The organism is Nostoc sp. 'Peltigera membranacea cyanobiont' 210A, from assembly GCF_002246015.1.
Taxonomy (GTDB): domain Bacteria; phylum Cyanobacteriota; class Cyanobacteriia; order Cyanobacteriales; family Nostocaceae; genus Nostoc.
Genome location: NZ_NOLJ01000013.1, coordinates 1 through 57,671, shown reverse-complemented (window position 1 = coordinate 57,671; position 57,671 = coordinate 1). Strand labels below are relative to the sequence as shown.

Below are 57,671 nucleotides of genomic sequence, written 5' to 3'. Positions count from 1 at the left end.
GGTTTCAACACAGATGAGGTTTAATTACCCGGACATGATATTACATAAGCGATCGCATCAAATATATTTACTCAAGTAAAGAAAGTTTATTCTCTTAATATTTAATTCTATTCTCTAGCAATGACAATATCGTTAGATTTAATAACTGCATAAGCTTCTTTTCCCTCAGATAATTCCAACTCTTCTGCGGAAGCTCTGGTGATAATCGAAGTTAATTCTACTTTGTGAATAATCTCCAAAGTAACCTCACTATTAACTGCTCCATAAACAACTCGTTTAACCACACCTTTAAGAATATTGCGAGAGCTAACTTTTAGTGATTTCTTTTGAATATTACTTTCTATGTCAGGCTTTTGAGTGTAATAGATATCTTCCTGTTTTTCCTGCTGAGTTGCTGGTGATATTGGTATTGAGGACTGCTGAGTGAGACTACGCACGAGTTCCCGCAGAATCTCAGTCTTAGTGCGTTGAGACTGTTCGCAGAACTCCTCTAGAATCTTCCGCTCGTCCTCTGAGGTTTGAAATGTAACCCATCCTTGTTCTTTTCTTGGCATAATAATATTATCAATTTTGGTTATCTTGGTAAAATTCTACCAAGTGTCAATTCGATACGTCGTTTTAGTAATAACATTTTTTTGTCGGTATTTTCGGCATTTTTATCGCAAACTAATCAACTATTCTCATATAGTTAACTACATATATATTTATTTTTTTGTAGATGCGAAATATTTTGTTACTTGAAATTGTCTAAATCGTCACTAAAATGATACCAACTAAGATGGTATAACATTGGTCTATGGTATTTGTTGGGATAGCTAGGCTTACGCAAGGATAATCTAACAGAAAATTCCACTCGCGTAGGCGTAGCCCGTCGCAGACATCGCGTGAGTGCCGTAGGATTATTTAACGTAAGTTCACAGCCGGGGGATGAAACACCTAAAATCACGTTCTCAAGACCTGCGGAGTTTATTTGAGAACAATATCACCATTGAATACGTGGCAGAACCCCTGAAAGCTATGCCAGCTGATGCGGAGGCGAAAGAAGTGCTGCATTGGATGCAAGCACAAAATTTTGATGTTATCGGCGTTGAGACGGGAGATATTATTAGCGGTTATGTAGAACGCTCTAGTTTGATCCCAGGCAAAAAAGGTAAATGTAGCGACTATCAACGGGTGTTTCATCCCAAAGAACTAATTGCCATTTCCACTCCACTCATCAAGTTGCTACCCATTTTGCAACAAACTCCGCGATTGTTTGTCTTGGATTGCAATCAAGTAAGTGGTATTGTTACCTGTGGTGATTTGCAGAAAGCACCCGTGCGAATGCTACTGTTTGGCTTAGTAACGCTGCTAGAAATGAATTTGCTGCGGCTGGTGCGGATTTACTATCCTCAAGATTCTTGGCAAAAAGTCCTTAAACCTGAGCGCTTAGAAGTTGCTCAAAGACTATGGCGAGAGAGTCAGGAAAGAAACGAAGCCACCGATTTGTTAGATTATCTGCAATTCTGCGATAAGCGAGAGTTGATTTTAAATCAACCAGAACTTCTCCAGCAACTAGGACTAAAATCAAAACGGTTTGGCGAACGTTTCCTCAAGTCTGCTGAACAGTTGCGAAACCGATTAGCTCACGCCCAAAGTTTAGTTAGTGGTTCTTCTTGGACAGAATTGATTTCTCTAGCAGAAGCGATGGAAAAGCTGTTAATTCATTGCGAAGAAGTTGAGTAAAGTGGTTATCCCTCTTCTGTCACTTTCCGGGAGGGCGATCGCTAATGCTAAAACCTATATGGAGTCTTAGTTTTACCGAAGAAAGGCAGAGGGCAGGAGGAAGAAAATATATTTTTTACCCTCTGCCACAGGGTTTAAGAGCAACTAAATTTATTTATGCAAAACAAAAAATATGTATTTTGAGACGCGCAGCGCAAAAAATACGGTTAGGTTAGCAAGCACCGCTCTTATTTGACACAGCTTTTAAAGTTTTCAAGATGAGACTCATATCATAAACGATAGACCACTTACGTTGGTAGTCTAAGTCCATGTGAACAATATCTTCAAAGTCTTTAATACTGGAGCGACCATGAGCCTGCCATTCACCAGTCATACCCGGCTTGACATTCAACCTTTCCCAATGGTGCTTTGAGTAGTGTATCACTTCATTAGGAGTGGGAGGGCGGGTACCGACTAGACTCATTTCCCCCAGCAGCACGTTCCAAAACTGAGGAAGTTCATCTAAGCTAGTGCGGCGGAGAAACTTTCCTACACAGGTAATGCGGGGATCATTCTCATTTTTGAATATCTGATCGCTTTGAGCTTCATTCTTAACTAGATGCTTAAGTTGGTCAGATCCGACTGACATCGAACGGAATTTCCAAATTCGGAAGTGACGCCCATTCAAACCACAGCGAATTTGACTGTAAAATATAGAACCTGGGCTATCTAACTTAATAGCGATCGCAATAGGAATTGCTAAGAATACTGTAATCGATAGCCCGATAACAGCACCCAAGATGTCAATCATTCGCTTGGCTTTACTAATTACAGAGGGATGAGCTGGAAGTTTAGCTTTAGGAGCAGTATGGGTATCATCTAGAACTTGCATATAAAAACGATCAGAAGTAGAGGTACACAGTAATTACAGTTTCAGTAGGTAAGGTCATAAACTCAATCGTCTGCACATTTGTTTATTTCGGTAACTTGTAAAAGCTGGAATGAGATTTTCTAATAGGTTAAGTAAGTAAATATGTAACGAGCCAATTTGTTCTTTAAGATATTTGCAGTGACGGTAGCGGTCAATACTTCATGGTTACGACGACATCATAAGTCTCATCAATTTCAAATACTGAATTCATCTGAGTCACTTCAAAGGGAATCCGATAATACAAGACATTGCAGTTGCTGGTAAGTCAGCAATGCCTGCAACAAAACTGAAATTTTTAATTTTTCAGGCTTTTATGGTACTTAGACTCTTTTTAATATCTAAGTACCATAAAAGATTTGATAAAACTTGAAACTTTATTCACAAGTTTGAGTAAATAATTAGCGAATTGCACGTATACTTTCGTACAAAAGTAGTACTACAAAATACTATCTGATGGCTAATTAAATTATTTTTTATGCAGTATCCTAATGAAGAATAAAATTATCCAGTTAACTATCCGCTTGGCTGTAGCGTACAGATAGTCTAAATTTCATAATATAGTGAGTAAGCTACAATAAAACCCATGTATGTTTAATTTTGCAAAAACTATGAAATGACTAATTTATATATTTTTCGCTGAATTTACATCTCTATCACATAGCTTGATTTTTTAACACTGCTTACTAATTACATCAGATAAAAAACAAAAAAATCAGGTATTTTACGACTACGGAAATAAGATAATAAACAATTATTGTCATGCAAAATTAATCTTGAATGCATGATATGCTAAGTCAAAATATTTCAAGTACCGAGTGAGAGATTTTGTTTATCTCATCATCACTATAATCAGGTAATAATGGCAGTCTGTGGACTTGTCAGATTGCAGCTTAATGCTCATGTTTTTTATCTGCTAATACTTGAGCTTGTCTGGGAAAAAATAGATTTTTTTCTATCTTTACGCTCCTAACTGATGATTTAGCCCGACTTATTCCGCCCAAAGCCTTATTGTTAAGTACATTAAGCGTTTACGATCAGCTACGCTGGGCAGCTACGCTGGGCGGTTACGCCATCGCACTTTCTTTATAATCGCTAAAACCAATGTATGGTAAGCATTTCGGATTTACGGATAAGTCTAAGTATATAAATTATATGAAAAGACACCGAATTATGATTATTGGTAGCAATGTCACTACCGTGCAGCGCGTCAGCGGTCATTGCCTAAAACAAAATGCAGAAGTTTTTCCATATTACAGTATTCCCACACTTGAGGAGATCACTTTGTTTGCACCTGATGTATTGGTGCTATGTCTGCCCATACGTGGTAAACTCCATCACCAACTACTTCAACCTTGCATTTTGTGGTCAGAACAACTCATGAATGACAACTCACCACTGGCTACCACTTTTACAGAATTATCTGCCTGTTTAAATAAATTCCTCTAAGCTTAAATCAACCCTTGGCGTACAGCTAAAGCTGCTGCTTGGACACGATCGTCAACGCTAAGTTTGTTGAGAACCATACGTACATAAGACTTAACGGTTCCAAGTGAGAGGTAAAGTTGGTTTGCAATCTGCTGGTTTGAGTGCCCTTGTGCAATAAGTTTAAGAATCTCGCGTTCGCGATTGCTGAGAATAGGTTGCGCTATTACCTGAGATACAGGAACATCGGGAGCGACAGCGTTTGACCTAAGCATCCGAGCAACTTTTTGAGCGATTAGAGGATCTAAATAAGCACCACCTTGAAGTATCAATTGAATAACAGCGATGAGCTGTTCCCATTCAATGGTTTTAAGACAGTAACCATCAGCACCAGCTGCAAGCATCCCCATGACCTGGATATCGTCGTCGAAGGCACTTAAGGCTAGAACACGAGTTGTCAAGCAGCTACTTTTTATCTGCTGGGTGGCTGTAATCCCATCCATAACTGGCAGATCAATATCCATTAAGACTACATCTGGCTGGAGTTGGCTAGCTAATTCAACAGCCTGTCCACCATCCAATGCCTCTCCAACTATACTAAAACCAGGTTCTAGGCTAAATTGCCCTTTCATTCCTCGGCGGATTAAAGCGTGATCGTCAACTAATAGAACCCGCACAGTTTTCTCTTTGTCAATATTAGGTATCATTATTACTACATCTGGTTATATTCTGTTCATCGTTGCAATCAAGTTTATTTATGGCACTTGGGAGAGTAAACCAGAAAGTACTTCCCTTTCCAAGAGAACTTTCGACACCAATGTTTCCTTCGTGAGCCTCAATAATTTGACGACATAAGTACAAACCAAGCCCACTTCTTCCACGATGCCCTCGTCCTTGAATAAAACGGTGGAACAGCTTTTCCTGAGCTTGGGGTGCAATTCCTGAACCGTAATCACGCACCGAAATCTTCACTTGGCCTTCTTCATAAGGCGTTATCTCAAGAAGAATTTCCCCTTTGGGCTTACTTACCCGTACAGCGTTATCAAGTAAGTTTTGTAAAACCCGTTGAATTTCTAATTCATCACCGTAGACAGTTGGCAGCAATTGAGAAATTTTACAAACGAAGCCTAACTCACGTGTAGATGTTGCTTTTACCTGACCAATTACTTTAATTAAAATCTTTTCCCAATTCAGGCGATCGCAGGCTAAACAAGCGCTGCGTGCTTCATAACGAGAGATATCTAAGAGGAGTTCTACAAGCTTAAGCAGATCCTCATTAGCTTGATGATACTCTTCAAACACTTCCTTCCAGGTGTCATTTACTGAACCAAAAGCCCCTCTGCTCATACAGTCTAAAGTGTTACGAGTGGCAAGTAAAGGAATGCGTAGGTCGTGGGAAAGTGCAGATATCATGTCTTCAAGCTGTTGGTTACGCCCCTCAATGCTTTCTTGACGGTGACGAGTCTTATCAGCGATCGCGTTAAGAACTCCAGCTAGTTGCCCGATCTCATCTATAGAAGAATGGCAGAGTTGCACTTCCATTTGTCCCGCTTGCCAAAGTTCACAAACTTGTGTCAATTTGTTTAATGGAAGCTTGACTCGCCGATGCAACAACTGGAAATTTAAAATCGCTCCTAACAAAATAACTAAGGTGCTGAAAATGTTTATCGCAGTATTAATATCATTCAAGCGCCGTACACGATTTTTGCGAACCCTCAAAAGCATCTCTTGGCCCTGAATCAGGTTCTCAATCTCGTTGTGCAAGGAATCAAATAAAGTGCTTTTTGCCACAGCAGAGTTCCTGACAGAACCAGAAAGCGCTTTTTGCTTCAATTCCCTTTGCCACTGGTTATAGATATATCTAATTTTATCGAGTTGCTTTATTTGAGCAGGGTTGTCTTGTACGAGATTGTACAGATGATTGAAGTTAGGCTTCTTCTCACCATAATCTATAGGATTGGTTTGTCCCCGACTGGAATTTTCTAAAAAACCTTTTTCTTCATTATCTATCACAGCATTGAGTAGACGTTCTCCTTCTCGCTCTACCAATAAAGCATGGGTTACCCGGTCACATGCTTCATGATTTAGGTGTGCTATGAAAAGGTTGAAGACTTGCTGTACAAATAAAAACAAGACTAGTACCGAAATACTAGTATGGAGAGGAGTTAAAAAATTACCTTTTCTAGATGAATGAATTAGGAAAGGTATCAAGCTAATAGCTATCACTATCTAATATCTCCACCACCTTAATTACAGTTACCTAGCATACTAATAAAAATTCCAGACTCTCGAACTGCAACCGCTTTGCTGCTTGCTATCAAAGTTGTTATTTAAAAGTGTTAATTGTTCATATATTACATATAAAATCCTTCATTTTTTATAATTTTAGTATTGACAATTCAAAGTATTAAGCAAGTCGGCGTTAAAAAAGAAACATGTCGAACCAACTGTAAAGTCAGTAAAGAGTTTATAAATGAATCGTTCCAGGATTTTTACAAAACTCAACATACCTTGGTTTAATCGTGCCGACTTACTTAAATAACGGAGTAAATATAGTTGTATATTTACGAAACTTAACATAATATACACAAATTAAAAGTCTTTTAGATAAAATTTCCTACTTAACCCACTGTGAAATTTACTATTAGAGATTATTTATGAAGTTAAATCTAAAATAAACATATTTTTAGGAATTATCGTAGTATGTTTAGCTACCTTTAGTCGCAGTAAAGACTAGTTATAATTGCTGTCACCTAGCCTCCATTACATTAGGCTCATTGCCGATAGGCTGGTGTAAAAAGGCGATGTCTATCCATGTTTTTGCTCTGCTGAAAGAACGAAAAAGTCCTTCGCCCATGCCAACGATTTCTCCATACAAATACAGTGCAGGAATTTTACTTCCCGTCTGCGATCTACCAAAGTCTGATTTAGCAGTACAAACAGGCTTAAGGGATGTAAATGTGACGACAATAGCCAGGGCAAATATAGCAATACAAGTTGTTTTCCCAAACAGCATCCAGAAACAGTGCTCGCTCATACCGATTGATAAAGTTCAAGATATAAAGTGTATTTGTATCTTTGCACAAAACGTTACAAAAAATAATATTATATTTAAATCACTCAGTATTTAAGCCAAAGTCTTTTATTTAGCGATAAAAGCCAATAAAACTAATGTAGCTTTATCGCTGAAATTTTTAGAAAGTATAGATTAATACGGGAAAATGCAAAATATAACTATAATTATCAAAATAAAATCTTTACAAATGTCTTAAATTACTTAAAATAATTTATACATCTTTTCTCGCTTTGGGTATTTAGCTTTTGAATAAGGTGACAGGCAAGGTAAACCAGAATGTAGTACCCTCGGTGAGGGTACTTTCCACGTTGATAGTGCCTTTGTGAGCCTCTACAATTTGAAGGCATAAGTAAAGACCTAACTTATCTATGTTATTCCGGCCACGTCCTTGAATAAAGCTGTTAAAAAGGTTTTTATTGTCTAAAGGTGTAATCCCCAAGCCATTGTATCGCACTGATATTTTTACTTTCTCAACTCCAAATAATGCTACCTCAAGGGTAATTTCTTGGTCTAGATTATTGACTTTTACAGCATTATCAAGTAATGTCTGCACAACTTGTTGAATCTCAAAAGCATTACCGTACACAATTGGCAGTAAAGAAGCAATTTTATATCTGATTGGATACTTTTGTTTCCGAGTAGCATTGCTGCGGAGAATGGTTTCGGCAAAAATGTTTTTCCAGTTAATTATTTCGGACTTCGAGCTTTTAGAAACTTCGGTTTTGTAGCGAGATACATTTAACAGAGCTTCGACAAACTTCAAGAGGTCTTCGTTAGCTTGGCGGCAATCTTCTAGTACATCTCTCCAAGTGTCGCTCACAGAACCAAAAGCTCCACCTAGCATCGCGTACAAAGTGCCACGAGTAGCTAGCAAAGGAGTACGTAGATCGTGGGAAAGGGCAGAAATTAGGTATTCAATCTTTTTGTTTTCATCACTAGTTATACGTTCTAGTTTATGTAAATTGCGCTTTAACTCCATTTGAGTCATGACTTGACGACTCAACGCTTGCAATGCTTCCAGTTGCTCTGAGTTCATCTGTCGTGGTACATGGTCTATCACACAGAGTGTTCCTAAAGCATATCCTTCCGGTGTTATTAGCGGCGCACCAGCATAAAACCGAATATAAGGGTCGGAAGTTACTAATGGGTTGGTAGCAAAACGCTGATCGAGTAGTGTATCTGAAATAATCAAGATGTCATGGGGCTGCAAAATCGCGTGGGCACAGAATGCCAAATCGCGGGAGGTTGATTCACTGTCTAATCCGACTTTCGATTTGAACCACTGACGGGACTCATCAATGAAGCTGATTAAAGCTATGGGAGTACGACAAATTTGTGCCGCTAAACGGGTGAGATCATCGAAGGCACTTTCACAAATAGTGTCTAAAATCTGATATTGGCGCAGGGCTTGGAGCCTGAGGGTTTCATTCTCAGTTAATATAATTTCATTCATTAGAAGAGTCTGAAGCATGATCTGCTTATAGAATAAAGATAAATCCTAAGATTTACTTTTGTCATCTTTCTATCGCGTAAATCTACTATTTTTAGCATATTGGCAAGTACTTACTCTGTAGGGAGTAAATATTAAAAATCAGGTACAACTAGGTGGATAGCTGAGTGGATAATTTTATTTCACCCTAGAGGATGCTGTTTGCATTGATCTAATCTTGACCACTTTTTGTCGTAAATCCCTAGTACTCAGGTTTAATAGGGTTTTATCTTGTTCACAAGTCATAAATACCCTTAAACGAGCCGTATTTGTTTATCTTTACATGGTTTAGTTTTTTGGTGCTGACTTACTTAGTATAAAACTGGGAGTGTACTTGGGCGATCGCAAAAGCGCATCTAGACTTTGTAATTCCGCAGCCAGTTCCCGACTTTAGAAGACTTTTAACGGTCAATCATATAGAAATCTCTGGATACTTTGGCAAATCACTAGCAAAGCAACAAGCCTTGACAACTTTACTCATTTCCAGCTTTAGCTACTAATCTAGCTTTCTGGGTCTTAGCCTGTCTTTATCTAAAGGTTACGCCAACAATCTATACCAGTTCTTTAAGTTATTAATTTACAGGAGCGGCGTCAAACGCCAATGTTAAGCTTAATGCCACAAGTTATATTAGCTCCAACTGATGATACCAAGTATTTACCCTTAGCAAGCCAAGCATTATTATACAGCTAAGTCATAATACTCAAGCGGATAACTTGGTGGATAACTATATATTTGCCTAGGACAGTATCTATAGATAGTATTGTTCTTTGAGCTTTCAAGGGATGCTATAGGGGTAAAGATACTTAACTACTTAGTAAAACGCCCAGTATATTTGGACGTAAAAATACAAGCTTAATCAGCCAATATTTTTACATAGTTTAAAGTTACAAAAACCGTGGGAGATATACGGTGATTCATAGAAGTCATGCGTAAACCTGTTTTGACTATTTTTTACCAGTTTAATCCTTGGCACTCTACCATTGGAGGAATACAGACACTCATAAATACATTTATTAAATACGCTCCCAGTGAATTTGAGGTACGACTAGTAGGGACAGGAAGCGATCGCACTCAAACAATCGGTAAGTGGCAGGAAGCAGAATTAGCAGGTAGAGAAATTCGTTTTTTCCCGCTTTTTACCCTGGAAAATGATAACTTCCGAAGTCTGGTACCGACCACGGTTAAGTATGCAGCTGCGCTTGTCGGTCATCGCTTGGAATCAGACTTTATGCACTTTCATCGGCTAGAACCAAGTTTAGCAGCCTTGAAATGGCGAGGAGAGAAAACCCTTTTTATTCACAACGATATTCATACGCAGATCAAAGCGGTAGGTGATAAGAATGCGATTTTATGGCGGACATTTCCCGCGGCATATTTTGCATTAGAAAGCTTGCTAGTTCGGCAGTTTAGCCAAATTTTTTCATGTAATACTGATTCAGCACAATTGTATAAACAGCGGTATCCTCTAATCAAAGACCGTGTTGCATATATCAAAAATTCATTTGATAACGAGATTTTCTACCCCTTGAGTCAGGAACAGCGAGAAGCACAGAGACGGGATCTGGCCAAAAGCTTGAATTTGAACGCAGAAACACGCTTTATCCTGTTTGCTGGACGGCTACATCCTCAAAAAGATCCGATTTTGTTAATACGTGCAATCGCAGCTTTAAATGAACCACATACTCACTTACTGATAGCCGGGGATGGAGAATTGGCAGCAGCGTTACGTACAGAAATCGCTCAGTTAGGATTGTCTAATCGGGTAACAATGCTGGGGGCAGTTCCAATACAAGAACTAGCGGGGTTGCATCGTATTAGTAATGTCTTTGTCCTTAGCAGTGCTTACGAAGGTCTACCTTTAGTAGTTCTGGAGGCACTTGCCAGTGGAACCCCAATAGTTACCACTAGATGTGGTGAAACCCCAAAATTACTGAGTGCGGACAATGGAGTTGTCTGTGAACAGCGATCGCCAGAGTGTTTAGCAGATGCTTTGCAACAAGTAATCCTACATCCAGAAAATTATCCAAGTGCGTCCTGCGTGCGCGCTGCACAGCCTTATGCTGCTCGTACTGTTGTGAGGGATGTTTACAGCGACATGTTTACTCGCTGGGAAAAGCGAAAGTTTCTGGCTGTTAGTTAGTTGTAGGAATTAGCAGTTAAACCAAATACAAACACTGATTGAAGAAAATTAATGATATTCAACTAAACCCATAAAACAACATAAAGATGTATTCAGTATTAGGTTGTACACCTTTTTTGAGCATAAAATTTGACTATGAAAATTGCTGTAATCGGTGCAAAAGGTTTACCTCCAAAGCAGGGTGGAATTGAGCATTATTGTGCGGAACTTTATCCCAGGATAGTTGCACAAGGCCACTCTGTAGATTTATTCGCCCGTTCCTCCTACACTCAAGGTTCTTGGCTTGAAAATTATAACTATGAGGGCGTTCGAGTTATATCTCTACCCAGTGTGGATTTTAGAGGGGTAGATGCTTTTGCCACTTCAGCATTGGGAGCGATCGCTGCCACAGGCAACAAATATGATATTGTTCATTTCCACGCTCTAGGCCCATCTTTATTTACTTTTTTACCCAGAGTTTACAACTCTACAAAAGTAATAGTTACCTGTCACGGATTAGACTGGCAACGTGCAAAGTGGGGTAATTTTTCTACTCACTTAATTCAAATGGGAGAGAAGACCGCAGTACGTTTTGCCCACGGACTAGTTGTAGTATCAGAAGCGTTGCAAACATACTTTTTGCAAACTTACAGTCGGGAGACAGCGTATATTCCTAACGCTCCCGCCAGCTACGGTGAGTCAGACCCCAATTTTACCTATGGCACGCAGTTAGGTCTTCGGCAGGGGCGCTACATTATATTTTTGGGCAGACTTGTACCAGAAAAGCGCCCCGACTTGCTTATCGACGCCTTCTGTGCCCTGAAACCATCTGGATGGAAACTTGTTCTAACTGGAGGTGTTAGTGATACTAAATCCTTTACCTCAAACCTATTAGAAAAGGTTGCAAATAATCGAGATATAGTATTTACTGATGAACTCCGAGGCACTCGTCTTTGGGAAATTGTCCGAGGAGCAGGATTATTCGTCCTTCCTTCTAATTTAGAGGGACTTCCTCTATCGATGCTAGAGGCTATGCAGGAAGGTATACCGATATTAGCAAGCGATATCCCACCCCACCAGCAATTAATTAATGGGGAACGGGGAATACTTTTTGAATCTGAAAATTTAGATTCTTGTATTAATTCCTTACACTGGGCGATTCATCACCCACAACAACTAGCAGTAATGGCTAACAATGCACAAAGATATGTGCAAATGAATTACAATTGGAACCGGATTACTGCTGACAACCTGAAACTATATGGAGACATTTCTGGCATAGCTAGTAAATCTAGAATTCAAAAAGGAGAGGAGCTATCAATTATAGAAAGCTAGAAGATAGTGATTATAACGAAAATACGTAGTTTTCCCCAGGCTGATTCTTAAAATAATCATAAATTAATAAAAATACTTAATGGAAGATTCAGTATTTGGAAAAACAATTAAAATAAACTTTTCCACATCCCGTGAAAAGTTACGAATTTAGATAAAATTTTTTGTAATACATTCTTTAGGCTTTGCATGAAAACTAAGGCTCGAGCGGTATCACTAGACTCTTTGGAAATCGACTTGCAGCAATACTGGCTGATTTTAAAGCGTCGCTGGTTTCCCACTATAAGTGTTTTTTCGTTCGTGCTGATGTTGTCGATGTTATTTGCTTCTTTGCAAAAACCAGTCTATCGAGCACAGGGGAAGCTGCTGCTGAAAGTAGACCGAATTGCTTCGCTCACGGGTGTAGGCACTGGCTTGGAAGAATTTTCACCTTTGACTTTGCAAAGCAGCCCAATGAAGACCGAATCAGAAGTACTCCTATCGACTCCTTTATTGGAACAAGTAATTACTCAACTCCAGTTAAAGGAGCAAAACGGCAATCTGTTGAAACCAGAAGCCTTACAAGGTCGATTAGAGGTGAAACAAATTCCCGGGGCTGATGTCTTACAGCTTTCTTTTAATGAGAGTAATCCTCAAACTGCCGCAGCAGTAGTAAATCAACTAATGCAAGCCTATATTAACAACAATATTTTGACAAGCCGAAAACAGGCAGCAGCAGCGCGGAGAGTTATTGCTGAACAACTGCCCAGAAGCGAAAATACAGTGCAGCGAGCAAATAGAGAGTTGCGTAATTTCAAAGAACGAAATGGCATTACCAATCTAGAAGAAGAATCCAAAGCTTTGGTAGCAAGTGCCGCACAATTAGAAAATGAAATTACGAAAGCCCAAACACAACTTGCCGATGCTAATTCTCGGTTAGCGTCGTTGCAGGATAAAGTGGGTTTAAGCAGTGATGCAGCGATCGCTGTAAGTTCCCTCAGTCAATCCCTTGGCGTGCAGCAGGCACTCAAAGAATTTCAAGAAGTCCAGAGTCAGTTAGCAGTTGCGCGATCAGTTTATCAAGAGCAGTCACCCATAATTGTTAATCTTAAAGAAAAAGAAGCTGCGCTTCAAGCAATCTTGCAGGGACGTACCAGTGAAATTTTAGGCCGTTCCAATGTATCCAATAGAAAATTACAGATCGGTACAATTGAACAAGAACTGATTCAAAAATTTGTTAATACCGAAGTAGAGCGACTAGGCTTAACTAGTCAAGTCAAAGTACTTTCCAATACCAGAGAACTCTACCAACGGCGTTCCAGACTTTTGCCCAAGCTAGAACAGGGGCAGCGAGACTTACAGCAACGCTTAGACGCAGCGCAATCAAGCTACGAAACTCTGCTGAAAAAATTCCAAGAAGTGCAAGTCGTAGAACAGCAGAATATGGGTAATGCAAGCATTGTTGAAATGGCTTCAGTTCCAGAGAGTCCTGAAGCAAAGAAAAAAACGCTGACGCAGTTACTAGGTGGATTGTTAGCAACATTAGCAGCTCTCATCACTATGATGGTGCTGGAAATTAGTGACAGATCGGTAAAAAGCATTAAGGAAGCGCGGCAGCTATTTAATCATCCTTGGCTGGGATCGATTCCTCACTTTGGCAAGTATACAATACCTCACAGTAAAAATGCTTGCTGGTCAACTCCTACCTTACCAGTACGAGATTTTCCGCGATCGCCTGTTAGTTCTGCTTATCGTTTATTGCAAGCAAATTTGAAGTTCCTGGATGTAGAAAAAGAGCTAAAAACCTTGGTGGTAACAAGTTCGGTGCCAAAAGAGGGTAAGTCTACTATTTCGGCAAATCTGGCAGCTACAATAGCTCAACTCGGTCGTCGCGTTTTGCTGATTGATACTGATCTGCACCATCCCCAACAACATCACATTTGGAACTTAACGAATGCGGTTGGATTAACCAACGTAATTGTAAAACAGATTAACTTTGCCGACGCTGTCAACAAAGTAATGGAAAATTTGGATGTGCTGACTTCGGGTGTGATTCCTCCCAATCCTTTAGCAATCCTGGATTCCAAGCCGATGAAGGCATTAGTTGCCTCTGCCGCTCAACAATATGATTTCGTCATTCTAGATGGCTCTCCTCTGATTGTTGAGGCCGAAGCATTGACTTTAGGTAAGATGACTGATGGAATATTGTTAGTTGTGCGACCAGGAGTGCTTGATTTTGGTAGTGCCAATACCGCCAAGGAATTATTACAGCAATCTGCACAAACCATTCTCGGCATAGTTGTTAATTGTGCTGCCTCAGAAACCGAATATAACCGCTTTACCTATTACAAGCAGGATGAACCAGACTTACTAAATTCTGCTACTTCACCAGGATTGAACCACAAGGATTAATTGAAAAATTATGAACCTACGATCCCAAGTCCTGCGTGGAGGTGTCTACCTGGCTATTCGCCAAGGGATGGGCATGATCATTAGTTTAGCCGGCGTGCTCCTTGTTACCCGCACCATTGGTCCAGAACAGTATGGTCTTTACACCGCGGCATTTGGACTTTTTTACTATCTGCAAAACGTTAGTCAGTTGGGTATCACCGTCTACTTAGTGCGTCGAGAAGGAGAAGACAAGATAACAGTCTACCATCAAGCATTTACCCTGTTGCTGCTGGTTAGCCTGATTGGGGTTGTGCTGAGTGAACTGGGGGTGCCACTGCTGGGAAGCTGGGTGAATTTAAAGGGCTTCCAACCTATTTTTCAGGTATTGTCTTTGAGTCTACCAGTTGTATTACTCAGCCAGGTGCCGATGGCAAGGCTAGAGCGACAGCTAGATTACAAGCAGGTCGCCTGGATTGAATTCGTGGGGCAGATTGCCTACTTTCTGGTGGCATTACCAATCGCTTTTGGAGGAGGTGGTGCCTGGGGCCTAGTTGCAGGCTGGTGGGTACAGCAATTGAATCATCTGGTGCTTTTCTTCTGGGCTGCCCGATACCAACCGCGCCTGTGCTGGCAACCGGATTTAGTCAAGCAAATGCTAGCTTACAGCATCGGATACTCAGCCTCATTCTGGGTGTGGCAACTACGCTCTTTGGTGAACCCGCTACTGGTAGGACGGTTGCTGGGTGCAGAAGCGGTAGCTTACGTAGCGCTTGCTAGCCGGATGGTGGAATTGTTGGGATTCGTCAAGTCTGCTACATATCGCCTGTCGATTGCAGCGCTGGCTCGTTTGCAGGGCGATCGCCATCGTATGACCCAGGCAATTACAGAAGGCATGGTACTCCAAGTGCTGGCATTAGGTCCATTTCTGGTGATTGTCAGTTGGCTAGGCCCCTGGTTTCTGCCCTTGGTATTTGGTGCCAAATGGTCGCCTGTGATGGATGTCTATCCTTTCATTGCGCTCAGTCTGCTAGCCAATGCTCTATTTAACCTGCATTCTTCTGCTCTTTATGCCCTGCAACGTAACTGGGAAATCACCCTGTATCACATCATTCACATTGCGCTATTTTTTGTTGTCGGGTTAATTCTAATTTCGCGGTTAGGGTTGATTGGTTATGGTTGGGCGGAGGTTGTTACAATCTTGAGTTATAGCGTAATTCATACTTATCTAGTACGTGATATCAGCAGTCCTGACTACAGTTTTGCGGGGTTGTTAGCAGTTGCCTTTGGGCTGGCATTGTTCCCCTATCAATTAGGATGGTGGGTTGTAGTGGGGGTAATCATCGCTGTTTTATTACCGAATACGCAGCAAAAATTAATTGAATTCTGGAAAAACTTCAGGAGTGCTACAAATGCCAGTTAACACTTCGGACGCATTACCGCTAGTCAGTATCCTGATCAACAACTATAACTATGGGCAGTTTTTAGCAGATGCGATCAACAGTGCAGTAAGGCAAACTTATCCCCATATCGAAGTCATTGTGGTTGATGATGGCTCTACTGATTGCTCACGAGAGGTTATTGCCAGTTACAAAGACAAAATTATTCCTGTGTTCAAACAAAATGGAGGGCAAGCCTCAGCCTTCAATGCCGGATTTGCTGCCAGCCGAGGAGACATTATTTGTTTCTTAGACGCGGATGATGCCTACAAACCTGAAAAAGTATTTGAGGTCGTTAATGTCTTGAAGAACCATCAAGAAAGCTGTTGGTGTTTTCATATGCTGCAATTTATTGATGCAGAGCTTAAAACACCTATAGACAGTCACTATGATCATCAAGATTCAGGCTTGGTGCATAACTGCGATTTGAGAAATGATATGCGTCGAGGAAGAATCCGGGGAAAATTGCCGTTCTCAATTCCTGCCACCTCTGGGCTTTGCTTTACTCGGTCTCTACTACAACAAATTTTGCCTATGCCAGAGGCTGGAGGAATCGTACTTAACGACAGCTATTTACAGTTCACATCTCTAGCGCTAGCCAAGGGTTTAGCTGTAGCCAAAAAACTCGCTTTGCAGCGGGTTCATAGTCACAATACTTTTATCCGCAAGACAAATACACAATCAATAATTGTTGCAAAAATTCATTGTCTCACAGCTTACTGGATCAGAAAAAACTTTCCTTTTCTTTTTAAATTTACCGACAATTTTTTTGCCGTCGGTTTAAGCAATTATTGGCGTATCAGGGATACCAGCATAAGAGAGATTATAGACAAGTATTTTATAGTTACGCCAGTTCCAAAAAGGATACTAATTTATACTAAAGCACTTTACTACTGTTTTATCAGGAATTATTAAATATATTCATTGGTCAAGCTACTACCAAATCAGATGCAGAAATTGCAGTCTAAAATTTCACAAAAATCTTGCAAACATTAGGAATAGAAGGCAGTATAAGTATTTATGAACATACAAAAGATAGTTGTTACGGGAGACGAGCTATTCTTACGGCGCTATCGTCCCTTATTTGAAACCCTTTCATTACAATGTGAGCAGTTAGAATATTTGCCTGGTGACGAACCTTTAATATTTTCACTATTGAATAAGGTTGCTAGGCTATTGAATAAGCTGAACAATCAAACATTTATCACAAAATCAAAACGGCTTGAACATAGGATTTACCAGTTAGAGTACAAGGCAGATTTAGTACTGCATATATTTAGTATGTATTGTCCGTTTTGGGAACGATTTGACATCCCCTACGGTATGTATCTGGACTACACGATGTCCTTGGCTCACCGTAATTGGAAGCCTTGGGCCCCATTTGCAAATTCTCAAGAGTTTCAAGCCTGGAAAAACTGTGAACGTTTAGCCTATGAGCGTGCTTACCACCTTTTCGCCATGAGCGATGTTGTCAAATCATCGCTAATAGTAGACTACGGTATTCAACCTGAAAAAATTACCGTTGTCGGTTCCTTTGCTAATCGTCATACTGTGTATGAAGGTGAGAAACCCTTTGGCACTAAGCAAATTTTATTCAACGGTGCAGACTTTGAACGCAAAGGTGGTGAAATTGTTTTAGCTGCTTTCAAGTATGTGAAAAACGTTATACCCGAATCCAGACTAGTCATTATCGGTAAAAAGCTGGCTGTCCAACAGGACGGTGTGGACAATCCAGGACGAATTGGTTCTTTAGAAGAAATGCGTCAGTTGTTTCTGCAAACCGACCTAGTGGTAGCTCCCGGACTATGCGATCCATTTCCATCGTTTATTATTGAGGCTATGAATTATGGAGTTCCATGTATTGTTTCCTCGAATGATGGGATGCCAGAAATTGTTGATAACGGCATCACTGGGCTTGTTGTGGAGCCATTAACGCCAGAATTACTTGCTGAAAAAATTATTGATTTACTGAATGATGTTCCAACCTTGACCGCTATGTCTCAGCAATCCCGACAGAATGTAAAAGCTCAATTGAATTGTGCAAAAGTAGGAGAATCTATCCTCCAGGTTCTGTTAAATGGCTAAATATTTGCTTGGTTACTGTAGCTATTTTTATTTATATTCCATAGAACTATGAAGGAAAAGATAGTTAACTTTGAAAAGATTTTTTTTATTTTTGGATTTATCTACTTTACAGAACCATTTATTTTGTTTGCTGATCTTTCATCTACAAAGCAGTCTGTTATAGGAAGTAGTTCGTTACCAGAAGTAACAGATAGTGGACCTCTACTAGGACTGCGACTTATAGTTTTGGGGATTACTCTTCTGCTTACTTGTATTCGTTATAAACAAATTATCTATCTTGCTAGCAAACGAAAATTTTTATGGGCGTTGGTAGGATTAATTATTCTTTCATCTCTTTGGTCTCCCATACCAGAATTGACTTTCAGAAAAGGAATTGTCTTTTTTGGAGTAATTTTATTTGGTTTAAATGTTTCTGTTCGTTATAAATTAAAAGAGCAACTATTTATCTTAGCCTGGGCAATGGGTATTTTAGTTGTGATGAATTTTATATTTACCTTAGTATTTCCATCTATTGGTATCGAAAGTGGGGAACATGCAGGAGCATGGCGAGGACTTTTTCCTCAAAAAAACGCCTTCGCTAAAATGATGGTGTTGAGTGCCATGACTTTTATAATAGCAGTATCAGATAAGCATAAATATAGCTCTATATTGTGGATATTTTTAGGATTTTCAACTATACTAATTCTACTTTCGACATCTAAAAGTGCTTTAGTGATTTTTTTAATTTTACTGGCTCTTTTATCTTTATTCAAACTTTTAAGAGACAGCTATAATATAGCTATACCATTGTTAATCATTGCCTTACTCGTTATTGGCAGTATTGCTACTTTTTTGATAGGAAATGTAGAAACGATTGTGAGCTTTCTAGGAAGAGATATTTCATTGACTGGACGTACTGGAATTTGGTCAGTTGTGATTAGCAAAATTGCTCAACATCTATGGTTGGGATATGGATACAAAGGATTTTGGCGTGGCATGGAAGGAGATTCAGCAGATGTTTGGTATGAAACATTTTTCACGTCACCAAATGCACATAATGGCTTCTTAGATTTGACATTGGAATTAGGATTAGTTGGTCTTTTATTCTTTATGTCTAGTTTTATAAAAAACTGGGTACGAGCAATTGCTTGGTTGCGATTAACCACAACAGTAGAAGGGTTATTTCCTGTTATGTATTTTGCATATCTTGTTCTTTACAATATTACAGAAAGTACCCTCAACGATCCTTTTGTTTGGGCAATATATTCAGCTGTTACCTCAACTGTTCTAACTCAACCAATTTTTTCAAGAGATCTCTAGTTCATTATCAATAAACCTAGGCAACAATTAGAAGGCTAAGAAATGTTTAAGCGACTCGCTATCTTTGTCCCTACCCTTCAAGGTGGTGGTGCCGAAAGGGCAATGCTCAATCTGGCACGCGCTTTTTCAGCGCAGGGAATTCAAGTCGATCTAGTGATGTTGCGAGTTGAGGGCCCCTACCTGTCACAATTGCCGCCGGAAGTTCGGATTGTCGATTTAGGTGGAAAGCGGCTTTGGCAGAGTTTGCCTGCCCTAGCGTGCTATTTACAACGGGAACAGCCCCCTGTGATGCTTTCAACATTAGACGATACCAACATTGCTGCATTGTGGATACGTCAGTTAGTCAGCAGAAAGACACGGTTGGTAGTTAATGTACAAAACACAGTTTCTGAGGATGCGAAGATTTCCCCCGAATTAAAAATCAAATTAATGCCTTTGTTAGTCCGCTGGTTTTTTCCTTGGGCAGATGCTGTGGTTCCAGTTTCACAAGGAGTTGCGGATGATTTGGTGCAACTTGGTGTTGCAAAAGATTTAATTCATGTGATTCCTAATCCTGTGGTGAGTGCGGAAATGTTCCAAAAAGATCAAAAACAAATCGACCATCCTTGGTTTGCTCCTGGTCAACCGCCCGTGCTTTTAGGTGTAGGACGCTTAAACAAACAGAAGGATTTTCCCACCTTGATTCGGGCATTTGCTCAGGTGCGACAGCAGCGTCCGGCACGACTGGTAATTTTAGGAGAAGGAGAAGAACGCAAAACACTTGAAGCACTAATTCAAGAACTAGGCTTGAATGATGATGTATATTTACCAGGATTTGTCAATAATCCCTATGCTTACATGGCAAAGTCTACTGTTTTTGTACTTTCGTCAGTGTTTGAAGGCCTGCCGAGTGTATTGATTGAGGCAATGGCAACAGGTACACCAGTTGTGGCGACTGATTGTAAGTGTGGGCCGATAGAGATTTTGGATAACGGTAAGTACGGCGAACTGGTGGATGTGGGCGATGTGATGGGATTGGCATCAGCAATCATCACAACACTGAATGCACCACTGGACTCGGAAGTGTTGCGAGAAAGAGCCAAGGAGTTTTCGCTTGAGCGATCGCTGGCACAGTATTCTCGAGTATTGCAGGGAGCAGCTCATGGCATCACCGCTTAAGACATGGCACAAATGGCTAAAATTACGTAGCAAAAAGGGTTCTATCGAAACTTCATCAAGTACGCTCGCGCATGGGTAGATTGATTCGGATTTGGGTTGATGGTGGCTATCGTGGTCAGGATTTTACGCACTGGGTAATGGATGTTTATCGCTGGCTCTGGAGCGTTGTTACACGCTCTGAAGAACAGAAGGGATTTGTTGTCTTGCCAAAGCGTTGGCTAGTTGAGAGAACTTTTGGTTGGTTCAATTGGTGTCGCAGACTCAGTAAGGACTATGAGATTTTACCTGAAACGACAGAGGCTTTTATTTATGTTGCAATGATTCGTTTAATGCTCAAGCAACTTGCGTGATCAAAATCACCTATCAGAAACTTCTCAGACATCCTCTAAAAAAAAATCATGTCACGTCATAAGATAGATAATACCGAAGCGTATATTGGTAAAGTTACACAGCTAGATTTAAGGCAAACTCTTAATACCGACAAAGCTGTTTGTTTTCATAAGTGGTTTGAAGCCCAAGTGGAGCGAAGACCAAACGCTGTCGCAGTGATTTATGAAGACAAACAGTTAACCTACCAACAGATGAACTGCCGTGCCAATCAATTAGCGCACTATCTGCAAGCAATGGGCGTGGGGACAGAAAGCCTTGTAGGCATCTGTATGGAGCGGTCTTTAGAAATTGTGGTGGCATTGTTAGCTATTCTCAAAGCTGGTGGAGCTTATGTACCTTTAGATCCTGCCTATCCAAAAGAGCGCATTGCTTTTATCGTAAAAGAAACTCAAGTATCAATACTGCTAACTCAAAAGCATCTAGTCAATGAACTTCCTGAGTTAGATTCACGGATAGTTTGTCTGGATACTGAATGGAAGACTATCGCCAGAGAAAGTCAAGCAAACCCGGTTAGTAAGGTAAGGCCAGAAAATCTTGCCTACGTAATTTATACTTCTGGCTCTACTGGTAAGCCTAAAGGAGTTGAAATCCCTCATGTGAACATTAATCACTATGTTCAAGCAATGAGTAAGGCATTGCAACTTCAGAGTCAAGATATCTATCTCCATACAGCATCCTTCTCATTTTCCTCATCGGTCAGGCAACTAATGGTGCCATTTTCTCAAGGAGCCACCGTTGTGATAGCAACTGCCCAACAGCTACAAAAACCATTGGCACTGTTTGAATTTATCAAGCAACATCATATTACTATCGTCGACCTTGTGCCTTCTTACTGGCGCAGTTGTACCGATGTGCTGGCTAATTTGGAACCTGACCAAAGAAAAAATCTTTTAGATAATCAACTGCGGTTAATTCTATCTGCTAGTGAACCATTACTGTCTGACATTCCGAGAAAATGGCGGTTTGAGTTTAAGCAGGATGTCAGCTTTATAAATATGTATGGTCAGACCGAGACCACTGGCATTGTTGCTGTTTATCCAATTCCTGACTCAGATGAAGAGCAGGTAACAATTGTCCCCATTGGCAAAGCGATCGCCAATACGCAGATTCATATATTAGATGAGGAGTTGCGCCCTGTAACTGTGGGAGAGATTGGGGAAATGTACATAAGTGGTACTGCTCTTACGCGTAGCTATCTCAAACGTCCAGATTTGACCAAGAAAATATTCATTGCTAATCCCTTTAGCGATCGCCCAGACACCCACCTCTACAAAACAGGAGACTTAGCTCGCTATTTACCGGATGGCAGCATAGCATACATAGTTCGTGTTGATTATCAGGTAAAAATTAGAGGCAAACGTGTTGAGTTAGGCGAAATAGAATCAAATCTGGCTCTTTATCCTGGCATTAAGCAAAATGTTGTCATGGGTAAGGACGATACATCTGGTAATACGCGGCTGGTTGCTTATATCGTTCCACAAACATTCTCAAATGAGATTAATCAAACTGCTTTTACTAGAGAACTCCGAAACTACCTAAAACAGAAGTTACCTGAATACATGGTTCCTTCTGCCTTCGTAATGCTGCCAGCGTTTCCCCTCACGCCGACTGGTAAAATAGACCGTCGCGCTTTACCAGCACTCGATGATGTTAGGCAAGATTTAAAAGAAAATTTTGTAGCTCCCCGAGATGAGTTGGAACTTCAATTGACGCAAATTTGGCAAAAAGTTTTAAGTATTGAGTCTATTGGCATTACAGACAACTTCTTTGAAAGAGGAGGTAATTCGCTAATAGCTGTGCGCTTAATTGCTGATATTGAAAGAATTTGGAATAGAAAGCTTCCTTTGGCTATCCTCTTGGAGACACTAACGGTCGAGGGACTAGCTAATGTTCTACGTCAAGAAGGACAACTAGAAAATTGGACTTCCTCGCTGGTGCCAATTCAACCAAAAGGCTCCAAACCACCTTTATTTTGCATTCATCCACTTGGCGGTAATGTTTTAGATTATTACCACTTGGCAAATTATTTGGGTCGGGAGCAACCAGTTTATGGGCTGCAAGCACAAGGGCTAACTGGTAAACAAGAGCTTCTAACGTCTATTGAAGACATGGCGAACCATTACATTCAAGAGATTCGCACAATTCAGCCCAATGGTCCTTACTTTCTAGCTGGTTATTCTTTTGGTGGAGTTGTCGCATTTGAGATGGCGCAGCAACTTTATGTCCAAAATCAGAAGGTAGCTTTCTTAGGCTTATTTGATGTTATTTCTCCAACTTTGGAACTAACTCGCTTATCAATTAATAACTTTCTCAAGCTTCATTTCAAGAACCTTAAGCAACTTAAACTTCAAGAGAAGCTCAAGTATGTAAAAGACTGGGTGCAGTCGCATCTTAAGGGTGGAAATTACAAGGATGAACTGATTAGAGAGTTTTCTGAACCTGGTTACGACTTTAGGATTTTAGACACCAATTTGCAAGCTAAGAAAAATTATCAACTTCAAGTGTATCCTGGAACAACCACTCTTTTTCGTTGTAAGTCACAGTATGTGAAGTTTGCCGAGTACCTTGACTTAGGCTGGGGTGATTTAGTAAGTGGAGGCTTAGAAGTTCATAGTCTTGCTTGTGATCACCATAGTTTGTTGAGAGAGCCTGATGTTCGAGATCTGGCTGAAAAATTGAACTTTTGCCTAATGACTTTCACTGGGTAACGCGTGTATAGATAATTACATTTTATACGTAATTATTAGTGGAACTTCTTGCACCATACACCCTGATATGCGAATCAAAAAATTAACCTTCTTGCTCTGCCTTTTTACCATAGTAGTTGGCTGTTGTTTTATTTACAGAATAGATGCAAGGACTGCAAAACCAGTTAATTCAATCGCAACTATCATTTACGACATGCAACCACCTCATGAGGAGATGCCACGTGGTGTTCCCAAGTCTTACGATTGGGCAACTAAACCTCGTGTAGGTAGCAATAACCCGAAAAATTTCATAGCGATGATCGCATGGGGGCAACTATATGAAGCAGATCAAGGTAATCCTGCAACTAATACCCGCGTTCAGATAAAAAATATCAAGGCTTACTATCTCAGCAAGTCGGACGGTAAATGGCATCTTCTCCAAAGTTCGGCAAAAGTTGAAGGGGCTGCCTATAGAGAAGATTTTGCAGGTGATATCAATAAACCCGCAGATATTCGTTATGAATCAGATGGTAGTGTTGCAGTCAAAGCTGGTAATGGTTACAACTTCCACTTTTGGCCTGCAACTGGCAGAGCCACAATTAATCCCTATGATGTGCGTGGGATGTTTACCACAGTTCAAGCCAGGCTTGTAGTTGACAATCCTAAAAAACGTGATGATCGCTCTAAGGCTCGTTACTTATTAAGTATGGGTGGCGATTACTGGTTAAACTTAACTGTAAAGTGGGACAATTGGAAGACAAACGAAGATTTCGGTATAGGTAAATTTAAGTACGTTACAAGAAACTGGCAGGCTTTTAATATGATTACTCTGTCACCAGACCAAATTCGTCGTAACCCACCGCCAATTAAGTAAAAGCAAGTTTAGAAGCTAAATTTGCAGGATAAGTTTCAGTCTATTCTCAGCGAGACGCTACGCGTAGCTTGCTTAAGCAAAAGGGTACGAGGAATTCGTTCATTTAAAATTGAAGACCCCACAGATAAATCTGGGGGCTTGAATAATGTTGGCTTGTATTTTTTATTCTCCATAAATAAATTAAGTCGCAGCTCAATTCTTTTTTTTGGTCATATTTTTCTCTCCCCAAAGTCACAAAAGCGATCGCCCATGAATGGCTAGCTTAAAAGCGCTGAGTACCAAGCCATTTAATAGTACATGTGTATTATATTTTATCAAATGTGCTATTTGCGTAATTACTATTCCAAATTGCCATTTAAAAAATGCTGTGTTATCAAAGTGACTGCAACCTTACGCCATTTGGGTATATAACCTTGATAAAAACAGCAATTATGCTTAGATTTAGTTTTATAAGAATTAAATCTTGGCTTTTTTTTCTATGTATGTTTACTGCGATAATTACTAGCAGTTTTCCCTACAAAGTAGATTCACGGCCACCCCAACCAATCAACTCTATGGAAACCATCATTTATGATATGCAACCACCTCATGAGGGGATACCACATGGAGTTCCTTTATCTTATAATTGGGCTACCGAGCCACGGGTAGGTAGTGCTGATCCAGGTACTTTTACAGCAATGACAGCATGGGGACAATTATATGAAGCGTCCGAAGGTAATCCTGCAACTAATACCCGTGTGCAGATAAAAAATATTAAGGCTTACTATCTGAGTAAGACAGATAAAAAGTGGCATATTCTCCAAAGTTCTGTGAGAGTAGATGGTGCTGCCTATAGGGAAGATTACGTAGGGGACATCAATCGACCAGCCAATCTTAGATATGAGTCTGACGGAAGCATCTCTGTCAAAGCAGGTAATGGTTACAACTTCCACTTTTGGCCACCTGGTCGAGCATCTATTAATCCTATTGATGTAATCGGGATGTTTACCACGGTTCAAGCTCGACTTGTGGTAGATGATTTTAACAAACCTGACGATCGCTCTAAAGCTCGCTACGTTCTTAGTGGTGGGGGTGATTACTGGTTCAATTTAACTGCACGGTGGAATAACTGGACTACTAATAAAGACTTTGGTATTGGTAAATTCAAATACGTTACAACCAACTGGAAAGCTTTCAATTTGATTACTCTACCAGAAGACCAAATTCGTCGCAACCCACCGCCAATGTGACTTTTCACGGGATGTGGAAAAGGGGGAGTTATTCACGAATGATATTCGCAAACCACTCCCTGATATAAAAATCATTTCAAGATTTCAGGTATTATCGTTGAGAGGTATCAGTGATATGGATGCAAAGGAAGATATTAGAGAACAACCCCTATGGGTAATGTGAGTTTGGTGACAAACGCTTAACTGGTCGAGCAGTAACGATTGTGGAGCGTTTGTCTATAAAATATGGTCAGCCATTGTCAACAGTATTTAAACCTGCCAGCGACCTCAAACGCAGTTTACAAATTTTTCTTCTTACCCAAAAGGCATTTTCTAAGTTGACTCAACTTAAGTTTCGCAAAAAATATCATTGAAACAGCTCGTGCCGCAAGGCGAAGTCAAAAGTTGACCCTGAGCGCAGCCGAAGGGTCAAAAATCAAAAGTCAAAAGTATTATGGAATAAGCTCTTTAGGGATTTTGATGGTTGCTATATATACGCCGTGGCGTACTGAGCATTTTATTCCACATCGGGATACTGTTCTCAAAGATAGCGGCAAACGTTATCAATGTGCATTGATTTTAGGGTTATATCAAAGTAATAACAATCACAGATGACTACAAGCTCAATGAGCTTTAACGCGGCTTTTGGATCGAATCACTTACTTGAGTACCTGTATAATTTGGAATCCAACCTTCTGCGATTGCAAAATAGCGTATCCCTTTGAAACTCAACAATGCAGTTGGGCCGCACCAATGTTCAACGTCGGCAGGGATGTAGAGACAGTCTTGTGCCTGAATTAAAAGCTGTACCTGGCTGCCATCAGGCCGCACAAAGCCATAAATCATTTCTCCTGCCAATACGTAGACGGGTTCAGGCGCAGGATGAGTATGGTAACGGCCGTAGGTTGCGATCAGGTGGTGAAGATTGAACGAACCTGGATGCACATTTAGTAAGTCACACCAGAGAGCGCCATTTTCTTGCTGAAGAAATTCAAAGACGCTGTTATGGAGTTCTACGCAATAACGTTTCTCGGTCTCAGTTAAAACGTCCTGGTCTAGCAGATTAGGGAAAAGTAGCGATGTTCCTGGGTCATAGTGTTTGAGTTGAATGCCAAGAGGCGCAAGTTCACGAGCTATTTCGCCTAAATCGCTCTCAATCGTACCGTCGTCAAGTAGTAGGTTAGCCATGACAAAAAGACTAATTAACTGTTAAGAAGAGTATACTCAATTTTGATCTAAAAAGCCACTATTCCCGATTGACAAACCGGGGTTTGGTTTACTATTGACATCCTGCGATCGCAATTTTCATGTAAATTCGTAAGGATCGCAGATGTGCCCCCTTACACCACGCGATCGCAAACCGCTATAGTTAAATCCTCAATGCCCATTAAGAGAATAAATTTATCGCCAGAATGATGCTTATTGGTACCACTAGCATCTAAGCTAGTACGGGTGAACTATATCCAGCATGGAATGTCTGACTTAATTCTGTTTTGGCATCGGCGCGATTTACGCATTTCTGATAATACGGGACTGGCTGCGGCAAAACGGCAGAGTCCGAAAGTGGTGGGCGTGTTTTGCCTAGATCCGCATATTCTGGAACGGGATGATGTTGCTCCTGTGAAAGTAACTTATATGATTGGCTGTTTGCAGAAACTCCAAGAGCGATATGCTCAAGTTGGTAGCCAGTTGTTAATACTCCACGCCGATCCTGTACAAGCGATACCAGCCTTAGCCGAAGCAATAAATGCCAAAGCTGTTTTTTGGAATTGGGATGTAGAACCTTATTCACAAGAACGCGATCGCACCATTATAAATGCCCTCAAAGAAAAAGGCATTGAGTTTCTTAACCAAAACTGGGATCAAATCCTCAACTCTCCAGAGGAGTTACGCACGGGTAGTAACAGTCCTTACACGGTTTACACACCCTTCTGGAAAAATTGGATTGCTAAACCGAAGGCTCAACCAGTAGAAACACTGCAAAATGTTGAGGGATTAACACAAGCCGAACAGGAAATTGCCAAACTTGCAGGAGCCTTGACACTACCTTCAGCAAAAGATTTAGGATTCATCTGGGATGGTGACTTGATTATTTCACCAGGAGAGGCGGCAGCACAAGAACGATTAGATGAATTTACTAATAAAGCTATTACTGAATATCAAGAACAGCGCAATTTCCCCGCAGTGGACGGTACATCACAACTGAGTGCAGCTTTAAAATTTGGGGTAATTGGCATTCGCACCGTTTGGCAAGCCACCATAGAAGCAATGGAAAACAGCCGTAGTGAAGAAACAGCAGTTAATATCCGCACATGGCAACAGGAATTAGCTTGGCGGGAGTTTTATCAACACGCAATGTATAACTTCCCGGAATTAGCTGATGGTGCTTTCCGCGACACCTTTAAGAACTTTCCTTGGGAAACTAACGAAGAATATTTCCAAGCTTGGTGTGAGGGGAGAACAGGCTACCCCATTGTGGATGCAGCAATGCGCCAGATGAATGAAAGTGGCTGGATGCACAACCGTTGTCGAATGATTGTTGCGAGTTTCCTTACTAAAGACTTGCTAATTAATCCCCAATTGGGAGAAAAATACTTTATGCAGAAGTTGATTGATGGAGATTTGTCTGCTAATAACGGTGGTTGGCAATGGAGTGCTTCTAGCGGTATGGACCCCAAACCTGTACGGATTTTTAACCCAGCCAGTCAAACACAAAAATTCGATCCAGAAGGGGAATATATTCGGCAATGGGTGTCAGAATTGCGGTCTGTAGATACAGAATATTTAGTTACTGGGAAAATTCCACCTTTAGAACGTCATGCTGTTGGCTATCCTGACCCAATCGTGGATCATAAAATACAACAACAGCAGTTTAAACTGCGTTATCAACAGCAAAAAATTCTTAGTAGTGGTGATTGAGATAACTTTTGACAGATGGTTGAAAGGTGATATCACTTGTCCCCCGTTAGATCAGTGGTCAAAAATATTCGTCGAACGAACGTTTTTTGTGTAAGTGGCGATTTTCTTCAAAGTAGGGAGTACCTAAAGCTTTCGGGGGTGTAGATTTTCCCAATTTACCCACTAATGCCAATAAAGCGATCGCATAAGGTAGCATTACTAAAAATTGGTAAGGTATATTTGCCCCTAATGCCTGAATTCGCAGTTGCAAAGCTTCTGTAGCCCCAAACAGTAAACAAGCTAAAGTACTACCAAAAGGGTGTCATCTGCCAAAAATTAATGCTGCGATCGCAAGTTAAGGGGAGTGGGTTAACGAAAGAGCCATTTTGTCTTATGTGCAATCGTAAACCTCACCTGGAGGGGTTTTTGCTCCATCGCTGATTCAAGAACTATTTATGAGAATGGCGACGCCTTATTTTTACATGCCGCAGTGACTCTCACGCAGAGATTCTCAAGAAGGGTCGTTTGTGAGAAGACGGCAGATTGTCAAACCATAAGAGGTACTAGTCAGCTAGTATTATACTAATTATTGCCTATAACCCTAAATCCTCTATGTTCCATCAAGCTTACGTAAATATTATCGCTATACGCTTCTTGAAAAAGTTTTTTTAACACTTGATTTGACCCTCTGAAGCTAATATTTATGTACCTTTCCAAATTTCAACTTTTCAATTATAAATCTTTTTTCAACTCTGGTTTATTGGAATTTACACCAGGTATTAATATAATTGTTGGACAAAATAACGTAGGAAAAACGGCACTACTCGAAGCACTCACGCTTAATTTTCATGATATACCGCATCGAAGTATCAAAACATTAGCAAGCAATTCTTCATATATTGATCCTAAATCAAAAGCAAATATTACCTTAACTTTTACTCAACACGAATTTTACTCGTTGATGAATGGACTTTTGCTTCCAGTTTTAATTTTGTCTCCTCAGAGTCAAAACTTAAATCATGCTCTAGTAAATCCGCAGGCAGGAATAAATTTATTTAAAAAATGGTTAGAAACATCAAATTTAGTAAAACTTAATCTATCACTTTTTAGCGTAAATTATCATGAGCGAATTGACGTAAAAAATAGTGAACTAACATTTGGGCTATATGAGCCACAATTAACGGAATCTAATGCAAATCGATACCCATCTATTAATATAAAACGAACCTCTGAAGATATTATAGATTTATATCAGCAAACATCTGTACCGATAACAGATACAATTGTTGGTAAATTATTAAATATTTCCTATAACCTAATTTATAGATTTCATGCAGAAAGATTCAATGTCGGAAGCTGTGCTTTTGGAAATAATTCTGAACTCCAACCAAACGCATCTAATTTAGCTGAAGTTCTTAATAGTTTGCAAGGAAAAAATCCCAAGCGGTTTGAAAGGCTTAATAATCTTGTTTCAGTTATTTTTCCACAAATAAAAAGAATTACTGTTGAATCCAGACCCCAACAAGTTGAAATTATGGTATGGAATGTAGATCCTGAAACTGAAAGGCAAGACTTGGCTATTTCACTATCAGCTTCTGGAACAGGAATTGGTCAAGTTTTAGCTATTTTATATGTTGTGATAAATTCGCAAGAAGCACGAACTATTATTATCGATGAACCACAATCATTTTTACATCCAGGAGCAGCAAAAAAACTTATCGAAATATTAAAAAAAGATTTTATTCAGCATCAATATATTATTGCAACTCATTTACCCACCATCATTTCTGCTGCAAATCCTTCTAAAATAGTGATGCTCAAATATGAAGATTGCGAAACCAAAGGATTAGAAATAGATGCAAAACAGACGAAAGAGCAACGTTCTCTTTTGGCTGAAGTAGGAGTAAGCTTGTCTGATGTTTTTGGGGCGGATAATATTCTTTGGGTGGAAGGTCCAACAGAAGAGCGATGTTTCCCATTGATACTAGAGAATATTGCAAAAAAGCTTTTAGAAGGTACAAGTATTCTTGCTGTCAAAAATACTGGTGACTTGGATGGCAAACGAGCAGAATTAATATTTGATATCTACGATAAGCTGAGTGGAGGAACAAGTTTATTTCCACCTGCAATTGGATTTTTGTTCGATAGCGAAGGGAAATCAGAAAATAAACTTTTAGATTTGCAGAAAAGAAGCAAAAGACCAGTTAAATTTTTGCCTCGGCGAATGTATGAAAATTATCTGCTTCATACAGATGCAATAGTGAATATCATCAATGAAGATGATGAATGTCGGGAACAACCTCTCACTAACGAAGAGGTTGAGGAATGGCTCAATAAAAAAAAGCAAGAAGGTATGTATTTACCTAAAGATATCAAGATTCAGAAAATTTCAGATACTGAATGGTCTTGCAAAGTTGATGCTGCGAACCTTCTCAAGGATTTATTTTCAACATTTTGTGAAACGCGATTAGTCTTTTCAAAAACAACACACTCTTTTAAGTTAACCCAATACCTAGTTGATCATAACCCTGATTCTCTATTGGAAATAGCCAATTTATTAGAAACAATAGTTTCTAAATAAAAATTAATTCAAAGTCAACTTACAAGTATTACTGAGCAAGAAGTGGCTCAATATGTACGCGTAGGCGTAGCCCGCCGTAGGCATCGCATTTCTCAAATTGGATTCGTTCCATCCTTGGCTGAAATTATTCGTGAAAAATCTTTTCTTCATCCTTTGGGTTGGTCGTGGTAGTTTGAATCACTGTCTACCCCAAATTATTGAGCCGATACGTTTTTTGTTCCCAAATTATATTTTGGACAGGTCTATTGAGAAGTTACGTCTTTACAGGTAAATGAGAAATTGTCCATAAGATGAGTAGGAAGATTAAGTAAATTGCACCAACTAATCCAAACTCAATCAGAGGAATATAGGTTACTTCGTAAATTCTGCCCAAGCCGCGTTCAGTCAGTGCATAAACGGCCAGGACACTTACTAAAAAGGCTCCGTAAATAGTACGTTTCGTCGAGATACCCACAGGTAGTCCGTGAAGCTGAGTAAGTACCAGAATGCCAAAAAAACCAAAGAGAAATGTGGGCCACTTGCTTTGTCCTAGTATTAATGACACAATTACACTATGTAAAAGCACTGAAGCCTCTAAAGTAAATGTCCACCAACGGTTTACATGGGTGCGGTTAAAAATCAAGGAAGATTGGAGCAGAAGCAAGAACATATAGAGAAAACCAATCAAGTGCCCCAAAGTCGCTTCCATTGGATGATACCAGAAGGTATAGATAGCGGCGAAGGAGAAAAAATAGCCGTGGTACAGCTTGATAATTTGCAAAAACTGTTGATGAAATGGCACAGAATTGCCAAAAAATAAACCGCGTCGAGGTGTTTCTAAAATCAGTACGAAGACTAGTAAGAGTACAACTGCACCTTGAGAAGCCCAAATTGAAGTATCTTGAGCTAGAGCATCATACCAAATATATGTTTGGAGAAAGTGTAAAGCGATGAATATACCATTAATAGCAAGCATGAGGTAATTTATCGGATGCAACGCTGATTTGTATTTCAACTGCGATGCCTGCGGCGGGCGTAGCCATCGCTGCGCCCACAAGATACACGCCCAGATGCTAAACTGATGCCCAAGGTACATACCCCAAGCCGTTGCTCGACTCCAAAATGTTGGTTGGGGAAGCTTCCAGTAGTACCAGTTTAATCCTTGGTCAGGAAGTTTGATGATGCTTGCAGGAATGCTCCCACCGAGCCAAATTGCGTAGGTGAGAAGGATGCTTACAAAGATGCCTAAAAATAATACTCGGCGACCTGTCATAATAATTCGTAATTCGTAATGACGCTCGATGACTCGCTAACGCTGCGCTAACGTAATTCGTAATTCGTAATTTTGGCGTTGCATATTTGCGGGATGATTTTGCTAGTTTTGTGGGATGGGCATCTTGCCCGTCCCTTGTATTTCAGGGCTCTCGTGTCGCCCACCCTACAAGAATCATCCCTTGCAGCAACGCCGTAATTCTTAATTCAGACCTAGCTTTTCAGGCTACACGTTCTGTTTTTGGTTCAGATGCACTTTTAGTTACTCGCAAACTAAGAGTCAAAGCTACTACCATTACTAAAGTTCCACTCAAAAAAGGAGCAGAACTCCCAAATTTCATAAAACTAACCCCTGCCCACGTTGGCCCAGCGATGCGTGCCAATGCAGAGCAAGAACTGGCAATTCCTAATATTTGTCCTTGTTCTTCTGGGGATGTCATTTGGGAAATCAAGCTGTTCAATATTGGTTGGCTGACACTAATTCCCCATGCCACAAGTGTGGCGGCGACTAATAATAAAATTAAGCTTTGCGAGAATCCAATTAACAGTAATCCTAAACCTAATCCTAATATCCCCAAGATAAGTAACTTGATTTCACCCAATTTTTTCTTGAGAAATCCGATTAGTCCTCCTTGAATGATTGTGCTGACAATCCCCATGAAAGCAAAAAGATAACTAGCTTGTTGAGGTCCCCAATTTAATTGCTGGTTAGACCATAAAGCTAATGTAGAGTCCATAGCTGCAACAGCAAAGGTGACTAAAAAGTAGATGCCAACAAGTACACAAAACTGCGATCGCTGTGACAACTGTAGCAAGTTTAGGGATTGCTGATGGTGGCGATGAAGTTGGATTTTGGCTTTAGTCTCAGAATTTAGAGATTCTGGAAGTAATATCAAAGCACAAAGAAATGCCAATAAAGATAATCCGGCAGCAAACAACGACGGTAGATGAAAGTTAGCGTTGTTCGGATCTGACCCGATTAGAAGACCTCCAATCGCTGGGCCGAGAATAAACCCAAGACCAAAAGCTGCCCCGATTACACCCATGCCACGAGCTCGATTACTTGGCGTGGTAATATCTGCTATGTACGCCTGAGCAGTGGCAATATTCCCTGACATAATCCCGGCAAGACTACGAGCAATAAACAAAATCCATAAGGAGTTGGCAAAACCTAAGCCTGCGTATGCAATTACCGAACCGAATAAAGTCAGTAATAAAATCGGACGGCGACCGTAGCGATCGCTAAATCTGCCCCATAATGGTGCAAATAAGAACTGCATTAAAGAATAAATAGCTACAAGTAAAGTCGCTTCATTAGGTTTTGCACCAAATTGTTCAGCATACAAAGGCAGTATCGGCAGAATAATTCCGAAGCCGAGCAAGTCTATAAAAACAGTCAAAAATAAGACGAATATAGCCCTGTTATTCTTTTTACTCTCCATCTGTACAATTCCATTTTATAAAAAAGATGTCTAACTTGGATTAGTTTTAAGGACATCAGAGTATGCTTGATTCTAAAGAGCTATTGATTACAAACAGTAATCAGTACAAACAAAATGTTTGAATTTCAGTGTGGTTGAGCAAAATAGCATGGAACAAACCCATGATAAAAATCAAGCCAATAATACTACTAATTAAAGCAACTATAATTTCGTGCTTCCGTATGGCTTTTTGTATCTTAGCGTCTATGATGTTTTCTAATTCTTTGTATAACATTGACTTGAATTTGGTTAAAGACAAGAATTATCTGGAACTTACGTTACCTACTGACATAAGTTTGAGTATGTCCGAAATCTCTAACTTATTAAATGAAAGCTATTTCGATGCTATGGGAGTATCAAGTATGTTTGCGTCGTTTCAAAACAGCACTTGAAACTCCAAAAGCTAATATCGCTAAGGTATAAGTTGGTTCGGGAGTTGCAAGAATACTTACCTGATTAATAGCCAAGCCATATTGTGGAGCAGAACTGCTAAAAACAAGCCGTGAGATGTTTGGAGTATCACTACGAATCCCCAAGAATACCGCCGAATTATCTAATGCTAAGGACGAAAAATTTGGAACGGAGAAAGTACCCAATAGGTTATTGGCGTTATCAAAAGCGGCGATCGAATTTTCAATTTTCAATTTACTAGTGTCTACAGCTATCTGAGTTCCAGCGCCAAAAACTGGCTGGGCAAAACTAATCGAAAAAGGCCCGCCGTTCCCCTTAGTTCCAGGATCGGGAGTACCTGGAGGAAGAGGGATAAAACCTGTTGGATCTATACCTCCGAAGAGAATGAAATCACCTAGAGCGAAGTTACTCCGAATGCCAGGTGAAGGTAAAGTTTGAAAGACAAATGGTGGAGTAATTTGAGGCTTATTAGTTGGAGTTATATTTATATCCAAGCCTAAACCACGTTCTGATGTTGCTGAAAAAGAGTTAGGTAAAAAAGCCGAAAAATCAGGAGCGGACGGATTAAAGACTTTACCTAAACTTTCCCAATTAACTTTATCGTTGCCTCCTAAACCAGCGCGCTCAGTTACTAAAAATGTAGCGGCTTTAACTGGTAATGGGAGAACCGTTATTATGGCTGCGATCGCTGAAAAATATTTTACAGATAACTTAAATAATTGATTGATCGTAACTCCCACAAGGTTTTCTCCTTAATTTTTTAAGATAATATCATCAAAATGCAACAATGCCTTGTTTAGATCGAGAGAGTTGAAGCAACTGCTGCGATCGCACCAACTCACCTGAGATTTTTCATTACGGCCATTATCAGCCTGTCTTCTCCACCATCAATTAGGTTATTCCAGACTGGCGGAGATATTGTTATTGCCTCCACAAGCACAAATCCGGTCGTCATTACTAGTACCCAGCAATAAGTTGTTGTTAGGAGTACCAACAATAATAGATGTAAAATATTTCTTGATAGTTTTATATGTCAAATGTAGTTAACATTCGTAATACTGGCATAATACAAATATCAAAATTATAAATTTCTGATGAAATCTACCTCAAAACAGTTAATTCTATTTTATATCTCTGGTGGAATAAAAATGCGATTATTTATTTTTTGAAATTATTTAATTTCTTCAAGGTTATCAAAAATGCGGGCGCTATCGTGTCGAAAATATGGGCAAGTAATAAAATATAGGACTCATACAGTAGATTTTAACTTCTCTACGAACGCGAACAGTATGTTGGAGACAGAGGCTACATCAACGTCAGGTAAAGAAATATCTCACCCACACGATCAATCGCGCGCACCCGAACTCAACTCTTAGCGCACTGCGTTAGGCAGGCAACGCCCGACTTATTCGCTCTTAGCGTTCCCACTCTGAAAGCAAGTGTGGTGAGGGTTGAGTTCGGGTATACTTCCAACAAATAGATTATGCAATATTGTGGGGTATTTTTTTTATTTGTCAGTCCCCTATGGCAATTTATAGCTACCAACACGTAGATTTAACTGACCTTGGCGCGGGTTATGGCTGAATATAAATGCGCCTTCTTCGCTTTCCCCACTAGATAAAAAGTCAATCTGTTGCTCTCCTGTTTCTGTAACTTTGTCGTTAATCAGTAACTCAGCCATAATCTGAACTGACTCAGCTGTATCTCCTCCACTATTCACAACTTCAAAAGGAACATAAAACTGGCCATTAATTTCTCGAATTGTTTGTTTTTTAGTGACAGAAAGGATTGGAGGTTGATTTTTTTCGTTCAGCCAAGTGTAGCCTACTAGACTCACAATGATTGCTAGGATGAATGAGGCTATGCTGAATGTTATCCACTCAGCTATTGAGCGCTTTGGTTGTTGTTCTGTTTTAGTCATATTGCTAACCTTCCGGCTGCACCACCAATAGTTGCAGGTAAACCCAGTATCAATGTGTGATCTAACCACATTGTCCAGGGGTCGCTAAAAGTTAATTTTTGAAAGAACCACAGCATAAAAGCGCCTGCTAGCAATGATACTAGGTAGGACATAATGGTTTCGCTTGATGGCCGTTGAAAAATTCCCTTTTGGTCTTTACGTTTTTGCTGGTTAGAAAAACCTGCCTGAAATACAATGCCATAAGAAATCAGCAAAGATGCGGCGATCATTGCCAACTCCCAAGGTGGAGAGGTTGCGGCTGCAAGCATAGGGATTTCATCTGTGGGAGCGATGTTAAATGCAATTATGGTTGCACCAATCAGGGTTCCACCCACATCCACAAAAGTGGCGTGTAACTCATCACCTTTGTTCTTAGTTGTGCTATTTTCGCGATCGCTTCCTTGTCCTTTTCCATTGTTGTTTTCAGTTTCTCCCAAAAACTGATTCGCTAATGCTACACCGAGAGCGAAGGGCACACTTTCAAAGATGATTTTACCTAAAGATTCCTTTAGGGAGGTTTCTGGTGTCAATTCTCGCAATAGTAATAGCACAAAGGTAGAACAAGCTATTCCGATCGCGATCGCCTCTACGGTATCCATTACGGCTTGATGAGCGAGGCCTGTATATCTGCGTTTCCGAAAGCCTTCTGTGTAATTGAGCAAGTAAACCACAATAAACATTAATGCGATCGCCGTCATGATAAATTGTGCTTTTGCCAGCGATCCAATCCACCAAACCTCCATTGTGTACAGCAAGGGTATGCCAAATAAAAAACCTCCACAAGCACCTCGAATGATGTCATTAATCTCATTCTTCCAGACATTTTTTTGACTTTTTGTTGGCACTCCTTTATTTTCCTTTTATTTAAATTTTGCTTTAACTTATAGTTCATTTATTTGGGAAAAAGTTGTTTTTTTAATATATATAAATCTTCTTTGTCAGATGTTCATATTTTACATTGTGTGCTATTAGCCCGATCGGCATCTATCTTAAGATAATATAATTTACCAAAATATTCTCTCGGTTGATGGAAGTAAAAAACAATACACAGCTGTTAGATTATGTAATAGCTTAGGGACTTCCAAGTAATAAAATGTTGATAATTTTATTACTTGTAGGGTGAGCGTCTTGCCCGTCCTCTGAAATGGGCGGGCTTTTCGGCCCACTTTCCAAGTAGTAGTAATTTATTTTTGGGGTTCCCTGAATCAACTACAAGCTGGAGATAAAAACCATGAGCGCTGAAAAGAGAATAGAAGCAACTGCAAAAAATATTGAAGGAAAAATTCAAGAGGTTGTGGGTGAAATAACAGGTAATCCACAAGATAAAGCTGAAGGACAAGCGAAGCAAGCTGATGCCCAAGTTACTCACACCGTAGAAAATATTAAAGACGAACTTAAGAAAGCTTTAGAGTAATTTCGCTTGTCGAGTGCAAATAGCGATTTTACTGATGATTGACTCCTAAACTTGTAACATTAATTGCTCCACTTTCTATAAGTTAGTGGGGTTTTTTATTGCGTAAAATCTGAAAGTGTTAGTTACTAAAAACTTACCTCTTCAATTAAGCATGGATAATTCCTCTTGAGGGCAATACGGTTCAGTTAAGGGTTATTGGTGTAGATAATTGGTATTTGAAGACGCGATTTATCGCGTCTCTACATGAGGGTTTTTGGCTTATCTGAACTGTATTGCTCTTGAGGGTTGATATTCTGGATGGACTACAATTATTTGCATAAAATAGTCTTCCATTATTACCGATAAATTACTCGATATTTCTGGTAATATTTTTACGTAATTTCTTAGCTCTATAGTTCCTGTTGCAGGTATCATAATTGGGTTGACATACCGTAGAGCAAAACGGACTACTTCTGTAGGAGATGTAATTTGAGCATATTTTTGCCATACTCATAACTAAAATTTAGTATCTATAATCTTAGTCTGCAAGACTTTAAGGTTCTTGTCCGTATCAAAAACATAACGATATATAGCGTTTCCTAATCATACAAGGTACATCNATAGTCCCCTCTCGAAGAGCGGGGAGGGGGTTGGGGGTGGGGTTCTTGTACCTCACTTAACCGAGAACCGCTATAAGACCTTTAAAGGCAGTTTCCCGCATTACCCCACAAAGCCCTGTAATCGCTTCTCCCTCTCTTCCCAATCAGGCAAATAAGCAGACATAAAGCACTTAAATAGCTTACCGTGGTTGGGAACGAGGAGATGCACAAGTTCGTGAACGATCGCAAACTCACCCAATTCTTTTGGTAAATCTAGCAGTTCAGTATTCAGCGTTAAGCGTCCTGTAGTAGAAATAGATGCCCACTTGCGCTTCATCGGACGGAGTTGAATTTGTTTGACTTGGACTTTAATGCGATCGCTCCATTCTCCCACAGCGTCCTTAAATGCTTGCGCGTCTTCCCATTTTAAATTGTCGCAGTTAGCAATCATGATTCGACTCGTTGGAGTTTCAGTAGATTGTTCGTGACTTCAATAGTTTGCTCAACTGAGCTTGTAATCGGATAAATAGTAGCGTAAAGTTCGGTTCTTAAATCAATTTCCTGACGCGCATCCCACCAGTAATCAGGGAAGTTGCCATAAATGGCGTTGATGGTTTCGGCTTGGTTGATATCAAGCCGATCAACCGCTTGCTTGATGACAGTATAAATCGCAAAGGTGTTTTCATCAACCTTGAGCCGTTGCCGTTCTGACTCTGCTTCTACGCATTCATTGGCAATTTCATCTAGTTGGGTTAAAGCAACGTGAGCCTCTATTTGGCGGTTTTCAAAGCTGGCGCGGACAATTTCGGCACGTTCGCCAATGGAAATCAAAAAAGGCGATCGCTGACTTTGCTCGTGTACATCTCTAAACAGTGCCTTACTCAAGTTTAAAACTTTTACTGTATCCGTTGTGCTACTTTGGCGGAATTGTTCTAATTGTTGGGTATTGAGTTCGTGGATTGTCCCTGGCATTTCTAACTCGCCGATTGTGACGTTGCGGCGTACCAGTTCTTTGGTTTTGGCGGTGAGTTCAATATCAATGTAGGGGCTGGTATTATAAGCAGCGCGGATGGTTCCGTAAAGCCTGACGATCGCTTGATAATTTTCCATGAAGGGACGCAAGTCAGGGTCAGGAGAGAGGATTTCGTAAATTGATTGTAATTGGCGGACAAATTGAAAGAACTTCTCTCGCAAGTCTTTATCCGCAAAGTGCGCCGCAGCGCGTTCTTTTGCTTTGTCGTCCCATCCCTTAGCTAGCGGTAAATACTCAGGTGCAGTATTTTCCATCATCGTTTGCAGGAGGTTTTTGATCACATCGACATTTTGGATGATGTCGTTAACTTCTCCCGATTCAAAAGCCAGGGCTTGCTCTAGTTTGTCGCCAAAGATCCCGATAAAATCTAGAACAAAGCCGTAGGGTTTAACTAAACCTTCTACGTCTTCATAGGGGCGATTCACACGGGCGATTCCCTGCAAGAGAACGTGATCGCGCATCGGTTTGTCGAGATACATACAATAAAGTATCGGTGCATCAAATCCCGTCAATAGTTTCTCGGTGACGATGAGAATTTTGGGCAATGCTTTGCGGTAGTCTTCGTAAAGTTGGCGAATTTTTGTCACAGCATCAGCATCGCCACCGCACAGAATTTCTAAATTTTGGGCATCTTCAGCAGAACAATAACCTGTAAAACTTAGGGTTTTAGTAATGTAGTTAAAATCTTTAGGTCGAGATCCGATAAAGTCGATTACTGTATCCGGTAAGGATATTTTGGCAGAAACGACGGATTTTTTAATAAAAGCTTTGCGGACTTCTTTCTCTTCGGCATCAGTCAGATTGTACTCGCGCAGTCCTTCGGCTGTAGTCCGGGAATAGACGACTGTTGAGTATTCAGCAGGGAGATATTTGTCTAAGGCTTGTTTATAAAGTCTACAAGCTTCCCGATCTACACCAACCATAAAAGCTTTAAAGCCCATTGGTTCAACGTAGTCGCGGAAGTGTTCGGCGACAAATTTAGCTACTTTATCTACTCTATCTTCACTTTTGAGAAACTCTTTTAATTTAACTGCGCGATCGAGAATGCCATCCAGTTCCTCAATGTCGTTAATATCTTCTGCGGCTTTAAGTTGGAGAAATTCTTTTTCTAAAATTTCTTGGGGAACGCGAAACTCTGATTTAGCAAGGGCATAATTTAGCTTCAGGGTTGTGCCATCTCGTACCGAGTCGGCGGTTGAATAGGAATCTAGGCTGTATTTTGGGTCAGTAGGTTCGCCGAAGGTTTGGAAGGTACTTTGTCCTTTAGCTGCTTTACTGACAGGTGTACCTGTGAAACCGATAAATGTAGCGTTGGGGAGGGCAGCCATCAAATATATGCCGAAATTACCACCTGTGCTACGGTGTGCCTCATCGACTAAGACGGTAATCGTAGAACGCTTATTTTCTACCTTCATCTTGTCGAATTTGTGAATCATGGCGACGATTAACCCGCGATAATCATCTTGGATTAGTTTTTCTAAGTCTGCTTTACTAGTTGCGACTTCATAACTTTTGATGCCATAAGCCTTGAGGTTTTTGTCTAGTTGGTTTTCTAATTCGTTGCGGTCAATAATCATGATTACGGTATTATCGCCGCTAATATTGCGGAGTTGGGCGGCAATTATAATCATGGTGAGGGTTTTACCACTGCCTTGGGTATGCCAAACTAGTCCGCGTTTTTTATTCGGGTCTTGGATGCGTTGCAGGACTTTTTCGACTGCACGGGTTTGGTGTTGTCGTAAAACTACTTTAGTTAAGCCGTCATCGCGTTCGAGGAAAACAACGTAATATCTAAGAATCTCTAAAAAGCGTTGATGGTCGAAGAAGGTTTTGATTTTCTCTTCATAGTCGCCTTCTTTAATTGTGTCGCTTTGTTTGTTCAGTTTCCATTCAAACAAATTTTTGCGGTTGGTATTCCAAGTTAAGCCATACCAGAAATTCCAGAGTTCTGTGACTTCAAAAATTTGGGGAAAGGCGAGTAATTCTGGGGTTTGGTTGTGGTAGCGGCGAATTTGGTCAATGCCTAGTGCTAAACCATCAGTTTTCTTTTCTCCTTTGGTTTCAGCAATGGCGACGGGAATACCGTTAATTAGAAAAATAATATCAGCGCGGTTGGGAAATTTTAGGCCTTTTTGCGACCATTCATCAGTAACTTGGAAGATGTTATTTTCTGGGTTATTAAAGTCGATGAGGGTAATATTTCTGTCGCGGTTTTCTTCTTGGGCGACAAAAATAGATTGTTTGCCTTGCAACCAGTTTAAAGCTTCGCGGTTGCCTTCGATGGTGTTCTCAATGTTTCGCAGACGGCGAAGAATTTCGTTTATGTTGTTGGAGGTGACAACCCCAGGATTTAGTTTAATTAGTTGACTGCGAAGAACATCCGCAAAGTAGCGTTCATTGAGCTTTTCCTCTCCCTTTCCTTCACGCCGTTGTAATGCCTCTTTTGAAGTTAGGTATTCCCAGCCAATTTGATAGGCATATTTCAGCATCGGTCTTTGCACGGCGGAAGTTTCGCTCATACGTAAGTCTCAGTTAAGGGTTGGGTGGAAATTTTACCTATCATCAGTTGTTCTAGCATGGCGTGGAAGAGTTCGTCGATAAGGGTGATTTCTTTTTCTAGGGCTTGAATTTTGCGATCGCAGTTTTTCAAAATATCTGTAATATATATCTGTTCTTCAGGAGAAGGGAAGGCAATTTTATACTGTTTAAGCAAACCAAGATTAAGGTGTGAAATTTGCCCTTGATGAGCCGCTTCTCTTAACTTCTCATATTGATTCATTAAATATTGCCAGAGAAATTCTGAATCTATTTTGTAATTTGGTATAATTGCTGCTGTATTTTGTGTAGTTGCAGCACCGATTTCTAACAAAGATACTTGTCCTCTGGTTTTCCCCTGACCGTACATTGCCATGAATACGGTTTTAGGAGGATAAATTTTTAGATTATAGTCTAGTACTGCTTGCTTACTTATACAAGTATCAGATTCACAAATTCTGTTATTTACTATTTGCGCTGTCTTGATAAATGGAATATTACCTATGTAATATTCTGGTTTGTTAGTAGATGGTGTAGTACCTGTAGAAATACTACAAATCTCACCCAACTTCACAACTTGCCAGCTTTCAGGAATTTCGCCTATTTCCGTCTGCTTGCGCGATTCATTATTCCATTGCACTGTACCATCCTGAATATCAGTAATTCTTAAAAATTTATACCCATGATCTTTTTCAGTTGCACTGGCTGTATAACCATACTCCGGCTTTTCGCAATATTCACCTAACTTTACAACTTTCCAATGAGGCGGCACTTGCATCTCACCCATTCCTACCCCTCTCATATTCCATCAGCAATAATCAAATCCATCATTTCATTTTTATTCTTCCGATAAACCCGAAAATCACTATCTAGAGTTAACACACTACTACCATTAATCAACTCACTCATTCTTACCAAACACGCATCAGCTAAAGACATCGGCACATTCTGATATCGCTTCAGTAACTCTCTAACCGTTCCTATTTCATCACTGAGACGAAAAGAGATTTGAATTAAGCCAGTATCTAACAAAGACATAACCGTATCCTCACCGCCATAGAAATCTCGCAATATAAAACACGTCTCACTAATAACTGCTTCGCAAGTAAAGAAAGGGTAAGCTAGATTAGCGACTTCTTTAGTAGCCCAACTATGATATCGTTCCTGATTATTAATTAAAGCAACTAGTGGGCCAGTATCAATAATGATATTTTGCTTCACTACCTACCGAACCCTTCTAAATACTTTTTATTAGTCGCCAAATCTCCGGGGCCTCCATCAATACATCCAATAAACTCCTTAGCAGCTTCTAAAAAGGAAACTTGTTTTTCCTTCTCTGTATCCTGAAGTGTCTCCTGCTTTTGTAATTCCTTGAAATGCAAAAATTCAATAAAATTTAATACCTCCTGCTGCTTCTCAGGAGATAATTTTTTAACCTCATCAATTATCATTTGTTCTTTATCAATTGCTTGAGTCATTGCTGTATCCTCGATGAAAATAAAAAGGAGAAATACTTGTAGCTGATTGAAACTTTAGCAATTTACACTCTACTACTCATTGCAGAAAAACTTAAATACTCAAGAATCAGCAAGCGTAAATAGTCTAACATCTCAAGATAAGCCTTCATACTTTGATATTCTCCATTACTACCAAAGTAAAATTGAGCAACAGCAGGAATATCAAAAATTCCCAGGTGATTTAAATTTTCAACTGCTTGCTGTTGATTTTGTATCTCACCCTTAACTTGAATTTGACTAGCATATCCTCTGATATTAACTGTTAATAGTTCAAGTTCTTCTAAAAGCGAAAACTCATCATTAGATGCGGGGAAATTTGCGGCGATTTTCTGGCGTTCTGATTTTGTGGTTTGATAATCACTGGTTAACTGTTCTAAAATATGAATAATCTGATTTTTCGTTCTATTAGCTTTTTGAGTTACCACATCTAACCTACTCATCATTGACTCCATAAGTGACAATTTTTTCAATACCAAACGAATCTGGTCGAACAATTATATACTCATTTCCTTTTCGATAAACTGCTGCACCATCTCCACGATATCCGGCTTTAGGTACTCGCATTGCTCCTTTTTTATTAAAGTTGTGAGCTTTTCTTAAATATTTCAAAGCATCAATATTTTTCCTCAAAGCATGATCTATAACACTATGAGCCACACTAGTATAGGTAGATGCATCCCACTTGGTCAAATACTGCTCAATCTCAGCAATTTCTGCCTCACTATATTTTGCACACAACCTTAACCAAAACGGGTCAACAGGCAACTCATCAGGCATTAAATCTGTACTCATTCTTTGACGCTTAAATTCAACTTTGCTAACACCTCGTCTAAATCTTTATCCGCCCATTGCCTCTCTTGTCTTGCGATCGCCAAATCTGTCAAAATATCTTCAATGGAACGATGCACAACTTTATCGCTAACATCCACAAACTGCGACGGACTAAGATTATAATCCGCTTCCCTCAATTCTTCTAACTTAACGACCTTACTCAGCTTCTCTCGCGTTTCCCAATTGCGATAAACCTCATCAACCGCTTTAATCCCTTCCTGCGTCAAAATATTCTTCGGATCGCCCTTCACAAAATAATCAGCAGCATTAATCAGCAAAAACTCGCCCTTCCGATTCAGAGGTTTCAGCCGATTTAACAAAATTACCACCCCTGGCGCAGTCGTGTTATAAAACAAGTTTTCAGGTAGTAAAATCACCCCTTCAACTCTGTCCCTTTCCACAAATACCTTGCGAATGTCCCTTTCTTGATTTTTGTTTTGACTCCCCGAACCGCGAGACACTGCACCTGTATCCAAAACAACTGCCGCCCGTCCGTTATCTTTCAGCGATGCCCAAATATGCTGCACCCATCCCCAATCTGCTGAAGATTTCGATGCAATTCCGTCCTTAAACCGTTCAAAAGAATCTTCTTCATAAGCATCTGCGCCGTAGTTGTCCTGATTCCACATCGGATTAGCAACCACATAATCAAAGCGCATCACCTTCTTGTCAACCGTAAATTTAGGTTGCCTGAATGTATCGCCAATCTCAATTTGAGTATCAGTAAAATCCTGCAAAAACATATTCATTTTAGCGATCGCAAAAGTTGTCGGGTTCAACTCTTGCCCAAATAACCGAGGTGCTTTACTCTCTTCCCCTGGATGTTTGCGGTTGAACACCAGACGCGGCTTAGTTAACAACCTTCCCGATCCACAAGTGGGGTCATAAATCTTCGTGTAGGGTTCAGGGTCAATAATTTCCGCAATCAACCAACCCACTTCTGATGGTGTCAGAAACTCCCCCGCACTTTGCCCCTGTCCTTCGGCAAACTTCCGCAGCAGATACTCATAGGCTTCCCCCAAAACATCTGCATTGGTATTCTTTAACCCCAACCGATGCCGACTGATGACTTCAATCAAGTCCTTTAAAGGGTCATTATCCAAAACGCGCTGATTGCTTTGCTTCTCGTTATAATCCTTCAGCGTCAGCGTTCCCGATAACCCAGGATTGCGCTTTGCCACCTCCCGCATCGCCGTTGTGATAAACTCTCCTAAGCCATCTTTAGGATGAAAGCGAATCGCATCCCAACGGTATTCGTGGGGGACATAGTAACGCACAATCGGCTGACGGTTATTTTTAATTGCATCTTTGTGATCTGCTTCAATGAAAGCACGGGCTAAGTCTCCACCCCCAAATTTCTCGGCGCACTTTTCATACTCATCATCAAACACATCAGACAGCCGTTTGTAGAAAATTAGCGGCAGAATAAAATCCTTGAATTTTGGTGCATCCGTCGAACCGCGTATCTTACAAGCAGCGTCCCACAGCCATTGTTCCATTGCGGGAATGTCCAAACGCTCATCAGCTTGGTTCGCTAACTGTAGAAGTGGTAAATCAAGAGAACCGTTTTCCTCTGCTTGCTTTTTACTGTTTTTCCTTGTTCCACGCGGCACTATACTTAACTCCTGTGTTAGCGTTCGCGGAGCGTCTCGTAGAGAAGCTCGTCGTTGGCGTTCGCGTTAGCGTCTCTGAAAGAGAAGCCTCTCGTAAAGAAGGCATCGCTTCTATCTTATGAAAGAGAATCCCTATTTTCTCAGTTTCTCGGCTATCAAATTCCATGACTTTTTCCAATTACCCAATTCCGCCGGAAAAACCGAGCTAAAGCTGATTCTTCTAAAGATAGATAAATTGGGCGTCCGTGGGGACAGGTGCGGGGGTTGCGAGTGCGTTGCCAATTATCTAAAAGTGTCTGCATTTCTTGTTGATTCATCGGTGTACCGTTACGAATGGCACTGCGACAGGCGACAGCTACTTGGGCTGTTTGTAAATCGCCCCCCCAACTAAGTTCTAAAATTGCTTCTGCACAGTCGTCTCGCTGCTGCAAAGGTGCGGGGATATTACGGACTGCCCAAAGTTGTTCGCCAAAAGGTTCTATGTCTAAACCAATGCGTTGCAGTTGCAATACTTGCGCTGGCGATAATTGATAAAGAATTATTGGCGGTTCGACGGGTACGAGTTGCCAATCATCGCATAATTGCTCATACAAAACTCGCTCATGGGCAATGTGCTGTTCTACTAACCACATACCGCCTGAATGTTCCACCACAATATAAGTATTGCTAACTTGAGCGACAGCTTTTAAAGAGTTAGGAGTTGGGAGTGAGGAGTTAGGAGTTTTGGGATTTTCGTTAGGATTTTGAGAATTGAAATTGTAGCTGCCTTTTGCTTCTGCGGCTTTGAGTAATTTACTAACTCGTGTTGTGTGAACAGCTTCTTTGAGATTGTTAGAAGAGATGCTGAGTGCTTGGTTAATTGCTTGGGTAATTTGCTCTTGCCAATAAATGATTTCGTTGAGGTAAATTTCTGTTTTTGCTGGATTGCGATTCCAGTTAATTTGATCTGGGGAAATGGCAAGATGTAAGAAACAAATTGGATAGCGATCGCGCGGTAATGTTCTGTGAAATGCTGATAATATTGTTTGCTCTAGTTCTGGTGTCTTAACCATCCTGCCATTAATGGCTACACGTACCCAATCTGGACGATGGCGATGACAGCGATCGGGTAATCCTACCACTAAATTTAGTGCTGAGTGGGGAGAGACGCGATTCATCGCGTCTGTACAAGAGTATTGAGGAGAGACGCGATTAATCGCGTCTGTACAGGAGTTGGGAGGGTTGGGTATTTCGAGTTTTATTTCTTGCAAGTCACCTTGTCGCACTTGCGGTAAAATCTGCGGTAGTAGTTGTCCAGTTGTGGCAGCAGGACAAATAGTGAACCATTGACGGTCATTTTGCCAAATCTGCCAGGTGACGTGAGGATGACACATAGCGATTTGGTGAATTGTGGCTTGCACAGCTTTCATTTGCTGTGCTGTTGTGGGCAATCCCTGACGACGTGATGAGCAATTACCGAAAAGATGAGAAACTGTAACTACTGTACCAGGTGCGATCGCAGTTGCTTCAACTTGTACAACTTTCCCGCCATCGCCATAAATTATTCGCCATCCTAAATTTCCCCCCAGAGGACGACTCAAAATTTCCAAATCTGCCAGAGTCGTTAAACTGTGCAACGCCTCACCACGAAACCCTAAACTGTTAATTTTCCACAAATCGGCACTAGAGCGAATTTTACTAGTGCTGTGGGCTGTGGCTGCTTGTTGCAAATCATCTAGGTTCATTCCACAACCATTATCTGCCACACGAATTCGCCATTGCTGCGGCCACAGAGAAACCACAATTCGCGTTGCACCTGCGTCTAGGGAATTTTCTACCAATTCCCGCACCACAGAAGCTAAAGAGTCGATTACCTCTCCAGCTGTAATGAGATATACGACTTCTGTTGGTAGAGCTTGAATAGTAGATGCCATAAATTATAGTTTATAACTTCTGGGGGCACGCTATATACCAATACAGTTCAGTTAAGAAAAATTGTAGGTTGGGTTAAGCAAAGCGCAACCCAACAAAGCCCAGGAAATGTTGGGTTTCGTTCCTCAAACGCCACTTGCTACCCTGCGGGAACGCTAAAAGCGAATAAGTCGGGAAACCGCAAGGGCGCAGCGGCTCCCCAACTTACACAGTTTAATCTTTTTGGCGCTAACCGAACTGTATTTAGCTATATACGACTGATAGCAAGAATTCTTTCTCCGCAAAAAAAGAACCACAAATAAACACAGATAATTTATCAGTGTTTATTTGTGGTTTAATTTCTAAAACATTAATTATTGCAAGATATTTATTGTGCATTACAACTTTTTCTATCGCATCAGAAAAAATTAGTAATTGCAACATTAATTAACATTAAATCACCTTACTTTATGAATATCTTTAGGCGATTCGTTAATTAGTATCTCTCATGGACAGAATTTTCGGTGGTTCAGGTTTGAGCAAACCGTTCAACAGTGATGCAGGAGGTTGACTGTAAGGCCAAGCAAAAGCATGACGGAAAGCTGCATCTTGACAAGCTTGTAGTTGTTCAAAACTAATGATGTTGTAAGTCAAGAGATTCTCATACTCAAATGGTAGACGCACATTATGCAATCCAGCATTATCAGTACATATAGCAATCTCGACTCCAGCATCAAAACAACGATCAAAAACTAATTTGAGTTGACGTATATCCTGCAAAGTTCCAGTTTGTAGGTAAGTTGTCGGGCAAACCTCCAAACATTGTCCGCGTCTAGCCACATCATTAAGTAGCTCTGGATATAGTAGGGGAATTTGAATGCCGTGACCAATCCGCATCAGATATGGTAGCAGTTCTGGGTAACAACCAGCGGTGGTTTCATATAGATGTCCCGTGGTGTTAACGCCCAGCGATCGCGCATAATCATATAAGCTAATCCATTCTTCTAAGCGATCGGCGTAATAACTATCACCTCCGGCTACATCTACTGCACAGACATACTGTTTATTTTGCGCCGCCAAATCCACAATCGCCTTGTTCACCTCATAAGGTAGGCGCGTGTGCATACAGAGAATTTGGCTAGTAACAATCGGATATTCTGGCTGATGGCTGGCAAGTCCTACTACCCGCACAATTTCTGCCATCTTGTCAATTCTTTCCGATTGACTCAGATGTTCAGGTGTCCGCAAATAAGGAGTGTAGCGCAGTTCCAGATAAGCCAAATTTTCAAATATGTAAGCACCCCGCACCAAGCGATAGATAAAGTAAGGCAAAGTCTCCACAGTTTGCACGCTTTCTACCAAGGTGTGTAATTCTAGATACTCATCTAGAGTGTTACGTGGGCGGGTATAAAAATCTTCAAAATCTGAATAGTCAGCAAAGCGGGAAATTAACTCCGAAGAATGCCGCTCGAAATATCGCCATAAAACTCGTGGTACGACCGAGCCGCCTAGATGTCTATGTAATTCAGCATATAAAGCCATAGTGGTATTTTTAGGTAAAAATTTCAATGATTGTAACAAAAACATTGAGAGAAAAATATTCCATCAAAAAAATTTAGCTCCAACTTCTTTAAAGGAGAGGTTTCCCGACATCTGAATTTCAACAAATACTCCGACCGATAAACGGCGCAAACGATTTGGTGGCTTGGAATTAGATAGGGTTGAAAGCAACAGATAAATTTCTGCCTCCTACCTCCTGCACTAGTATTTGCAGTATGAATCAACTTGACATTACCAAGATTAAATTGATAGCATTGATATCCTTAATTTTTGTGCTATACTAAAAGAACATTGCTATTGTCAAACGAGTGAGATATAGCAATATATTTTTCCTTTAACAAAGCAAATTCCTGGCAAGGTTGGTATTAATTGAAAATTCAAGCGTTGGAAGTCAAGGCTGGCGATCGGATTATTGCTTACTGCAACAATAAAATGCAAACCTGTAAGGTAAAACGCATTTTAGATCCAGGTCAAGCTAATATCACACTATCAGTATTCACTTCTGAGAATTATCGCGGTTGCTCAGTTTCATCTATAGTTCGCTTCCAAAGCAACGCCTTAGTTGACTTGGTAAGTTAAAAATCAAGTAATATTCAATCTCAAAAATATTTCTAGCTATTGTCCAGCCTCAAACTGGACAAAATTTTTGTCAAAGGTGTGATACCTACGCAGATACAAATCTGTTAATTATGGCTGGATGATTTTCGCAACCTTACACTACCTAGTGGCTTGTCCCATTAAATATAATCAGTTTGTAGTAAGCAGTTCAGTACTTAAAAATCCAGGACTAAATAAAGTCCTTACTACAAACTCATTCACTCATCATAACTAATAGGACATACCACTAGCATAGAGAACAGTAATTGATAAAATTCTGAGATAAAAATCTAATTTATGGCTTTTGTTAATTCTTTTTCACATCACGAGCCATGTTTAGGTAGTAGTCGTCAAGTTTGGCATTAGAACGACGGCGGTTAGTGGCAGCAATTTTAGCAATGTTATCCCGATTCGTTTCAATTGGCTGTTTAGCTGAAGCTTGTTTTACGTCTTGCGCCCCATCGGATTCCAAGAAATAACCAGGCTGAGAGAATCCGAAAAGCTTGCCAAAAAAACCAAATAAATTTCCGAAAAAATTAGAAATACTTTGGAATAAAACACCAAACAAGCCTTCAATACGAAGGAACAAGTTCCGAATAATTTGGGTTAGACGAAGCATAACAGCACCTTTAATGATTGCCTATTACCATTGTGACTCAATTCGGATTCGGGAATTGAGGATATGGCAAAAATCTACCAGTGGGTAGGTATAATTCCCACAGCCCTACTTTTCCTGAACCAGCAAAACTGACTTCACAGGACGCTTGATAGAATTTCCCTCCAAATCAACCTTCCCGTAAAAGGTTTTCCCATTGTAATAAAGCGAAGACGAACTTCCCCCATCCAGATTCATCGCTCGATCGGCACCAAGAGTTTTCATCAAGTCAGCTAATGCTGGCAAAGAGATTCCAGAGTTTGCGGGAGCCAAGGGTTTTTGAGCCACCATAACTAAAATAACGCTACCATCACGGGTGATACCTACAGCAGTTCTGGCATTGGGTTGATTGCTGCCAAGGGCATCTCGTTTATTAGCGTTGTCCACAAAACCCTCTTTTTCCAAGGTGAGTTCCGGTAATAGGCGTGGCCCAGCACCTATAGCATCAACTAACTGACAACCTGCTGGTGGTGACTGACTGTGTAGGGCAATGGAATAGTGGGTAGTTTGCCCACATAAGTAGCGACGGAATTCTGCGCGATTGAATATTTGACCCAAATAAGATTTTAAGTTGGGATTGTTCACCAGCCGCTCGTTTTCCTTGGGATCGGCTATCAACTTTCCTTGTCGGACAACATAAGATGTAGTTTTTTGGTTGGCTGGGTCAAAAAATCCTGCATTCAAAATAGCCACGGCTTGATACTTTTGCGCAAATTCCTCTACAGTGGCTACCTTCTGTGATAGTGCAGGAGTCACCAAAAATTTGCTATTAGCTGGAATTAACACGATGTGAGCGATGCTTTGGGGCAAAGTGCGATCGAAGTAGCGGATAGTTTTTGGTGGTGAAGCCGCAATAGTGGGTATTGACGGTGTTGAAAAACGCAAATTAAACCACAACACCATTGCCAAACTAATTAATATCAAAGCCAGTAGTTTGATTTTTCTCACTTTTAAACTCACGTGCGGTTAGCTCAAAAAAGTTGATTTAATCGATTTAATTAAAATACTTTAAGCTGAAAAATAAGCAATTAACTTTAATTATTCCCGGTTCGCGCATTTTTTAGGGATTTAGGAAAAGTAGATAGTCAAAAGTGTACCGAAGGGCATATTCCCAAATAGACTCAATTAGGTATGTGTTCGCAATTATGGCTACTGAACCCATAATTACAAACGAAGGAGTCGATGATATACCTATACTTCTAACTCAAATAGAGCGTATGGACGTATAACCGCTAATCGATAAACACTTTTCGACACACGGAAATTGGCAAGGTAATTTTCAAAAAGTTAAGAGACAATATCTTGCTAGACCTTCTCAACCAGTGTTGACTCGATTTATGCCGCATTTATGCAACGCTTAAAATCGCTTTTTACGCCAATTTAACTTTAAAATAACTAAATTATCTAGATTCAGCAGAATATGAGTAGAGTTATCTTCACAAAACATCAAGGAATAAAATATGTACGTTATTGAATTGCAAATTAGAAAATTAGTATTTTGCAATTGTCCACAGAAGTATCTGCGGCTTTGATAGTTGCTTAAGTTCGGATCAATTGAAATTTTTAACTGCTTATGCGTCCTCGTCAAAAAATTATCGAGATGTTCTCAACCTTCGTTGAGTTGGAAGGAGACAGATTCAGCAAATGGCTGATTGATATCAAGCTGCATCGAAATATTCAAAATTGCTTGGAGTCTTCACCATTCGTCCCTAACTCAGAAAATTTTTGGGCGTTACATTGGTACAAGTGTTGGCGAGAGCAATCTAATAGCCTTGCTAGAATGCATTTATCTGCTTATTTACAGGAACCAAATTATTGGGCTGCTAAAAAAACAATTGCCAAGTTTACAAATAGTCAACATAGCCTAGCAGATTATTTTCAAATGGCGAATGCTGAAATTGAAACAATTCTCAAAAATTTTAATCTAGAAAAATGCTCTAGCTTAAAAACCTATGCTACTATGGCAGTTCCCAGTCGGCTAAAAGATATTTTACGCCAACGCAAAGAAGCTGATATTTGTACAAATTGGGCATTGTTACGCAAAGTAAGCAAAAAGCAGTTATTAGAAGCTCTTGCTCAAGCTGGATTATCACCGATTCTAATTGCCCAATATCGACTCGCCTGGACTTGTTTCAAAGAACTGTATGTTCAAAACCAACCAGGTGGCACAAAGTCACTACCAGAACCAGAACCTCAACTTTGGGAAGCTATTGTCAACCTCTACAACCGCGATCGCCAAAATCAGTTAACTCAACCTACTCCACAATGCACGAGAGAGAAAATGGAACAGTGGCTAACCCAGACATCTGTGTACGTGCGTGGTTATCTGTATCCACCTGTTAGTTCTTTAAATTTAGCAATATCAAAAGATGACTCCACAACAACTTTTGATTTGCCAGATCCATCCTCTGACTCATTAATTGCAGAGATGATAGCCCAAGAGGATGCCCAAAACCAACAAAATCAACAATTTCAGATTGAAGGTGTTTTGTTAAAAAAATTACAAACTCTTGAGGTAAAAACTCAGGAAATACTTAAACTTTACTACCAACAGGGGTTAACTCAGCCACAGATTGTAGAACACCTACAAATTAGTCAGCCTACTGTTTCTCGCCGACTGCTCAAAGCGAGAGAATCAATGCTTTCAGCATTGATCCAATGGAGTCAAGATACGCTTAATATTTCTGTAACTTCCAACCTAGTTAATGATATGAGTATCGCTTTGGAAGAATGGTTGAAAGTTAAGTATGGGGAATCTCGCTGAGATTATGAAGGATGAGGTAGTAAAAATGACTTCCGCTTTTACAGAACCGCAGGAACTATTGTTAGAAATATCACCATCATTACAGACACGTTCTTGGCAAGAAAGCCAAATGTACGCCACACCTAGCAGTCGCTGGCGTGCTTACATGAATCAAATTTGCCTTCATGGGTTTTTGAATTGGGTAAAAGCTGAATATGTTCCAGAAGCAAGTATCTGGCACAGTTCCCCTGGTATTCCTGCTTTTTGGGAATTTGTCAATGGCACAGCAATTTTGTTAAAGGAAAAGCGAGTCGTTTTAATTCCTAGCGAGGCAATTGATGATAGCGAGTTAGAAGTTCCTCAAGAATGGGTAGATATTCCTAGTTGGGCAGCAGACTATTATTTAGCAGTGCAAGTCACACCAGATGGTGAGTGGGTAAGAATTTGGGGCTACATAACCCATCAAAAACTTAAATCACTAGCAGACTATGACCAAGTAGATAGGACTTATTGTATAGATGCACGGCACTTAATTAAAGACCTTAATGCTTTTTGGATGACCTACCAATTTTGTGGAACAGAGGAGATGAAAGGTGCGATCGCTCCACTACCAGAATTATCGACTGTTCAAGCAGAAAATCTTGTGCAACGGTTAGGTAATCCCTCTGTAACATTCCCTAGACTTGCAGTGCCATTTACAACTTGGGGAGTGCTACTAGAGAATGAGCAGTGGCGACAGCGTTTGTACCAAGAAAGGTTGCGATATCTACGACAAGCCGCGCCTACGCAATTTTCACAAGTACAAGTGAATCTCAGTCGTTGGTTGGAGCAGATTTACGATACTTCTTGGCAAGCTATAGAGACTTTTTTTGAGCCAAACTCCAGTAGCCTAGCTTTTAATTTCCGCACTTCCTCCGGGTTAAATGCTACCGCTATCAAACGCGCCAAGCTGATTGACTGGGGAATAGAAATAGAGGCTCAAAAAGTTATTTTATTAGTTGCCTTAATACCAGAAGCTAACCAACAAGTTAGGATTCGCGTGCAGCTACATCCAGCTTGTAATCAACCTAACCTACCTGCTAATATCAAGCTAGTTTTACTTTCAGATCGAGGGGAAATACTTCAACAAGTACAAGCAAGAGTTCAAGATATTTATGTGCAGTTGAAACTCTTTGATGGGGAAGTAGGAGAATGTTTCAGCATCCAGATTGATCTGAATAATTATCAAATAACAGAAAATTTCATAATTTAGTTATTAGGAGCCAGCAGTGTCAAATTGGTGTTGATTGGGAGCATCCTTAACTGAACCGTACTGAGATATAAGTAGTCCGTCCTTTGCTTATACCCGTAGTTTGTTCGATAAAAAAAGGCGATTTGAGGGCTGAAATGCTTAAGCAAAGAACGCTGCCTACGGCGGTAAACTACGGACTATTTTTTCGATACCTTCAAAAGTTTTTAATGCCTCTGGTGATGTATTTTTATACAAGATTGATGCAATCTCTTTTGCGGCGGCTTGTAAACTTTGTTTTTCCTCGAAGGTCATAGGTTTAGCCCAAATTTGTCTTGTGTACTATAATGACTACACTTTCCTTTGGAGTTTTTGCATAAGTAGAATGCTCTTTGTTGATTAGTCATTAGTTAATCACGAATGGCAAAGTCCACTTAACTTATGAGTAAGCTAGTTGTCTTCAGCTTCTTGGGAGGAGATTTAAATCAAGGATTTCCTGTTGTCACGGCTCAACTTTGGTGTCAGAACCAATTTGTACCCGTGAAATTAACTGGGAGTCTACCACCAGCCCCAGAACTAAGCGAACTCTACCGCAGATGGCAGTTACTCTACGCAGCAGTTCATCAACGTCTGGATCGTAACAATCAACGGATAAAAGTACATTCACAAGACATAACCAATATTTCTGTTAATGACTTCGATGAAGTGTGTCAACAGCTACAAGCAAATATCAATGCTTGGTTGAAATTTGAGTCATTTCAGAATATTGAACGGCAGTTGCGAACTCTACTTAGTCGTCATGATGAAATTAGAGTAATTATTGAAACAAATATAGTTCTACTGCATCGCTTGCCTTGGCATCTATGGAATTTTTTTGAAGATTACCCGAAAGCGGAATTAGCTTTGAGCAATCATGAGTATGAATCTCCTCAGCTATTACAAAAATCTCCTACAGGTAAAGTCAAAATTTTAGCAATTTTAGGCAATAGAGTTGGTATTGATATTGAAAAAGACGCCTATTTGTTACAAGGTTTAACAGATGCCAAAACCACCTTTCTTATAGAACCAACACGGCAAACACTTGATGAGTATTTATGGAATCAGGATTGGGATATTCTATTTTTTGCCGGACATAGCAATAGTCTTGCTGACGGAGAAATTGGGGAAATTTGCATCAATCAAACAGAAAGCTTAACAATTTCGCAGTTGAAAAATGGACTAAAGGCAGCAATTAGACGCGGTTTGAAACTAGCAATTTTCAACTCTTGTGACGGAATTGGTTTAGGACGAAATTTAGCGGATTTAAACATTCCCCAAATGATTGTAATGAGGGAAGGAGTGCCAGATTTAATCGCACAGGAATTTTTAAAAAACTTCCTTACTGCCTTTGCAGATAGCAAACCATTTTACTTGGCTGTGCGAGAAGCGCGAGAAAGACTTCAAGGACTGGAAAATGAATTTCCTTGTGCCAGTTGGTTGCCAGTCATCTGTCAAAATCCCACAACTGTTCCGACTACGTGGCAAGAACTGCGTGGCAATTTTGATAATACTAAATTTGTGGGTAAAATTTCGACAAAAGGTAAAATTGCGACATCAAAATCTAAATTTTGGAATGTACTACTTAGTACTTTTCTTGTGGCTGTTTCAACGGTAGGTTTGAGATACTTGGGAGTCTTTGAGAAAATCGAATTGCAAACTTTCGATCGAATGCTACGGCTGGGACTCAAGGAAGATCCAGATCCAAGGTTGATAATTGTCGAAATTACTGAAAAAGATATTCAATCACGACAAGACATGACCAAAGGATTGAAATCCATTTCGGATAGTACGTTAGCTAAATTGCTCAACAAATTACAAAAGTATCAACCGCGAGTTGTTGGACTGGATATTTATAGAGACTTCGCTGATCCCCCAAACAAATCAAACCTAATACAACTTCCGACTGAACTTAATAAAGAGAACGTTGTTGTTGTCTGCAAAAGCCGCGATAGTAAATACGATCTCCAAGGTGTTAAACCTCCGAAAGACGTACCTGTAGAACGTCAGGGTTTTACTGATGCAATTAAAGACCCAGATGGTATCGTCCGTCGGCAAATTTTGATGATGGCACAAGAGCCTTCTTCGACTTGTACAACGCCTTATTCGCTCTCGTTGCAATTAATTACTCGTTACTTATCTTATGAAAATATTAAACCTAAATTTAATGAAGATTATGTACAGTTTGGCTCTAAAGTATTTAAACGCTTAAAACCTAGTCGCAGTGGTGCCTATCAACAAGGAGTTGATTTAGGCGGAAATCAAATACTTGTCAATTACCGTAATACAGATTATCAGAGAGTTTCCCTTGATGATGTATTGAGTAATAAATTTGATCGTAAATCATTTAAAGATAAGGTAGTTATCGTTGGAGTGACAGCTAATACAGTCAGCGATACTTGGTCAACTCCCTACAGTACTGCACAACAAGATTACCAAGAAATATCAGGGGTATTTATACAAGCACAAATGGTTAGCCAAGTTTTGAGTGCAGTTTTAGACCAACGTCCAATTCTTTGGGTTTTGCCTTACTGGGGCGATATTCTCTGGATATGCGGTTGGTCTGTAGCTGGGAGTCTGATTATTTGGTGGGTGCGATCGCTCTTAGATAAGAGATGCGCTATCTTTGTGACAGTTGTCATATTATATGGAGTTTGTGCGATCGCTCTTTTAAAACAAGGGCTATGGTTGCCATTTATTCCTTCTGCCTTTGCCGTGGTTGCAGGCGGTGTTGTAATTATATTTATTCCAAGTCGTCGGCAACTTTCCACTACTTTACAATCATTAGTTGAGTAAGGGACTTCCAAGGAATAAATTACTCAAAAAAATTGAAAGCATATATTTAACCAAGAATGATAATCATTATGAGGGGGTAAGTGCTCAAAGCTTGGGGATTCGACCCCACCTGAACGAAAACCACTTAATAGAAGTTTAATAGAAGTGGGGGACTCAGACCCCTGTTCCGCGGGAGCTTCACAGCAGGAGTCAGGAGTCATTTCCCCTGCCTCTTCGTTGAAAATACCTTGATTGCAGGTTTGAGCCATTAATAAGCTGCTCCACATTTAAATTGCATATACTGGGCAGGCAGGATGCCCACCCCACAAGAGTTATACTTAACTCGATTATGCAAGTTAGATGTTTTTTAGCTTATCGCTCTTCCATCACTCTAACCAGAGGAAAATAAGAAATCCTCAGAATATAAGTTGTCTGGAATAGCGCCTTGCATTCGATTCATCAATGCAATTAGTGTGAGAAACCCAATTGATAAATGCGAAACT

46 protein-coding genes and 3 pseudogenes are annotated in these 57,671 nt (G+C 40.2%); 23 read left to right on the top strand and 26 right to left on the bottom strand.

The window, feature by feature from the left end; translation table 11 throughout:
* Positions 1–107 precede the first annotated feature (107 nt).
* Positions 108–554 carry a TOBE domain-containing protein gene (locus CDG76_RS31515; protein WP_094352777.1) on the bottom strand — a complete coding sequence of 149 codons (447 nt, stop codon included), beginning with the start codon at positions 552–554 and terminating at the stop codon, positions 108–110.
* A 373-nt stretch (positions 555–927) separates the two neighbouring features.
* Here CDG76_RS31515 and CDG76_RS31510 point away from each other — a divergent pair, with 373 nt between their 5' ends.
* Positions 928–1,725, top strand: coding sequence for a hypothetical protein (locus CDG76_RS31510; protein ID WP_094352776.1), 798 nt, complete (start codon positions 928–930; stop codon positions 1,723–1,725).
* Between the two features lie 211 nt (positions 1,726–1,936).
* On the opposite strand, the gene CDG76_RS31505 is transcribed toward CDG76_RS31510, so the two are convergent.
* Positions 1,937–2,596 (bottom strand): sugar transferase, encoded by a 660-nt coding sequence (locus CDG76_RS31505; protein ID WP_094352775.1) that lies wholly within the window; start codon positions 2,594–2,596, stop codon positions 1,937–1,939.
* Between the two features lie 1,191 nt (positions 2,597–3,787).
* Here CDG76_RS31505 and CDG76_RS31500 point away from each other — a divergent pair.
* Positions 3,788–4,081, top strand: coding sequence for a hypothetical protein (locus tag CDG76_RS31500; RefSeq protein ID WP_223265471.1), 294 nt, complete (start codon positions 3,788–3,790; stop codon positions 4,079–4,081).
* Positions 4,082–4,083: 2 nt separating this feature from the next.
* Here CDG76_RS31500 and CDG76_RS31495 read toward each other — a convergent pair whose 3' ends face one another.
* The 4 genes from CDG76_RS31495 to CDG76_RS31480 form a co-directional block, all read right to left on the bottom strand.
* Positions 4,084–4,764: a response regulator gene (locus CDG76_RS31495; protein WP_094352773.1), complete on the bottom strand. Its 681-nt coding sequence runs from the start codon at positions 4,762–4,764 to the stop codon at positions 4,084–4,086.
* Positions 4,754–6,190: an ATP-binding protein gene (locus CDG76_RS31490; protein WP_223265470.1), complete on the bottom strand. Its 1,437-nt coding sequence runs from the start codon at positions 6,188–6,190 to the stop codon at positions 4,754–4,756. Before CDG76_RS31490 ends, CDG76_RS31495 begins: the two co-directional genes overlap by 11 nt.
* 616 nt (positions 6,191–6,806) lie before the next feature.
* Complete coding sequence (locus tag CDG76_RS31485) at positions 6,807–7,094, bottom strand: hypothetical protein (protein ID WP_143854204.1); 288 nt, start codon at positions 7,092–7,094, stop codon at positions 6,807–6,809.
* A 277-nt stretch (positions 7,095–7,371) separates the two neighbouring features.
* Positions 7,372–8,586 carry a GAF domain-containing sensor histidine kinase gene (locus tag CDG76_RS31480; protein WP_223265469.1) on the bottom strand — a complete coding sequence of 405 codons (1,215 nt, stop codon included), beginning with the start codon at positions 8,584–8,586 and terminating at the stop codon, positions 7,372–7,374.
* A gap of 962 nt (positions 8,587–9,548) precedes the next feature.
* On the opposite strand from CDG76_RS31480, the gene CDG76_RS31475 reads away from it, so the two are divergent.
* From CDG76_RS31475 to CDG76_RS39780, 13 genes and pseudogenes are all read left to right on the top strand, one after another.
* Positions 9,549–10,763 (top strand): glycosyltransferase, encoded by a 1,215-nt coding sequence (locus CDG76_RS31475; RefSeq protein ID WP_094352770.1) that lies wholly within the window; start codon positions 9,549–9,551, stop codon positions 10,761–10,763.
* Positions 10,764–10,898: 135 nt separating this feature from the next.
* A complete protein-coding gene (locus CDG76_RS31470; RefSeq protein ID WP_094352769.1) occupies positions 10,899–12,077 on the top strand; it encodes a glycosyltransferase family 4 protein in 1,179 nt (392 codons plus the stop codon).
* 186 nt (positions 12,078–12,263) lie between these two features.
* Positions 12,264–14,465, top strand: coding sequence for a GumC family protein (locus CDG76_RS31465; protein ID WP_094352768.1), 2,202 nt, complete (start codon positions 12,264–12,266; stop codon positions 14,463–14,465).
* 10 nt (positions 14,466–14,475) lie between these two features.
* Positions 14,476–15,864 carry an oligosaccharide flippase family protein gene (locus CDG76_RS31460; protein WP_094352767.1) on the top strand — a complete coding sequence of 463 codons (1,389 nt, stop codon included), beginning with the start codon at positions 14,476–14,478 and terminating at the stop codon, positions 15,862–15,864.
* Complete coding sequence (locus CDG76_RS31455; protein WP_094352766.1) at positions 15,854–16,795, top strand: glycosyltransferase family 2 protein; 942 nt, start codon at positions 15,854–15,856, stop codon at positions 16,793–16,795. Before CDG76_RS31460 ends, CDG76_RS31455 begins: the two co-directional genes overlap by 11 nt.
* Before the next feature lie 105 nt (positions 16,796–16,900).
* A complete protein-coding gene (locus tag CDG76_RS31450) occupies positions 16,901–17,965 on the top strand; it encodes a glycosyltransferase family 4 protein (protein ID WP_094352765.1) in 1,065 nt (354 codons plus the stop codon).
* Between the two features lie 48 nt (positions 17,966–18,013).
* Entirely contained in the window at positions 18,014–19,264 is a 1,251-nt protein-coding gene (locus CDG76_RS31445) for an O-antigen ligase family protein (protein WP_094352764.1), read from the top strand.
* Positions 19,265–19,306: 42 nt separating this feature from the next.
* Complete coding sequence (locus CDG76_RS31440) at positions 19,307–20,422, top strand: glycosyltransferase (protein WP_094352763.1); 1,116 nt, start codon at positions 19,307–19,309, stop codon at positions 20,420–20,422.
* Between the two features lie 32 nt (positions 20,423–20,454).
* A pseudogene (locus CDG76_RS31435) lies at positions 20,455–20,772 on the top strand (transposase); the annotation flags it as partial.
* Positions 20,773–20,820: 48 nt separating this feature from the next.
* Positions 20,821–23,520 (top strand): non-ribosomal peptide synthetase, encoded by a 2,700-nt coding sequence (locus CDG76_RS31430; protein ID WP_094352761.1) that lies wholly within the window; start codon positions 20,821–20,823, stop codon positions 23,518–23,520.
* A 193-nt stretch (positions 23,521–23,713) separates the two neighbouring features.
* Positions 23,714–24,373 carry a hypothetical protein gene (locus CDG76_RS31425; protein ID WP_094352760.1) on the top strand — a complete coding sequence of 220 codons (660 nt, stop codon included), beginning with the start codon at positions 23,714–23,716 and terminating at the stop codon, positions 24,371–24,373.
* A gap of 554 nt (positions 24,374–24,927) precedes the next feature.
* Complete coding sequence (locus CDG76_RS31420) at positions 24,928–25,602, top strand: hypothetical protein (protein WP_143854203.1); 675 nt, start codon at positions 24,928–24,930, stop codon at positions 25,600–25,602.
* Positions 25,603–25,772: 170 nt separating this feature from the next.
* A pseudogene (locus CDG76_RS39780) lies at positions 25,773–25,955 on the top strand (IS4/Tn5 family transposase DNA-binding protein); the annotation flags it as partial.
* A gap of 259 nt (positions 25,956–26,214) precedes the next feature.
* Here CDG76_RS39780 and CDG76_RS31415 read toward each other — a convergent pair.
* Positions 26,215–26,769: an acireductone dioxygenase gene (locus CDG76_RS31415; protein WP_094352758.1), complete on the bottom strand. Its 555-nt coding sequence runs from the start codon at positions 26,767–26,769 to the stop codon at positions 26,215–26,217.
* 285 nt (positions 26,770–27,054) lie between these two features.
* Here CDG76_RS31415 and CDG76_RS31410 point away from each other — a divergent pair, with 285 nt between their 5' ends.
* Positions 27,055–28,500, top strand: coding sequence for a deoxyribodipyrimidine photo-lyase, 8-HDF type (locus tag CDG76_RS31410; protein WP_094352757.1), 1,446 nt, complete (start codon positions 27,055–27,057; stop codon positions 28,498–28,500).
* 58 nt (positions 28,501–28,558) lie between these two features.
* On the opposite strand, the pseudogene CDG76_RS31405 reads toward CDG76_RS31410, so the two are convergent.
* A pseudogene (locus tag CDG76_RS31405) lies at positions 28,559–28,834 on the bottom strand (ABC transporter permease); the annotation flags it as partial.
* A 348-nt stretch (positions 28,835–29,182) separates the two neighbouring features.
* On the opposite strand from CDG76_RS31405, the gene CDG76_RS31400 reads away from it, so the two are divergent.
* A complete protein-coding gene (locus CDG76_RS31400; protein WP_094352756.1) occupies positions 29,183–31,060 on the top strand; it encodes an ATP-dependent nuclease in 1,878 nt (625 codons plus the stop codon).
* 42 nt (positions 31,061–31,102) lie between these two features.
* Positions 31,103–31,231, top strand: coding sequence for a hypothetical protein (locus tag CDG76_RS39280; protein WP_262984379.1), 129 nt, complete (start codon positions 31,103–31,105; stop codon positions 31,229–31,231).
* Between the two features lie 82 nt (positions 31,232–31,313).
* On the opposite strand, the gene CDG76_RS31395 is transcribed toward CDG76_RS39280, so the two are convergent.
* The 5 genes from CDG76_RS31395 to CDG76_RS31375 all read right to left on the bottom strand — a co-directional run bounded on the left by CDG76_RS31395 (position 31,314) and on the right by CDG76_RS31375 (position 37,008).
* A complete protein-coding gene (locus CDG76_RS31395; protein ID WP_094352755.1) occupies positions 31,314–32,312 on the bottom strand; it encodes a hypothetical protein in 999 nt (332 codons plus the stop codon).
* Positions 32,313–32,532: 220 nt separating this feature from the next.
* A complete protein-coding gene (locus CDG76_RS31390; RefSeq protein WP_094352754.1) occupies positions 32,533–33,753 on the bottom strand; it encodes an MFS transporter in 1,221 nt (406 codons plus the stop codon).
* A 395-nt stretch (positions 33,754–34,148) separates the two neighbouring features.
* Positions 34,149–34,943, bottom strand: coding sequence for a hypothetical protein (locus CDG76_RS31385; RefSeq protein WP_094352753.1), 795 nt, complete (start codon positions 34,941–34,943; stop codon positions 34,149–34,151).
* A 782-nt stretch (positions 34,944–35,725) separates the two neighbouring features.
* Positions 35,726–36,124, bottom strand: a complete 399-nt coding sequence (locus tag CDG76_RS31380) for a TIGR02588 family protein (RefSeq protein WP_094352752.1) — start codon at positions 36,122–36,124, stop codon at positions 35,726–35,728.
* Positions 36,121–37,008, bottom strand: a complete 888-nt coding sequence (locus CDG76_RS31375; protein ID WP_094352751.1) for a TIGR02587 family membrane protein — start codon at positions 37,006–37,008, stop codon at positions 36,121–36,123. Before CDG76_RS31375 ends, CDG76_RS31380 begins: the two co-directional genes overlap by 4 nt.
* A gap of 386 nt (positions 37,009–37,394) precedes the next feature.
* Between CDG76_RS31375 and CDG76_RS31370 the strand changes: the two genes are divergently transcribed.
* Positions 37,395–37,577, top strand: a complete 183-nt coding sequence (locus CDG76_RS31370; protein WP_094352750.1) for a CsbD family protein — start codon at positions 37,395–37,397, stop codon at positions 37,575–37,577.
* A gap of 699 nt (positions 37,578–38,276) precedes the next feature.
* Here CDG76_RS31370 and CDG76_RS31365 read toward each other — a convergent pair.
* From CDG76_RS31365 to CDG76_RS31315, 10 genes are all read right to left on the bottom strand, one after another.
* On the bottom strand, positions 38,277–38,606 hold the full coding sequence (locus CDG76_RS31365; RefSeq protein ID WP_094352749.1) for a M48 metallopeptidase family protein: 330 nt from the start codon (positions 38,604–38,606) through the stop codon (positions 38,277–38,279).
* Complete coding sequence (locus CDG76_RS31360) at positions 38,603–41,707, bottom strand: type I restriction endonuclease subunit R (RefSeq protein ID WP_094352748.1); 3,105 nt, start codon at positions 41,705–41,707, stop codon at positions 38,603–38,605. Before CDG76_RS31360 ends, CDG76_RS31365 begins: the two co-directional genes overlap by 4 nt.
* On the bottom strand, positions 41,704–42,510 hold the full coding sequence (locus CDG76_RS31355) for a restriction endonuclease subunit S (protein ID WP_190241038.1): 807 nt from the start codon (positions 42,508–42,510) through the stop codon (positions 41,704–41,706). Before CDG76_RS31355 ends, CDG76_RS31360 begins: the two co-directional genes overlap by 4 nt.
* Before the next feature lie 11 nt (positions 42,511–42,521).
* Entirely contained in the window at positions 42,522–42,944 is a 423-nt protein-coding gene (locus CDG76_RS31350; protein ID WP_094352746.1) for a type II toxin-antitoxin system VapC family toxin, read from the bottom strand.
* Positions 42,944–43,201, bottom strand: a complete 258-nt coding sequence (locus CDG76_RS31345; protein ID WP_094352745.1) for a DUF2281 domain-containing protein — start codon at positions 43,199–43,201, stop codon at positions 42,944–42,946. Before CDG76_RS31345 ends, CDG76_RS31350 begins: the two co-directional genes overlap by 1 nt.
* A 62-nt stretch (positions 43,202–43,263) precedes the next feature.
* On the bottom strand, positions 43,264–43,683 hold the full coding sequence (locus tag CDG76_RS31340) for a hypothetical protein (RefSeq protein WP_317616146.1): 420 nt from the start codon (positions 43,681–43,683) through the stop codon (positions 43,264–43,266).
* Positions 43,673–44,032 carry a hypothetical protein gene (locus tag CDG76_RS31335; RefSeq protein WP_223265468.1) on the bottom strand — a complete coding sequence of 120 codons (360 nt, stop codon included), beginning with the start codon at positions 44,030–44,032 and terminating at the stop codon, positions 43,673–43,675. The genes CDG76_RS31340 and CDG76_RS31335 overlap by 11 nt, the downstream gene beginning before the upstream one ends.
* Positions 44,029–45,684, bottom strand: a complete 1,656-nt coding sequence (locus tag CDG76_RS31330; RefSeq protein WP_223265467.1) for a type I restriction-modification system subunit M — start codon at positions 45,682–45,684, stop codon at positions 44,029–44,031. Before CDG76_RS31330 ends, CDG76_RS31335 begins: the two co-directional genes overlap by 4 nt.
* A 155-nt stretch (positions 45,685–45,839) precedes the next feature.
* Positions 45,840–47,597, bottom strand: a complete 1,758-nt coding sequence (gene mutL / locus CDG76_RS31325) for a DNA mismatch repair endonuclease MutL (protein WP_094352743.1) — start codon at positions 47,595–47,597, stop codon at positions 45,840–45,842.
* A gap of 469 nt (positions 47,598–48,066) precedes the next feature.
* Positions 48,067–49,116 carry an adenosine deaminase gene (locus tag CDG76_RS31315; protein WP_094352934.1) on the bottom strand — a complete coding sequence of 350 codons (1,050 nt, stop codon included), beginning with the start codon at positions 49,114–49,116 and terminating at the stop codon, positions 48,067–48,069.
* A gap of 387 nt (positions 49,117–49,503) precedes the next feature.
* On the opposite strand from CDG76_RS31315, the gene CDG76_RS31310 reads away from it, so the two are divergent.
* The gene (locus CDG76_RS31310) at positions 49,504–49,713 is read left to right on the top strand and encodes a hypothetical protein (protein ID WP_094352741.1); all 210 of its coding nucleotides are present in this window, start codon (positions 49,504–49,506) and stop codon (positions 49,711–49,713) included.
* Between the two features lie 325 nt (positions 49,714–50,038).
* On the opposite strand, the gene CDG76_RS31305 is transcribed toward CDG76_RS31310, so the two are convergent.
* Together CDG76_RS31305 and CDG76_RS31300 are read right to left on the bottom strand one after the other, a co-directional pair.
* Entirely contained in the window at positions 50,039–50,350 is a 312-nt protein-coding gene (locus CDG76_RS31305) for a threonine dehydratase (protein WP_094352740.1), read from the bottom strand.
* Between the two features lie 105 nt (positions 50,351–50,455).
* Entirely contained in the window at positions 50,456–51,334 is an 879-nt protein-coding gene (locus CDG76_RS31300; RefSeq protein ID WP_094352933.1) for a phosphodiester glycosidase family protein, read from the bottom strand.
* Positions 51,335–51,959: 625 nt separating this feature from the next.
* On the opposite strand from CDG76_RS31300, the gene CDG76_RS31295 reads away from it, so the two are divergent.
* Positions 51,960–53,150, top strand: coding sequence for a sigma-70 family RNA polymerase sigma factor (locus CDG76_RS31295; RefSeq protein WP_094352739.1), 1,191 nt, complete (start codon positions 51,960–51,962; stop codon positions 53,148–53,150).
* A gap of 25 nt (positions 53,151–53,175) precedes the next feature.
* Entirely contained in the window at positions 53,176–54,381 is a 1,206-nt protein-coding gene (locus CDG76_RS31290) for a DUF1822 family protein (protein WP_094352932.1), read from the top strand.
* 156 nt (positions 54,382–54,537) lie between these two features.
* Here the strand turns inward: CDG76_RS31290 and CDG76_RS39275 are convergent, their stop codons facing one another.
* Positions 54,538–54,672, bottom strand: coding sequence for a hypothetical protein (locus CDG76_RS39275; protein ID WP_257236628.1), 135 nt, complete (start codon positions 54,670–54,672; stop codon positions 54,538–54,540).
* A 126-nt stretch (positions 54,673–54,798) separates the two neighbouring features.
* On the opposite strand from CDG76_RS39275, the gene CDG76_RS31285 reads away from it, so the two are divergent.
* Positions 54,799–57,189, top strand: coding sequence for a CHASE2 domain-containing protein (locus tag CDG76_RS31285; RefSeq protein WP_094352738.1), 2,391 nt, complete (start codon positions 54,799–54,801; stop codon positions 57,187–57,189).
* The last annotated feature ends 482 nt before the right edge of the window (positions 57,190–57,671 follow it).

Excerpts from the sequence above, each read along its gene's own strand:
- CDG76_RS31370 (WP_094352750.1), top strand. The coding sequence starts at position 37,395 with ATGAGCGCTGAAAAGAGAATAGAAGCAACTGCAAAAAATATTGAAGGA.
- CDG76_RS39275 (WP_257236628.1), bottom strand. The coding sequence starts at position 54,672 with ATGACCTTCGAGGAAAAACAAAGTTTACAAGCCGCCGCAAAAGAGATT.
- CDG76_RS31355 (WP_190241038.1), bottom strand. The coding sequence starts at position 42,510 with ATGGGTGAGATGCAAGTGCCGCCTCATTGGAAAGTTGTAAAGTTAGGT.
- CDG76_RS31505 (WP_094352775.1), bottom strand. The coding sequence starts at position 2,596 with ATGCAAGTTCTAGATGATACCCATACTGCTCCTAAAGCTAAACTTCCA.
- CDG76_RS31430 (WP_094352761.1), top strand. The coding sequence starts at position 20,821 with ATGTCACGTCATAAGATAGATAATACCGAAGCGTATATTGGTAAAGTT.
- CDG76_RS31510 (WP_094352776.1), top strand. The coding sequence starts at position 928 with ATGAAACACCTAAAATCACGTTCTCAAGACCTGCGGAGTTTATTTGAG.
- CDG76_RS31480 (WP_223265469.1), bottom strand. The coding sequence starts at position 8,586 with ATGAATGAAATTATATTAACTGAGAATGAAACCCTCAGGCTCCAAGCC.
- CDG76_RS31475 (WP_094352770.1), top strand. The coding sequence starts at position 9,549 with ATGCGTAAACCTGTTTTGACTATTTTTTACCAGTTTAATCCTTGGCAC.
- CDG76_RS31440 (WP_094352763.1), top strand. The coding sequence starts at position 19,307 with ATGTTTAAGCGACTCGCTATCTTTGTCCCTACCCTTCAAGGTGGTGGT.
- CDG76_RS31305 (WP_094352740.1), bottom strand. The coding sequence starts at position 50,350 with ATGCTTCGTCTAACCCAAATTATTCGGAACTTGTTCCTTCGTATTGAA.
- CDG76_RS31465 (WP_094352768.1), top strand. The coding sequence starts at position 12,264 with ATGAAAACTAAGGCTCGAGCGGTATCACTAGACTCTTTGGAAATCGAC.
- CDG76_RS31425 (WP_094352760.1), top strand. The coding sequence starts at position 23,714 with ATGCAACCACCTCATGAGGAGATGCCACGTGGTGTTCCCAAGTCTTAC.
- CDG76_RS31420 (WP_143854203.1), top strand. The coding sequence starts at position 24,928 with ATGGAAACCATCATTTATGATATGCAACCACCTCATGAGGGGATACCA.
- CDG76_RS31290 (WP_094352932.1), top strand. The coding sequence starts at position 53,176 with ATGACTTCCGCTTTTACAGAACCGCAGGAACTATTGTTAGAAATATCA.
- CDG76_RS31395 (WP_094352755.1), bottom strand. The coding sequence starts at position 32,312 with ATGACAGGTCGCCGAGTATTATTTTTAGGCATCTTTGTAAGCATCCTT.
- CDG76_RS31380 (WP_094352752.1), bottom strand. The coding sequence starts at position 36,124 with ATGACTAAAACAGAACAACAACCAAAGCGCTCAATAGCTGAGTGGATA.
- CDG76_RS31390 (WP_094352754.1), bottom strand. The coding sequence starts at position 33,753 with ATGGAGAGTAAAAAGAATAACAGGGCTATATTCGTCTTATTTTTGACT.
- CDG76_RS31345 (WP_094352745.1), bottom strand. The coding sequence starts at position 43,201 with ATGACTCAAGCAATTGATAAAGAACAAATGATAATTGATGAGGTTAAA.
- CDG76_RS31495 (WP_094352773.1), bottom strand. The coding sequence starts at position 4,764 with ATGATACCTAATATTGACAAAGAGAAAACTGTGCGGGTTCTATTAGTT.
- CDG76_RS31315 (WP_094352934.1), bottom strand. The coding sequence starts at position 49,116 with ATGGCTTTATATGCTGAATTACATAGACATCTAGGCGGCTCGGTCGTA.
- CDG76_RS31415 (WP_094352758.1), bottom strand. The coding sequence starts at position 26,769 with ATGGCTAACCTACTACTTGACGACGGTACGATTGAGAGCGATTTAGGC.
- CDG76_RS31410 (WP_094352757.1), top strand. The coding sequence starts at position 27,055 with ATGTCTGACTTAATTCTGTTTTGGCATCGGCGCGATTTACGCATTTCT.
- CDG76_RS31450 (WP_094352765.1), top strand. The coding sequence starts at position 16,901 with ATGAACATACAAAAGATAGTTGTTACGGGAGACGAGCTATTCTTACGG.
- CDG76_RS31515 (WP_094352777.1), bottom strand. The coding sequence starts at position 554 with ATGCCAAGAAAAGAACAAGGATGGGTTACATTTCAAACCTCAGAGGAC.
- CDG76_RS31455 (WP_094352766.1), top strand. The coding sequence starts at position 15,854 with ATGCCAGTTAACACTTCGGACGCATTACCGCTAGTCAGTATCCTGATC.
- CDG76_RS31335 (WP_223265468.1), bottom strand. The coding sequence starts at position 44,032 with ATGAGTACAGATTTAATGCCTGATGAGTTGCCTGTTGACCCGTTTTGG.
- CDG76_RS31460 (WP_094352767.1), top strand. The coding sequence starts at position 14,476 with ATGAACCTACGATCCCAAGTCCTGCGTGGAGGTGTCTACCTGGCTATT.
- mutL (WP_094352743.1), bottom strand. The coding sequence starts at position 47,597 with ATGGCATCTACTATTCAAGCTCTACCAACAGAAGTCGTATATCTCATT.
- CDG76_RS31485 (WP_143854204.1), bottom strand. The coding sequence starts at position 7,094 with ATGAGCGAGCACTGTTTCTGGATGCTGTTTGGGAAAACAACTTGTATT.
- CDG76_RS31295 (WP_094352739.1), top strand. The coding sequence starts at position 51,960 with ATGCGTCCTCGTCAAAAAATTATCGAGATGTTCTCAACCTTCGTTGAG.
- CDG76_RS31400 (WP_094352756.1), top strand. The coding sequence starts at position 29,183 with ATGTACCTTTCCAAATTTCAACTTTTCAATTATAAATCTTTTTTCAAC.
- CDG76_RS31285 (WP_094352738.1), top strand. The coding sequence starts at position 54,799 with ATGAGTAAGCTAGTTGTCTTCAGCTTCTTGGGAGGAGATTTAAATCAA.
- CDG76_RS31445 (WP_094352764.1), top strand. The coding sequence starts at position 18,014 with ATGAAGGAAAAGATAGTTAACTTTGAAAAGATTTTTTTTATTTTTGGA.
- CDG76_RS31360 (WP_094352748.1), bottom strand. The coding sequence starts at position 41,707 with ATGAGCGAAACTTCCGCCGTGCAAAGACCGATGCTGAAATATGCCTAT.
- CDG76_RS31365 (WP_094352749.1), bottom strand. The coding sequence starts at position 38,606 with ATGATTGCTAACTGCGACAATTTAAAATGGGAAGACGCGCAAGCATTT.
- CDG76_RS31340 (WP_317616146.1), bottom strand. The coding sequence starts at position 43,683 with ATGATGAGTAGGTTAGATGTGGTAACTCAAAAAGCTAATAGAACGAAA.
- CDG76_RS31470 (WP_094352769.1), top strand. The coding sequence starts at position 10,899 with ATGAAAATTGCTGTAATCGGTGCAAAAGGTTTACCTCCAAAGCAGGGT.
- CDG76_RS31500 (WP_223265471.1), top strand. The coding sequence starts at position 3,788 with ATGAAAAGACACCGAATTATGATTATTGGTAGCAATGTCACTACCGTG.